Consider the following 57,671-nt stretch of genomic DNA (forward strand, 5'->3'; position numbering starts at 1 on the left):
TTCTGTATTTTTGGTTGTCAAGTCAAAGGTTTCGATGCCGTCTAATGCAGGAGCTGTATCATCACACAGTATGTAATCCGATACCGGTAGTACATCCGGTTTCGGGTGGACGATAAGTTGTATAGCTGCTACAGAATAACAATCAGTAGTTGTAGCGGTTTCTTTAACCCTTACATACACAGTACCCGAGCCTTCATAAGCAGTAGGATCGGTAATTTGTCCGCCTACACCACCTACCTGGGCTGCAGCCAGCGTAGTATAGTAGGTTAATGTATAAGCGGTAGAGCCATTCACCGCCTGTGCTCCCGCAGGAGTCAGGTTGAATATTTCAACACCGTTATTAGTTACATCGTCACAAGCCTCAAGCGGAGTTACCGCAGCAAGTACAGGAGCATAGTTAACCGTAACGGTAAACGAAGTCTCATCAGTACAGGTTACGTTAGCGTCACCACTTGTTGCGTATATATATATCAGTTGGGTAGTATCTATACTATCACCTGCAGCAAATTGCGTTCCGGTTCCATTAGCCCCTGAGTAGTAACTACCCACAGTAAGAACAGGTAAAATGTAGCTATCACAAACCTCTACATCCGGAAGGTTATCAGCATCAGGAGTAGGATAAATATTTACAACAAAACTCTGCTCATAAGTACATGTATAAGGAACAGTACCTGTAACTTCGTACACGTATACTGTTTGTGTAGCCGTAAGTGCAGTACCCACAGGGATAACATCGCCTGCACCGCCCGAAGCATTACGGTATTCACCTTCGGTAAGCGGAGGCAGCGTATAGCTGTCACAAGCCGAAACATCATTGATTGGCTCAAGAGCAGGCTGAGGGTTTATTATAATTTGTAGCGGTTGTGTATTATACACATAAGTATACTCGTTGTTTTGTACCCTTATGTACACTGTTTCGTTAGTAGCGGTGTACGTTTGCGGGTTACCAATAGGGTTACTGTTACTGTTAGCGTCACCCTGGTTTTCGTGATATGAAACCGTATATAAAGACGTATCCGAAATCTGGTTCAGCAATGTATCATTAAACTGTGTAAGATCTACTGTTTCTGTACTATCATACGGCGCAGGCTCACAAATTACAATTGGCCCTATAGGAGACAGCGGCACATCGCACGCCATAATATCCAGGGTAAACTGCTTCATTGTACGGCAACCTGTTTCATAATCTTCAAGTACCACGTAGATAATCTGGTTATCTGTACCCTGGTAGTTATTAATACCAAACAGCGAAGGTTCGTTATTTTGTACATCGCTAAGGTTGTCATAGTAATACAGGGTAATAAGCGAAGGGTCTATCATGCCCGACTCTAAAGCCTCAAGGTTGTCTTCAAGATTGAAAACAGCAGTACCGGCAGGGTCGCCACAAGTAACTAATGTTACAGGGTCGCCCGAAAGTATCGGGTCATAATAGTTAACAATGATATCATCGGTAATAAAACAATCAGGGTTACCGGCAAGGTATCCTAATATGGTATACGTACCTGCCTCAGTAACGGTATAGGTTTGTTCCTGGTAGAAAGAACCATCTGTGTTATAAATCCACTGGCCGTCTTTCTGCCATTTTACAAGCATGTTTTCATTTGCAACGTTTGCAATAACATCATAGGTTTCACCATAACAAAGTGCCGCTGCGTTAGCAAAGGTAAGGTCGGTAGGAAGCTCCGGCTGGCCTATATCAAAACTACCAGCCTCAAGGAATACAGCAGAGTCATAAAGCGAATCACTATAGTCACCTATCGCCAGTTTGATTTTATAAGTATGACCCGCTATTACATCAGATTCAGCTGTCATTTTTACGGTTTGCCCACGCATGCTTATAGCAGCATTAGCCTGGGTAGTCGCATTTTGGGCATTAAACACGCCAAAGAAGCTTGCGTTTACAGAACCACAACCTGCATTATAAAGGTTGTTTCTAATATTGGTTACAGATACCGGAGTAGATGTACCCGGAATAAGTGCAATATTATTATTAGTCATCAAACTGGTATTTGTAAGGTCGGACAGCAGGAATGCAAAAACATCGCTATAACCGCACTGAAAAGTACCATACTCATTTGACGCAAAAAGGAAATCGAAGCTCATATGGTTTGATACCGGAATGAATTCAAACTGAATATAACTGGCATCCTGTATAGGGCCTGTTTGACCATTTGCATTGTTTACTGTCTGAAGGTTAGCATCGGTAACACCCGAACCTGTTGTACTGATATTCGCCTCAGAATAAGGACCGGCCGTAGCAAGCGCGTTACCACAACGGATAACGATACCATTCTGTATAGGGAAAGTAGAGTTGTTTGCTTCAAAATAGCCAATACCAAAGTTACCGGTTACCGAACCTGCAGAATAGGTTATGTTTTGTATGGTAACACAGTCTGTATCTATAAGTACATCTTCTACAAGCTGCTGTACGGTGTACTGGTTTTTAGTAACTGTAACATATTTTGGCGCAGGGGTATCTACATCTGTACACTGCAGACATGCAGGGTTAGGATCCGGCGTACCCGATGTTACCGAAACAACATTAGTAAGCGTACCCACTGTAGTATTATATCCGGTTGGCACAATGATGGTAACCTCATAGGTTACGCTTTCACCGGCAGGAATAACATCAATGGTATCGCTCATGTTACTGATACCTCCGGTATCATTACCGCTCCAGGTCATTTGTACAATATTGTACGGCTTATTATCTGTAACCTGTACGTTGTACGCATCACTCGGACCCGCATTTGTTATTGTAATATAGTATGTAAGCGCGCCGTTAAACTCGGCGTCTTCTGTAACATAGGTGGTTTGGTTGTCTGTTTTAACCGTAATAAGATCAGCCTGAGGCGCCGGTGTAGCCAGTGCGCTACAGGTGGTACACTCAGGGTTAGGATCAGGCGTAGTTGATGTTACCGCCACAGCATTAACAATACTTGCCGACTGGTCGTAGCCAGACGGCACAGCTATGCTGTATGTATAGGTTACGGTTTCACCCGGCAATAAAAGGCCTATAGTATCTGTCAGGGTTCCTGTACCAGTTGTATCATTGCCGGTCCAGGTAACCTGGGCAGCAGTAAAGCCCGTAGGAACCGTATTGCTTATTGCTACGTTTTGCGCAGCATCGGGGCCATTGTTTGTTACCGTTACGGTATACACAGCATTAGTACCCGCTGTATAGGTAGCATTAGGTATAGTAATGGTTGTTACAATATCTGCCGAAGATGTACCGTAGTCGGTATCAGTTCCGTCTGTATAGCCCGGCTCAACATCATAAGACGATGTAGAAATTTGCGGAGCAAGTGTTATAGCACCCGTAGCCGAAGCGCTAATGTTAGCAACAATGGTATACGTAACTACCGTACCCGGAAGTACATCGCCAAGGTTTTCGTTAATGGCACCTGTACCCGAACTGCCATCAGTAGCGCTCCACGTAAAGTTTGTAGCACCGGCAGGCAGCGGTACATTCACCATAAAATCTGTAGCCACAGACGGCCCTACATTAGTTACCTCTACTGTGTAAGTAGAAGTACCGCCCTGTGTATATATTTCTATGTTATCGTCTACCAGTGTAATATCTATATCGGCAGGATTAAACTGGTTTGTATCGGTGTCCGAACAAGCAGTACACGAAGGATCCGGATCATTATCAGACGAAGTATTTACCTGGTATGTAATGGTTCCGTAATAATCATCAGGAGCCTGTAGCTGCACGGTATACGTTACAGTACTGCCATTAGGAAGAGAAGCTATCACATCTGATAAAGCGCCTGTACCCGAAGTACCGTTAGAACCCGTCCAGCTCACGTAAGGTACCAGCGCAGGCACAGCAGCCGCAACCTGTACATTAGTAGCCGTACCCGGACCGTTATTAGTTACGGTAACTGTGTAAGTATTGGTGTTTCCGTTTATATAAGTGGCCGTGTTATCGGTAACCGTAGTTACAACATCAGCCTGAGAATATTCCAGTGTATCAGTATCGGTACATGCTGCGCAGCCCGGCACCGGATCTGCCGTAGCAGCGGTAACCGATGGAGTTGCCACAACAGTAGTATCTGTATAACCTGCAGGCACCTGTACCGTAACTGTATAAGTTACTGTTTGCCCCACGGTAAGTGTAAGCAGGTTATCTGCAACAGCCCCTGTACCTGTAGCACCTTCACTGCTAGTCCAGCCTGTAATAGTGGTTCCGGCAGGCGATGGATAAGCCACTACAACAGCGGTAGCATCCTGAGGGCCGTTATTGGTTAACGTAAGCGTATAGGTAAGCACATCACCCGGCTCAAAGGTATCCTGACCATCGGTATTGGTTACCACAAGGTCGGCACCCACTGTTCCGTAATCTGTATCGGTACAAGCAGTACAGCCCGGCACCGGATCTGTAGTAGCCGAGGTAACATCAGCGTTAGCCACTACTGCAAGATCTGTGTAGGTAAGAGGTACTGCTACTGTAATAGTATAGGTTACTGTTTGTCCTACAGCAATGGTTCCCAGAGCATCAGCAATATCTCCTGTACCGGTTGCAGCAGCACTGTTTGTCCAACCAGTAATGGTTGTACCCGCAGGCGCAGGGTAATTTACCACAACACCGGTAGCTTCGTCCGGACCATTATTTGTAACAGTAAGGGTATAAGTAAGTGTATCGCCGGGTGCAAAAGTAGTTTGCCCGTCGGTATTGGTTACTACAAGGTCGGCACCTGTTAGCAACGTATCTACATCAGCACACGCTGTACATGTAGGTGTTGGGTCTACCGTAGTAGAAGTTACACCGGCAGCAGCTACAACAGACGAACCTGTATAGCCCACAGGTACAGCTACTGTAACTGTATAGGTTACCGTTTGGCCTACAGCAATACCTCCCAGAGCATCGGCTATGTTACCCGTACCGGTAGTGCCGGCACTGTTAGACCAGCCTGTAATGGTAGTACCGGCAGGAGCAGGATAAGTAACCACTACTCCCGTAGCAGCCGAAGGGCCGTTGTTAGTAACAGCAAGTGTATAGGTTAATGTATTACCCGGCAGGAACGTATCCTGACCATCAGTATTTGTTATTTCAAGGTCTGCAACAACAGGTGCAGCATCTATATCGGTACAACCTAAACAGGTAGTGTCTGGATCTGTAGATGTAGAGGAGGCAACTGCTACCGTACTGGTAAGGTTTCCGGTAAATGTAACAGGTATTTGCATCTCTACTGTATATGTTACCGTTTCGCCATTAGCAAGCGATACTATAACATTATTCAGCGCACCCGTACCGGCATTGTTATTACCGTACCAGCTCATGTTGGTAATACCCGCAGGTACAGCCTCAGTAATGCTTACATACTGTGCGGTACCGGGACCGGTATTTGTTACGACAACATTATAAACGGCAGTACCACCCGGTGTATAGGTGGTAGCACTATCAGTATTAACAATAACTATATCAGCAATATTCTCATTTACACTTGTATCAGTATCCACACATTGTGTGCAGCCCGGCACAGGGTCTGTTACGTTAGCAGTATATGTTACCGTATCTACAAGGTTGCCGGTATAAGTTGCCGGTACAGTAAACGATATGGTATAGGTAACAGTTTCGTTTACATCAAGTATCCCAGTATTGTTATTAGCTATAGCAGTAGTACCCGTTTGTCCGTTACTGTTACTCCAGGTAAAGCCCGTAACTCCCGCCGGAATGGCATTGCTCACCAAAACCCCTGTTGTAGTAGCCTGCGGACCATTATTTGTTACGGTTACCGTGTAGGTTACCGTACTTCCCGGGGTATATTCGGTTTGGTTATTAGTATTTACTATTTCTATGTCACTGTAGGTAGCATAGGTAACCGTAGGCAGCGCCAGCAAATTGGCATAGTTGTGCGGCACATAAATATTTACCGTATACGTTACCGTTTGGTTTACGGCAAGGTTGGCTATGGTATTATTCAGTGCTACGTTTGTACCGGTAGCACTGTTACCACTCCAAGTAAAAACCTCCACAGAAGCAAATGGTGCAGCCGGTGGTGCAGTTATTCCCGCAGGAATAGGGTAAGACACCACAACATTTGTTGCCGCAGCGGTTCCGGTATTGGTTACTGTAAACACATAGGTATTTACCTCGCCGTCATCATAAGACATGGTGCTGTTGTTACTGTACACAACAACATTCGGCTGGGCATACATCCCTATAACGGTAAACAGCAATAATAAGGCAGAGAGTAGAGTTTTCCTCATATAGCTAATTTTTTATTCAGGTATTTTAAATTGGTTTTCTAAAAAAACTTAACAAAATGTTATCTTATAAACCCTCAAATATAAATATTAGTTAATACTGTCAATGCTAAATTCGAAAAAATAACAAAGTTGATATTATAATGTTAAATTCCAAGATATGATTTAATAACATAGGCGTCCGTAAATGTGTAACAGTCTTAACACACTATACCCTACCCCTTTTTTAAACTTTTTTTATCGTAATTTTGTCTTAAATTTAATTCCCATGGAAAAAATAACCATAAGGGCCACTCAAAACCCTGCCATTATAAAATTTGAGTTTAGCGACTTTATAGCAAAATACGGTAACTACGAGTTTAAAAATATAGACGAAACCGCTAACAGCCCACTGGCTAAACAGCTGTTTTACCTGCCATTTGTAAAAAGCGTATACATTTCGGGCAACTTTGTAGCCATAGAACGTTACAGCATTGTAGAATGGGAAGACGTTAAAGATGCCGTAGCCGAACAAATAGAGAGCTTTGTAAACAACGGCGGCGAAATTGTAAAAGAAGTGACCGAAGAAGTGAAGAAAAAACTACCGGTTACCATATATGTGGAAACTACGCCAAACCCGGCCGTAATGAAGTTTGTTAGCAACAAGCTGCTGACTAAAACCGTAGCCGAGTTTAAAAACATAGACGAAACCACACCGTCTCCACTGGCACGCGAACTGTTTAAGTTCCCGTTTGTAAAAGAAGTATTTTTAGACGAAAACTATGTTTCTGTAACAAAATACGCTGTAGCAGAATGGAATGATGTTACAGCCGAAATACGTGCCTTTATCCGCAAGTTTATTGAAGAAGGAAACACGGTTATAGACGAATCGCTGATACAGCAAACGCCTCAGGCAGAAAAACAACAGGAAGCCTACTTTGACAACCTGGACACTACGTCGCAACGCATTATCAACATCCTCGAAGAATACGTAAAACCTGCCGTACAGGGCGACGGTGGCAACATAGCCTTTGAAAGCTATGACGAGGCCGACAAACGCGTAAAGGTAATACTGCAAGGCGCATGCAGCGGATGCCCAAGCAGCACCTTTACCCTGAAAAGCGGTATAGAAAACATGCTAAAAGACATGCTGAATGATAACGACATTAAAGTAGAAGCTATTAATGCGTAACCGGGTTATTCGGTGATGCGGTTATTTGTCAATTTGAAGCTTCAATTCAAAATTTAGAATACCCCGTCATTGCGTAACAAAGCAATCTGATAAAACAATAAAGACCGCCAGCGTGCGGTCTTTTCTTTTACAAACCAATCTGACCCTCCACACGAATAACCAAATAACCGAATTAACGAATAAACTTTTGCTGCTATATTCTTTTATCGTAATATTGCAATATAATAATGAAGCCATATTATGGGGATCTCGAAAACCGAACATTTTACCGACGCACAAAACCAACTTGCCACCATGCTAAAGGCTCTGGGGCATCCGGCACGTGTGGCAATAATAGAATACCTGCTTAAGGTAAACACCTGTATATGCGGAGATATAGTAAACGAGTTGCCCCTGGCACAACCTACCGTATCGCAGCACCTTAAAGAACTAAAAAATGCAGGTATTATTAAGGGTAGCGTAGAGGGAACTTCTATTTGTTACTGTATAGACGAAGAAGCAGTAGCATTACTTAAAGCCTATTTCGGCAATATGGCTGCTACACTGGAATGTAATAATAACAATTGTTGCTAAATATATAGATCATGAAACTTTCAGAACTTAAAACCATACTGGCAGGGCTTAATGATGTATCATTCAGCCTGGAAGACGGCACTGCCGTACCTGCCCATTTTCACGTAACCGAAGTGGGTGCTGTAAACAAACACTTTATAGATTGCGGCGGCACCATAAGGACAGAATATGCCGTTAACTTTCAGTTGTGGAGCTCTACCGATACAGACCACCGCCTGGCACCGGTAAAACTACTTAACATCATTAACCTATCTGAAGAAAAACTGGGCTTGAAAGACGGCGAAATAGAAGTAGAATACCAGGCTGCAACAATAGGCAAATACGGCCTTACATACAACGGCAGCAGCCTTGTGCTTACCTCTAAACAAACAGCCTGCCTGGCCACAGACCAGTGCGGTATACCGGCAGCAAAACCTAAACTTAAACTAAGCGAACTACAGGCGCAGTCGTCGTGCACGCCGGGTTCGGGATGCTGCTAATATGGAAGCTGCCGAAAAACGTAAGCGCTACCGCAAGTTTGCCATCATTACATTATCGGTGGCTGTATTGCAACTGATCTTCGGGTTCGACCCGAAGTTTTGTATCATAAACATTATTTGGTTATTCGTATAAACAATGGAAAAGAAAAACATTTTAGTATTGTGTACCGGCAACAGTTGCCGCAGCCAGATTGCCCATGGTTATCTTGACTATTTTGCAGGCAGTAAGGCTAACATTTATAGCGCAGGGGTAGAAACCCACGGTGTAAACCCTAAAGCCATTTCTATTATGGCAGAAGACGGTATAGACATTAGCAGCCACACCAGCAACAATGTAGACGAGTACACATCGGTGCCATTTGACTATGTTATTACCGTGTGCGACAATGCAAAAGAACATTGCCCTTTCTTCCTTACACAGGCGGAAAAATTCCACCACAACTTCCCCGACCCCGCAAAAGCCACAGGTACAGAAGAGGAAATCACAGAAGAATTCCGCAGGGTAAGACTTATGATTAAAGACTACATGGAAGGATTCATAGAACAGTACATTAATTAATTTTTAACTTTTTGTTACAAAAAAACACCCTATACACTGTTTAAGGGATTGGCTTTTTACTATATTGCGCAGCTAAAAAACAGCTTGAGCAATGGATATAATGAAAAATATTTTGATTTTATGTGGAGGTAACAGCTGTCGCAGCCAAATGGCTGAGGGATTTTTTAAATTCTACGCCTGTGGGGCAGCCAATATTTACAGTGCAGGAATGGAAGCCAAAGGCATCCACCCAAAAGCCATAGAAGTAATGGCAGAAGCAGGAATAGACCTTCGCGATCATACCTGTAATAATGTAGACGAATACAACAACATTACGTTTGATTACCTAATCACGGTATGCGATACCGACGAGAGTTGCCCGGCATACCCGAAGTATGTAGAGAAATTCCACTTCGAATTTGCCGACCCTTTGGCTATAACAGGCACGGATGAAGAAATAACCGAAGCCTTCAGAAAAGTACGGAATGAAATAAAAACCGTTGCCGAGGATTTTATGGCAACGCATATAGCCTGCTAAATAGTACAAAAAAGACCGGAACTAAGTTTCGGTCTTTTTTTGTATTACCGAGTAACACCGGTTTTACTTTTCTTCATACAGCCCACGCTTTTTAAGCAATGGTACTATACTTGGGTCGGCACCGCGAAACGCCCTGTACATATCGACAGGGTTACCTGTGTAGCCACGCTCCAGTATATTTTTCCTGAATGAGGTAGCGGTATTTTTATCAAAAACAGATTTTTCCTTAAAAGCCTCAAAAGCATCGGTATCCAGCACACCGCTCCATATATAGCTATAGTAGCCGGCACTGTAGCCTCCACTAAAAATATGGTTGTAGTAGGTACTGCGGTAACGCGGAATAATACTGCTTATAAGCCCTATCTTTTCCATAGCCTGCTGCTCAAAAGGTACCACGTTTTGGTTTATGGGTTCAGTACGGGCATGGTAGTCCATATCCAGGTAGGCAGCCGCCAAATATTCTACCGTAGCAAACCCCTGGTCAAACGTTCCGGCATTCTGCATTTTCTCTATTAGCGCATCGGGCAGTATCGCACCGGTTTTGTAATGTTTAGCATACAGCTTAAGCACCTCAGGATCCGATGCCCAGTTTTCCATAATCTGCGACGGCAGCTCCACAAAATCCGTTGGCACACTCGTACCCGAAAGGCTTTCGTAAGTAACATTGCTCAGCAGCCCGTGCAGCGCATGCCCAAATTCATGAAAAAACGTACTCGCCTCATCAAAGGTAAGCAACGATGGCTCGGTCGCAGTAGGCTTGGTAAAGTTGCACACTATAGATATAATGGGCGCTGTACGTTTTCCATCAGTCCTTTTCTGTTTACGGTAGCTGGTCATCCAGGCACCACCCTTCTTCCCTTCCCTCGGAAAGAAATCCATATATAGCAGCCCCAGCAGCTTATCATCATTATCATGTACTTCCCACGCTGTAACATCCTTATGATATACGGGCACATCCTGCACTTGTTTAAACTTAAGTCCGTACAGCTTATCGCACACCATAAAAATGCCGTTTCGCACAGCCTCCAGCCCAAAATAAGGTTTCAGTTCCTGCTCATCCAGGCTGTAGCGTTGTTGGCGTATCTTCTCGGTATAGTAGCGCCAGTCATACGGCATTACAGGCCCTTCAATTTTATCAGCCTGCATAAGCTTCAGTATATCAGCTTCTTCGGTTTTGGCTTTCGCCAATGCAGGAGCCCATATTTCATCCAGCAGGGCATATACCTTTTCGGGAGTCTGCGCCATACGTTCTTCCAGCACATAGTGGGCATGGCTTTCATACCCCAGTATCTGCGCGCGCTCCATACGCAGGTTGGCCAGCTGTACTATATTAATACGGTTATCGTGGCTGTCGCCATTGTTGCCGCGGTTTTGGTACGCCTCCCATATTTCCTTGCGCAGCTTGCGGTTATCGGCATATTGCAGGAACGGCATTACACTTGCATTTTGCAGGGTAAATACCCACCTTCCTTCTTTATCATGCGCCTTGGCATCTTCGGCGGCAGCGGTTATTATGCTCTGTGGTAATCCCACAAGGTCTTCTTTATTATCTATAACCAGCTCGTAGCTGTTAGTATCAGCCAGCACATTATCTCCAAACTTCAGCGATATTACCGCCAGCTCTTCGTTAATCTTACGCAGGCGTTCCTTTTTATCGGCAGGCAACCCGGCACCGTTCCTTACAAAAGCTTTGTACTTACGTTCCAGCAGCTTTGCATCCTCGGCTCTCAGGTGCATGTCTATCTGGTTATCCCAAATATATTTCACGCGTTCAAACAACTTATCGTTCAGGTAAATGTTGTCGTTATGCTTAGTAATCTCCGGCGCTATCTCCTGGGCTATCTGTTGCAACTCTGCGTTGGTTTCGGCACTGTTCAGGTTATTGAATACCGTGTAAATACGATTCAGCAACTGCCCGCTTTCCTCCAGTGCAAGTATGGTGTTTTTAAAACTTGCCGTTTCGTGGCTTGCTGCTATACCGGCTATTTCGCTATCGTGCAGGCGTATGGCCTCCAATAGGGCAGGCTTATAGTGTTCGTTTTTTATAAGATTAAAGGGAGGCACGCCATAAGGGGTATCCCAGGTAGCCAGCAATGGATTGTCGTCACCTATGGTGCCGGCTTTGTTTTCTTTATTACAGGACATAAATGTTCCGGTTAGTGTTAGTACAATCAATGTTTTTCGTAAGGCGGTCATCATAGTAAAGATATTAGCTATTGCGGGCAAATACAAGTTTGTAAGGCTTTTCTTTTTATTGCAAAATACGTTTAAATGCCTTTGGAAATTATTAAAGGCGCGTTAAACCCTAAATCCCCTTAACAAGAAAAACCTAACTTTATTACACAAAAAGAAGGAAAGCCATGAAAATCAACATAAAAAAAATTGCCCTTAAAACCCTGAAGTGGGCGGGCATCAGCATAGCAGCCTTACTGTTGCTGCTTTTTTTACTACCGGTGTTGTTTCCCGGAAAAATTGAATCGGAAGTACGCAAACTGGCCAACAAAAGCCTGGTTTCAAAACTCGACTTCAAGCATACGCGGCTGTCGTTTTTTACGCACTTCCCGTCGCTTACCGTTTCTATGGAAGATGTGTCACTCATGGGGTCGGCACCGTACAGCAATGATACCCTTGTAAAGGCAAAGGAAATATCGTGCGGCATTAACCTGCAACGCCTGATATTTGACAACACGGTAAAAGTAGATGAAATATATGTAGACAACGCCTATATAAACGTGCAGATAAGCACCAAGGGTGCTGCCAACTATAACGTGTACAAAAGCCCAGACAAGGAAGATAAAAATGAACCTAAAACAGCAAATGACCCCGAAGAGGGCACTGCCATACAGCTGGACAAAGTAAAATTCGAAAACTGCCACATAGTATACAACGACCGATCGGCTAAGATACTGGTAGATGCGCACGGCTTTAACTACCTGGGCAAAGGCGGACTGAGTGAAGAAGTATTTGACCTGGAAACGGATGCAAATATAGACTCTATAGACCTCTACTACGATCGTGTGCCTTACCTGGAACGCAAACAGGTACATGCTGACCTGATAACCCGTATTAACACTAATGCACTTTCGTTTATCCTTGAAAAAAACGAATTGCGGATTAATAAACTCCCTCTTGAATTTACGGGATTCTTTACCATTCTGCGCGATGGCTATAACATAGGTATAGATGCCGCCAGTAAAAACACTACCCTGGAAGACCTGTTTAGCGTACTGCCACCGCCTTACCTTACCTGGATGGAGAACACTAAAATACAAGGTGATGCCGACCTGCATTTCACCTTTAAAGGGCGCTACAACGCAGCGGTAGGCAAAAAACCCGACCTGGGCGTATCGCTTAAGGTAGATAACGGTGCTATAGAATACAAAGATGCACCTGCATCGGTTGAAGACCTGAACATAGACCTTGCCGCCATGCTGCCTTCATTAGACATAAAGCGCCTGGCTGCCGACGTAAAGGCATTCGATTTTAAAGTGGGGGAAAAAGGATTCTTCAGGGCAAGGGTAAACACTAAAGGCTTTGAGAATATTGCTGTAAGAGCCGATGTAAAAAGTGCACTGGACCTTGCCGAACTGGATGCCGCACTGGGCCTGCCCGATGTAGACCTGAAAGGCACGCTAAGAGCTGAGCTGGTAGCCAACGGCTTTTTTAATGCCGATAAAAAACTATTGCCAAAAACCAAAGGGAATATTATACTAAAAGACGGATGGCTGAAAACCACCCACTACCCTAACCCCATAAAAGACATTACATTTGTAGCCACAGTAGACAACCCTAAAGGTACTTACCAGGACTTAAAAGTAGCCATAACGCCCGCCAGCTTTGTGTTTGAAGGAAATCCTGTTTTTGTAAACGCCAGCATAGAAGACCTTACCGATGTGCTGTACAATGCCCGCATAAAAGGCGAACTGAACGTAGGCCGCATATACCAGGTATTTAAACAAAAAGGCATGGACGTTACCGGTTACGCCAAAGCCGACCTGAGCCTTAAAGGCCGCCAGAGCTATGCCACTACCGGCCAGTACAGCAAGCTGGACAACAAAGGCACACTGCTGCTAAAGCATATAAAAACCACAAGTGAACTGTTCCCGAAAGCGTTTTTTATAAACGAAGGGTTGTTCCGCTTCCAGAATGAGAAAATGTGGTTTGAGAAGTTTGCCGCCAATTACGGTAAAAGCGACTTTGCCCTGAACGGCTACCTGCTGAATACCATAAACTATTTCATAGAGCAGAAAGGCACACTGCATGGCGAGTTTAACCTGAACTCAAAACTGATTAACATAGACGAATTCATGTCGCTTAAAGACGGTGAAAACGAAGACCGAAAAACAGCCGTAGTATACGCCAAAGAAGAAAACCCTAAAATGAGCGGCGTAGTAGCCGTACCGAAAAACCTGGATGTATGGCTTAGTGCCAATGCGGAAAAGGTGGAGTATAACGGCCTGCTGATACAAAACCTGAAAGGCAAGACCGGCATAAGCAAAGGACAGATGTACCTGCAGGGCGCTAACTTTGAGATTATAGGTTGCAAGGTGGGTATTGATGCCCGCTATGATGATGAGTCAGCGCTTGCGGCCAACTTCGATGCTCATTTTACCGCCAAAGATTTTAGTGTAAAGCGGGCGTATAATGAAATACCCATGTTCCGCGAAATGGCTACTGCCGCAAGTAAAGCAGAAGGCATCATATCCATAGACTATACTGTAAAAGGCGACCTGAACGGTAATATGGGCCCCATATACGAGTCGCTACAGGGCGATGGGATTATCAACCTTCGCGATATAAAAGTGCAGGGACTGAAAATGTTTGGCGCCTTAAGTAAGAAAACCGGTCAGGATGGACTGAATAACCCTTCGTTTGAGGGCATTACCATAAAAAGCCACATAGACAACAATCTGATACACATAGATCCGTTTACGTTTAAGGTATCGTTGTTCCGTCCTACAATAAAAGGTACTACCAGCTTTAACGGCCTGCTTGATTTGCGCATACGCGTAGGGCTGCCACCTATGGGGCTTATCGGTGTTCCGGTAACGGTAACCGGCACGCACAACGACCCTAAGATTAAGGTATTCAGCAAAACCGGAAAAACCATAGATGAAGCTATTTATAACGAAAAAACCAATACCGTAGTGCGGGAAGAAAAGGTTAAGAAGGCGAAGTAGTCGTTAATTGTGGATTTGTCAATTCGTTTATTTGATAGTATGGAGTTATATGAATCACAAACCAAAACAGAATTTGAGATTAAAGCTCATTTTATAAAACAAAAACCCGCGAAATGCGGGTTTTATTTTTATGTACAATTGAAATATTGCGTCTTTCTGTACGAATTAACAAATCCGTACATCAACAAATCCACATACTACGAAGCTGCTTTCAACCTCTTAAGCAGGGTTTTGTTCAGGTGGTGCTCCACGTATTCGCGGTCTATGTGAAGTTCGCGCTCGTCGCTGCCCGGTAGTTCGTACATGGCTTCGGTAAGTATGGCTTCGCATAACGAACGAAGGCCACGCGCACCCAACTTGTACTCCAGTGCCTTGTCTACAATATAATCCAGTGCATCGTTACTTACGCTAAGCTCTACATCGTCCATTTCAAACAGTTTTACGTACTGTTTTACAAGGGCGTTCTTAGGCTCGGTAAGTATTGCGCGCAGGGTTTCCTTATCCAGCGGATCCATGTGCGTAAGCACCGGAAGACGCCCAATAATTTCCGGGATAAGCCCGAAATCCTTCACGTCTTTTGGGATAATATACTGTAGCAGGTTATCCTGGTCTATGTTGTCTGTGTTTTTAGAGGTGCTGTAACCCACCGCCTGGCGGTTTAGCCTTTTAGAGATAATACGCTCTATACCATCAAAAGCACCACCGGCTATGAACAGTATATTATGTGTATTTACCTCTATAAACTTCTGGTCGGGGTGCTTGCGCCCACCCTTAGGCGGAACGTTTACCACAGTACCTTCCAGCAGCTTCAGCAACGCCTGTTGTACACCTTCGCCACTTACGTCGCGGGTTATAGACGGGTTATCGCTCTTACGGGCTATCTTGTCTATTTCATCAATAAACACTATGCCGCGCTCGGCTTTCTTTACATCATAATCAGCAGCCTGTAACAGTCGTGTAAGGATGCTCTCCACGTCTTCACCTACATAACCGGCTTCGGTAAGTACGGTAGCGTCTACTATGGTAAGCGGTACATTAAGCATACGGGCTATGGTTTTTGCCACCAGGGTTTTACCCGTACCGGTTTGGCCCACCATAAGGATGTTGCTTTTTTCTATTTCCACTTCATCTTCACCCTGCTGTTGCAGCAACCTTTTGTAGTGGTTGTATACCGCTACAGAAAGCACCTTTTTGGTTTGATCTTGGCCAATAACATACTGGTCTAAGAAAGCACGGATTTCTTTCGGCTTTTTCAGTTCCAGTTCACCCGCTAATGATACCGATCCGCTCTGCTTAAGTTCCTCCAGCACTATGCCGTGCGCCTGTTCTATACACCTGTCGCATATATGGGCGCTAATACCTGCAATAAGCAGGTTGGTTTCCGGCTTCTTTCTGCCGCAGAACGAACATTCTAAAATTTCTTTTGCCATTTTATTAGTTTTCAGTCGCAGTTTTCATTTTATATGTAAACTGCGACTGTGACTGTTTTATTTTTCTCTTCTTAAAACTTCGTCGATCATACCGTATTCTTTAGCCTCATCAGCCTTCATCCAGTAGTCACGCTCGCTGTCTTTATACACCTTGTCATACGGCTGCTTAGAGTGGTTTGCTATAATATTGTACAGCTCCTCTTTAAGCTTCAGCATTTCTTTAAGGTTTATTTCCATATCTGTAGCTACACCCGATGCACCACCCGATGGCTGGTGAATCATTACACGGCTGTGCGGTAGTGCGCTACGCTTTCCGTCGGCACCGGCACACAGTAATACTGCACCCATAGAGGCAGCCATACCGGTACATATTGTAGCCACGTCAGGGCGAATGTACTGCATAGTGTCGTACATGCCAAGTCCTGCATACACGCTACCACCCGGAGAGTTAATATAAATCTGGATGTCCTTGTTAGCATCGGCACTTTCCAGGAACAGCAGCTGCGCCTGTACTATGTTTGCCACCTGGTCGTCTATACCTGTGCCCAGGAAAATAATCCTGTCCATCATAAGGCGTGAAAACACGTCCAGTTGCGTTACATTCATAGAACGCTCTTCCATGATGTACGGCGTAAGGTTAGTTGGGGTAACGCGCGTTACCAGTTTATCGTAATATAAATTATTTACGCCATGGTGTTTTGTGGCGTATTTTTTAAATTCTTTACCAAAGTCCATAGTCTGATACTTTCTTTTTGTGGTTATTTAAATATAAAAACGCCGGCTTGTGTAAAGCCGACGTTCAAATATACTCATTTTTTACGAGATTTTATTCTCCGTACATTACCTTGATAAAGTCCTGATATGTAACTTCTTTGGTTTTGTATTTTACTTTTTCTTTAAACAGGTTCAGCATTTTTTCGTTCATAACCTGCTCGCTAAGCCTCTTAACCTCATCCTGGTTAGTAAGTACACGGGCAGCAATGCTGTCTATTTCTTCGTCGCTTGGGTTAAGGTGACCAAACTGAGCCATTTGTTGTTTAATAACCTTACCTGCATAAGCTTTAAGGTCGTCAAACGTAATCTGAAGGCCGTTTTCAGTAATTACTTTACCTTCTATAAGTTGGTAACGCAGGCCGTTTTCAGATTTTTTGTACTCTTCTTCTGCCTCTTCAGCAGTAAGTTGTTTTTCGCCTGCAGTCTGAAGCCATTTTACAAGGAATTCAGCCGGAAGTTCAAACGAAGTATTCTCTATAAGAGACTCAGTAACGTCGTTAAGGAATTTCTGGTCAGCCTGTTGTGCAAATTGTTGCTCAGCATCCTCTTTAATTTTAGCTTTAAGATCCTCAACAGAAGTAACTACACCTTCGCCAAACAGCTTATCAAAAAGCTCCTGGTTAAGTTCCGCTTTTTCGTGAGTGTTTACTTCTTCAATAGTAAAGTTAACCTCAATATCAAGACCGTGTACATCGTCATGACCTACTTTAAGGTAGTCCATAAGTTTGTGGTCGTCATCAAAAAGACCTTTAGTAGAAAGAGTAACTACATCACCGGCTTTTTTACCAATGAATTTTTTACCGTCTTTCTTAGTCTTGAATACGTCAGTAGAAATTGTAGTACGGTTATTTATACCTTTTTCTTCGTTTGTAAAAGTACCGGCAATATCATCACCTTCTTCTACAGTATCTTTAGCGATTAGTTTACCAAATTGCTTCTGGATACGCTCTACCTGCTCGTCAAGCATTTTATCATCGGCAACGATGTCATACTTAACCACTTTGTTTTTAGCAGCAAGGTCTACTGAGAACTGTGGAGCAAGACCAAGTTCAAATTCAAATGAATAATCGTCGGCATCCCAGTTGAAATCTTCCGTAACTTTAGGAAGTGGGTTACCCAGTATGTCTAGTTTTTCTTCTACAAGATAGTCGTTCAGTGAAGTCTGAAGCAGCTTGTTTACCTCATCAAGCAATATGGCTTTGCCGTATTGTTTTTCGATAAGGCTCATAGGCACAGCACCTTTCCTGAAGCCGGGAATATTAGCATTTTTCCTGTAGTCCTGAAGTACTTTATCTACTTTCGGCTTATAATCTTCTTTGGTAATGGCCACTGTAACAACAGCATTAAGTGCATCTACCTGCGCTTTAGTAATGTTCATCTGTGAAAATATTTTGTTTCAAATAATGGGTGGCAAAATTAGTGCATTTTTATTTTGCAAACAACACTTTTTAAAGTATTGAATGTCAACACTGCAAAAGCACCATTTTTTTGATATTTTTCGGGTTTATTTTAAGCTTGGGAAAGCTGTTCATCTCTTGAAAGCCGGAATTACGCAACACAACGCGGCCTTTAGAAATCTTTTGGTAAGAATTCCTGGCAAAGATGCTAAACTGCAAAAGTTGTATCACAGTGAGTTTGGAGTTGCTACATTTGACCGGTTCACTTAATTAAAAGACTGTCTGAACTCCAAAGGCGATAATGACACGTTTCTTTTAAACATTTTGTTAAATGACTGAGGATATCCAAATCCCAGTTTATAAGCTATTTCCGAAACAGACATACTCGTTAGAGTTAAGTACTCTTTGGCTTTTTCTACAATTTTATCCTGTATGTGCTGTTGAGCATTTTTCCCGGTCTGGGTACGCAGCATATCGCTCAGATAGTGCGGCGAAAGGCATAGCTTTTCTGCCAGGAATTCAACTGTAGGCAAACCATCATTAATAACATCTTCAGAATCAAAATAATGGTTCAGGATTCTTTCCAGCTTGGCTACCATATCATGGTTTACAGGTTTTCGTGTAATAAACTGGCGTTCATAAAAACGTTTACTGTAGTTAAGCAGCAGCTCCGTCTGTGCTATTATGATATCCTGTGTAGTGCGGTCTATATGGATGCATTCTTCGCTTATTTTATCGAAAATATCTACAATATACCGTTCCTCTTTTTCTGAAAGATGCAATGCTTCATTTACCTCATAAGCGAAAAAGCCATAATGCCTTATATTCTCAGCAAGAGGATAGGTGTATAGTAAATCCGGATGAATTAAAAGTGTATATCCGTCGCCCGCAATATTACTCAATATCTCATTATGTGGAATATCTAGTGATTGTACTTGCCTGGGCGCAATGAACGTCATTACCCCTTTATCATAGTCATAATATTGCCTGCCGTATTTGACCTTGCTTTCCACACCTTTCTTTAGCGAAATACAATAGAAATTAAAACTGAACTGTCTCCATATTTCAGTATTTTCAAACTGCATATCTGAAACCTTAAAAATGCTTATCAGAGGGTGTAATGGATCTGCAAGCCCAACCAACCTATGAAATTCGGTGATGGAATTTATTGTAATCATATTTCACATTATTGAATCCGGGCAGCAAACTTATGCAGCCCGGATAAAAGTTTTAATTACCTAAAATCTGTTGCCTTATTTCTTTCCGGAACGCTTCATTACCTATTTCAAGCCGCCTTTGATACATGGCATTGGCATCTGCTCCTGCTACATAGCGTATTTGGTCTTTACCATCGGTAGCGGCCTCATATACTATAGCTGCAATTTCCTCGGGTTTAGCCCCGGTATTCATCATGGCATCAACAATGCCGAAAAGTTTATGTTCCAGTTCAGCATATTCAGGATGCAAGCTCTTATCTAACGAACGCGTTATAAAATCGGTGATTATACCGCCCGGAGCTACCGTTTTTATACCTATGTTGTGTAGGTTAAGCTCAAAAGACATTCCTTCAGACCAGCCTTCTAAGGCAAATTTAGTGGCATGATAAAGGCTGTGCAGCGGAAAGGTAAGGAAACCGCCCATTGAGGTAGTACTGATAAACAGGCCACTTTTCTTTTCCCTAAAGTACGGAATAAACGCCTGGGTTATTCTGATTACCCCCAAAAAATTAGTATTGAGTTGCTGTAAGATCTGCTCTTCTGTAAGGGCTTCCAAAGCCCCCATAAGGCCATAGCCTGCGTTATTAAACACAACATCAATACTGTGTAATGATATGGCCTTAGCCACAGTGTCCTTAATCTGTTGCAGATTCGTAACGTCAAGTGGCAGGAGGGTTACATTCTCTAATGTATTTAATTCAGTCTCTTTCTCAGGGCTACGCATGGTAGCAACTACATTCCAACCTTTTTCATGAAACAGTTTTGCAGTAGCTTTACCCAAACCTGATGATGCCCCCGTAATAAAAATTGTCTTCTTCATTTTTCTGTGTATTAATAATGAAGCAAATTTCAGGCGGGTTAATAATTAAAAAGTATCTGTAACGGTGAAGGTTGTATCCATATTGGGTTTGGTTCATTTTATAAGACCTGACCAAAGAGCATCTTTATCCCAATTTTAAGTTATAAATTATGATTCCTCTATTTGGCAGCCTACCTTTTCTCTTTCTTATCATCGGTAAGACTTGAAATAAGCGCCTGCCCAAACGAAAGGACCAAGCTAAACAGCAGTGCGTTCCAGAAGTTGGCTACATCAAAACCTTTTACAAGATAATCGCAAATGAGCACGATTACAGCATTAATAACCAACAGGAATAGCCCAAGCGTGAATATGGTAGCCGGAAACGTAAAGAATACCAGTACAGGCTTAACGAAAATATTCAGCAGGCCAAGCACCACCGCCACTATTAGCGCCGTATATGTGTCCTTTACATAAATACCCGGCAGGTAATGCGCCAGTACCAGTACAAATATGGTTGTAAAAAAGATATTGATAAGTGTTTTCATAGGGTGTTTTGATTAGTATAAAGGTACGAAAAAACACGCAAAGAGTTGTTTTCTTGCCACGAATTACACTAATTAAACGAATTTAACCGCCAATAGCTCCAGCATCTAAAACCTAAAAAATCCAACAATCTAACTTTCTAACAATCCAATAATCCAGCCTATCTATTCCGCGCATTTCAGCGCACACTTTTCTCCGTCTATAGCCGCAGAGATAATACCGCCGGCATAGCCTGCGCCCTCGCCGCAAGGGTAAAGTCCTTTTATATGAAGGTGTTGTAATGTTTCGGCATCACGTGGTATACGTACCGGAGACGACGTACGTGATTCCGGCGCGTGCAGTATGGCTTCATTGGTAAAATAACCTTTCATCGATTTGCCAAATTCACGGAAGCCCTCGCGCATGGTTTGGGTTAAAAAACCCGGAAACACCTGTCCTAACTCCACCGAAGTGGTTCCCGGCACATACGATGTTTTAGGAATATCTACCGAAAGTTTGTTTTGCGAAAAATCAACCATACGCTGCGCAGGTACACGTTGCGTTTCCCCTGCCACACGCCATGCCTGTTGCTCTATTGCCTTTTGGAATTCCATACCTGCAAGTGGGCCAAATTTAGCAAACGGGGCAAAATCCTCAAGGCGCAGCTCTACCACGATACCACTGTTTGCCGTATCCTGGTCGCGCTTACTGGGACTCCATCCGTTAGTTACCACCTCACCGGGACTGGTGGCACACGGGGCGATAACCCCGCCCGGACACATACAGAACGAGTACATACCGCGTCCGTTTACCTGCTTAACAATGGCATAAGCGGCTGGTGGCAGAAACTCGCCGCGCCCCTGGTTGTAATCGCAACTGTATTGTACACTATCTATAAGCTTTTGTGGGTGCTCAGCACGAACGCCCAGTGCAAAAGGCTTAGCCTCAATAAATATTTCTTTTCTGTGAAGTAATTCAAAAATATCACGCGCCGAGTGGCCTGTAGCAAGGATGAGTTGCCTTGCATGTATGGTGTCGCCGTTTTGGGTCACCACGCCGTCAACCTCGCTGTTTTTTACAAGGATGTCTACAACCTTGGTATTAAAAAGCACCTGCCCACCAAACTCAATCACCTTTTCGCGCATGGCTTTGATAATCTTCGGCAGCTTGTTTGTACCTATGTGCGGATGCGCCTCCACCAGTATCTCCGGCGAGGCTCCAAAGGCGACAAACAATTGCAGTATACGATCTACATCGCCGCGTTTTTTACTGCGGGTATACAGCTTACCGTCGCTATACGTACCGGCACCACCTTCGCCGTAGCAGTAGTTGCTTTCGCCGTTTACTATATGGTCGCGGTTGATAGCCTTAAGGTCGCGGCGGCGTTCCTGCACGTCTTTACCACGTTCCAGTACTATGGGTTTTAAGCCAAGCTCTATTAGTTGCAGTGCGGCAAACAAACCTGCCGGGCCCGCACCTACTACAATAACCTCGCGGGCATTGCTTACATCTTTGTAATCAGGTAGGGGCATGGTGGTTTCGTGGTATTCCTCATTGTGGTATACCGCCACTTTAAGGTTTACCTTAATGGCACGCTGGCGCGCATCGATACTGCGCTTTAGTATGGCTATGTGCTTAATGTCGCCAGGGCTCACGTGCATCAGCTTTGCCACATAATTTGTAAGCAAAGGCATTTGTGCAGCCACCTCCGGCGCCACCTGAAATTGTAGTTCTCTTGGCATGGCGCAAAGTTAGTTATTTTTGGTTGATGGTTGCCGGTTGTTAGTTGTTGGAAAAAACAATACTAATCCTTAACAGCTATAAAAGATTCCTTCTGTTTCACCTAATCACTCCAAAAATCTAATTATCCAACAAGTCCAAAAATCTAAGAAGTCTTACCCAAACACCTCAACATTGTCACCGTCAAAACTGGCAAATACCATGCTGGGGTGTGAGTCCCTATGGCAAATTTTACCCCGAGCATCAATCCCTATAGCTCCGGCAAAACCGTCATAAGGCTTTAGCTCTTCAAAAGTTTTATCAAAGGCATCGCATATGGGCATACCATCGGTAACGCGGGTAACAATTTTTGCAGCCGTAGCATTGCTTACTATATCCTCGCCTACCCCTGTGCAGCTTATGCCACAAAAAGCATTGGCATAATTACCCGCTACGGTAGCAGAGTCTGATATACGACCTACCATTTCAAAGCCTTTACCCCCGGTAGAAGTAGCCACCGCAATTTTGCCATTGGCATCCAGTGCTACACAGCCCACAGTACCTGTACCGGTAGCGGCAAGTTTCTTTTCAAACTCGGCACGGCGTTCAGGAGTTTCTGTACTATATTCGGCAAAACCGTTTTTACGGGCAAAGGCAGTTGCACCTTCACCACCCAAAACACGGTCATCATAAGGCATCAGCTGTTCAGCTACCTGTATCGGGTTTTTCACATCCTGAATGTTAATTACACCACTCATTTTCTGAGTAGTACCATCCATAAGGGCAGCACTCATACGTATCTGTCCGTCGCTTTGTATTTGCGAACCAGTACCTGCATTAAACAATACATCATCTTCCAGCAGGCTTACGGCATACACCACGGTTTCGGTAGCGGTATGCGTTTTCAGGTATTCATATGATTGTTTCACAATAGCCGTTAGCGCTTCCTGCTTGGCTGTTTTCGTTTTCAGGTCGGTTGATGATTCACTGAAAAAACCACCGTGAATGATTATCTTCATTTTACTGTTTTATAGGTACTTTACAAAACTACACAAAGAAGGCGCAAAGTGTTGCAAAGGATTAAAACTTTGCAACGCTTTGCGCCCCATTTATAATTTATAATTCAAAATAAACCTTTTATGATATTGCTTCGTTTCACCCCAAAACGACATAGCACGAATGAGTGAAGCTCAATTCAAAATTTAAAATAAAAAATTCAAAATAGAAAATTACTCCCTATCGTCCGCACTTACCTTAGGGTCGGCATCGTCGCTGTCCTGTTCTGCCATAAGCGGAATAGAGTACTGCGAATTACGGATCTCCATTTGATGCGTGTGCAGGTCGTAGGTATCGTACATACTCATTACGTGTACCACCAGGTTGTTTATGCTTATAGGTTTACCCAGTTCTACCTGCGTAAGGTTAGTATCTTTAATCTGGCGTCCGTCTACAATAATCACAAGCCCTGAACCTATAGCTTCCATACGTCCGTTTCCGGTAATAAGCAGGCCGGTATCTTCACCCAGGCCTATGCCTATGGTACGCGGGTTACCCACCACGGTTTGAAACAGCCTTCCTATACGCCCGCGCTGCACAAAGTGTGTATCGATAATTACATCCTGTATCAGGCCCAGCCCACTGGTAATTTTCACCTCGCCTTTAAGCAATGCTTCGCTGCTGCTGCCCTGGTAAATCATGTTGTTACTGGCTGCCGCAGCACCTGCGCTGGTACCCGCGTATATAAAATCTTCGTTTTTAAACTTATCTAAAAGAATATCATGAAACTCGGTACCGCCAAGTATAGACGTAAGTCGCAGCTGGTCGCCGCCGGTAAACATAACCACATCGGCATTACGCAGGCGCTCTAACACTTCGGGGTCGTGTGCCTGTTCGCGTTTTTCTATATACAGCACCCCTACATTATGAGCGTTAAGGTAAGCAAACGCCTTAATATACTCCGGACCTACCTCACGCGGTATAACCGATGCTGTGGTGATTATTTCTAATCGGCTCTGCTCACCATGCTTTGATTCGCTGATGATGCGTTTCATGATGCCGGTTTCAAAAAAGTTCAGGTTGTTGGCAACGTTTTGGTCAAATGACACCTCAGTGAAGCTGCCTTTATCAACTGCACCGCCTATAATTATTAATTTTCCCTTTACATTGTTCATAGGTGCAAAAATACGTTAAAATGCTAAAAACGCGTAAACTGGGTTAATTATTTCTTTCCGCAACGTTACGCAACTGTTTTTAGGTGAAAAAATTTCAACAATCCCGCCGTTTAAATTATTTTTTTTAACTAATTTTCTTTCGTTAAAACACAAAGACTGGAGTTTGTGTTAAATTTCAGTAAATTCCAAAAACATAAGCACCAAAAAATTAACCCATTATCTCCTGACTACCGATTATGAAAATTGAAAAAATCCAGGCCCTGAAAGGTCCCAACATTTGGAGCGTTAAGCGTAAAAAGTTGATCCAGATGCGCCTTAACCTCGAAGAATTAGAACAGGCACCCACAAATAAGATACCCGGATTTCGCGAACGTATAGAAGCACTTATACCTTCTATGTACAGCCACCGCTGTAGCGAAGGCGTCCCCGGAGGTTTTTTTGCCCGTGTAGAGCGTGGCACCTGGATGGGGCACGTTATAGAACACATAGCCCTGGAAATACAAACCCTGGCAGGCATGGAAACCGGTTTTGGGCGTACCCGCGAAACCAAAACGCCGGGCACCTACAATGTAGTATTTAGTTATGTTGAGGAAAATGTGGGCATATACGCCGCAGAAGCATCGGTGCGGATAGCCCAGGCACTTATAGACGGTATAGAATACGATCTTGATGCCGATTTACAGGAAATGCGCCGCATACGCGAACGCGACCGCCTGGGACCAAGCACCGGAAGCATAGTAGAAGAAGCCGTAGCCCGAGATATTCCGTGGATACGCCTTGGCACTAACTCGCTGGTGCAGCTGGGTTACGGCATTAATCAAATGCGTTTTCAGGCAACCATAACAAATAAAACCAGCCACATAGCGGTAGACATTGCCTGTAATAAAGAGCAAACCAAGCGTATGCTGGAAGCAGCATCGATACCCGTAGCCAGCGGTGGTATTTGTACCACCCAGGAAGGACTACAACAAATTATAGATAAAATAGGTTACCCTATAGTACTAAAACCACTGGACGGCAACCACGGCAAAGGAGCATCTATAAATGTAAAAACCTTTGAAGATGCCGTAGCCGGACTTGAATTTGCCCAGAAATACGGCAGTCGTGTTATAGTAGAGAAATTCATCACCGGGTTTGATTTCCGGGTACTGGTTATAGACAACAAAGTGGTAGCTGCTGCCCAAAGGGTTCCGGCACACGTAAAGGGTAACGGCGTACACAACATTCAGGCGCTTATAGACATAGAAAACCTGGATCCACGCCGTGGCTACGGACACGAAAATGTATTAACCGAAATTACCATAGACCGCGATACTACTGACCTGTTGGAAAAAAAAGGCTACTCACTAGACACCATTCCTGCCGAAGGTGAAATAGTATACCTAAAGTCTACCGCTAACCTAAGCACCGGAGGCACCTCGGTAGACGTGACCGACCTGATGCACCCGGAAAATATTTTCCTTGCCGAACGCATAAGCCGTGTTATAGGGCTTGATGTATGCGGTATAGACATTATGGCCGAAAACCTAACCGAGCCGCTTAAAGAAAACGGCGGCGTAATACTTGAGGTAAATGCAGCACCGGGTTTCCGTATGCACCTGGCACCAAGTGAAGGCCTGCCGCGCAACGTAGCCGCACCGGTTATAGACATGCTGTACCCGCCGGGTAAGCCAAGCCGTATTCCTATTTTTGCCATTACGGGTACCAATGGCAAAACCACCACTACCCGACTGCTGGCACATATTGTAAAAAACAACGGCTACCGTGTAGGCTTTACCACATCTGACGGGATTTATATACAAAACCACATGCTGGAAAAGGGCGACACTACAGGCCCTTTCAGCGCAGAATACATACTTAAAGACCCTACTGTAGAGTTTGCCGTACTGGAAACCGCACGCGGTGGTATACTACGCTCAGGACTGGGCTTTAGCCGATGCGATATTGGTATTATAACCAACATTCAGGAAGACCACCTGGGGCTGAACGACATCCACACCATAGACGACCTTGCCAAGGTAAAACGCGTTATTCCGCGCAGTGTAAAAAAAGATGGTTGGGCTGTACTGAACGGAGACGACCCGGAATGCATTAAAATAGGTAAAGAGCTGGAGTGCAACGTAGCATATTTCAGCATGGACGAAGAAAGTGAGTTTATTAAAGAAGAAGCCAAAGCCGGCCGTGTTACAGCAGTATACGAAAATGGTTTTATTACCATAAAAAAAGGCAGCTGGAAAATACGTATAGACAAAGCCATGCACGTGCCGCTTACACTGGGTGGCCGCGCACGTTTTATGATAGCCAACGTACTTGCAGCTACACTGGCATCGTACCTATGGGGCTTTAAAACCGAAGACATCAGCCTGTCATTACAAACCTTTATACCGGGCGCTGCGCAAACACCGGGCCGTATGAACATTTTTGAGTTCCGTAACTTTAAGGTGATGATTGACTTTGCGCACAACCCTGCTGGGTATCTTGCGGTAGAAGACTTTTTACAAAACGTGGAGGCTTCTAAAAAAATAGGTATTATATCAGGTGTGGGCGACAGGCGTGACCAGGACATACGCGATTGTGCCATGATAGCCGCACGTATGTTTGACCACGTAATCATCCGAAATGAAAAACACTTGCGCGGGCGTACCGAAGAAAACATAAACGGACTTATCCTGGAAGGCTTTGCGCTGAGCGGAAAAGCCGTTACCTATGAAATTATACCTAAGGAAATGGAGGCCATAAAACATGCCATACAAAATGGCGAAGACGGCAGCTTTATTGTAGCACTAAGCGATGTAGTAACCAATGCCATACAGGTTGTACAGGGGTACCTGGACCTGGAAAACGAGGAAGCGTTGCAAAACCAATAAATAAATAACAAGGGGCAGTTTTTAACTGCCCCTTGTTATTTATAATCTACTGCCCTATTATATTTCTTCAACCTGAAAAATTTTGTCAAGGTCATCCTTGCAAATGGGTTTTAGCAGATAGTCTTTTACGATATGTTCATATTGGCGCGCCTTCATAATATCATGCTCATCATTAGATGAACTGATCATGAATATGGTTGACTGCCCCGGGTTATCTGCTACCAGTTCTTTGTATTCTTCTAAAAACTGCCAGCCGTCCATAATGGGCATATTTACATCGAGCAAAATAAGTTCCGGTAACCTGCCCGAAGCCAGGTCATTCTTAATGGTATCCATAGCTTCCTGTCCATTACTAAAAAATAACGGATCCACTACAATATTGTTTTGCTTAAACAGGTTTTTAAGCAAAAAGTGGTATATTTTATCGTCGTCTATTACATACATAGAGTTAACCTTCTTCATTGAAATATAATTTAAACACTGTACCCTTATCCACCTCGCTGGTCACTTCTATTTTACCGCCCATGGCTTCAATTTGATTCTTGGTAATAAAAAGGCCAATTCCACGCGAGTTTTGATGCTTGTGAAATGTTTTATACATACCAAAAAGCGCATTCTTGTGTTTTTTAAGGTCTATACCAAGTCCGTTATCACTAATATAAAGTACTTTTTTACCATTTTCAATGGCGTAATCATACGAAATAACCGGTTTACGGTCTGAACTTGAGTATTTAATTGCGTTAGTTGTAAAATTAAGCAGCACACTTTCTAAATACGCCGGATTATAATTTACGGTTACATCCAGCGGTATGTTTATTTCTATAGTAACACTATGCTTACTTATCTCATTATGCAATATAGTAAGAATATTTTTAAGGCACCTCCTTAGGTTTATCTGTTCTTTTACATTTTTTACCTCGGTTTGTATTTCTACAAGTTCTTTAAGGTGGCTTATGGTTATGGTAAGCCCGTCTGATATACCTTCAAGGTGCTCCATCATCTGAGCCTTTTCGTTTTCGTCGGCGGTTTTAAGCAAATCCAGCAGCATTTTCAGGTTACCTGCATGCGACCTCAGGTTGTGCGACACTATATGAGCAAAGTTACTTAGGCGGTTATTCTGCTCACCAATTATAGTAATGGTTCGAGCCAAGTTTATTTCTTTTTCCTTAAGCTCTGTTACATCCTTAAGTGTGCCTACCGCCCTGTAAGGTTTTTTATCTTTTGTAAACTCTACTATTTGTCCACGGCTCATTACCCACCTATAACCATCTGTAGTGTGCTGTACACGATAAATATGCTCAAAACGCAATGTCTTTCCGGCTATGTAATCGGTTATGGCCTTCATGTGCCCTTTAAGATCTTCTTTATGTATAAGTGAGCGCCACTGCTCTTGTGTCCACACTACCTCTTTAGGCTCCATACCCACCATTTTCATGGCTTGTGCAGAAAAATACACCTCGTTGTACTGCAAATTGTAGTCCCAAATCCCCTCTGAGGCAGCTTCCAGTGCATAACGTATACGGGCTTCGCTACCCATAAGCCGTATTTCCTGCTCTTTTTGTTGCGTTACATCGCTCATGCGCCCGTAAAACAGCACATCCCCATCATCCTGAAACTCTGGGTTAGCATGTACTTTTATCCATCGGTACCCTTTAAGCGGCAGCTCTACCTGATATTCGTAATCCCAGGGCACATTGTGCTTACGGGCACGGTGCAGTGCCACATAAAAACTGCGCTGGTATGCCTGTAAAATCCTTGAATTAATAGCCCCCACAAAATCGGCTAACAACTCTTCCGACGAAAGTTCGTAAACAGTGTTTACAGACTCGGAACAAAACAATAAGGTATAGGTGTTATCTTTTCTCCATAAAAGGTTAAAGATAACGTCCGGAACCTGATCCATAAGCCTCTTGTAAAAGGCATTTAATGGCTGCGATGTATCTAAATCTGTAGAACCGTAAAACTTCATATTATAAAAGTAAACAAAATGAAATAGCAATGCAGAAAATTTCGGTAGAATGTCTATTTACGCGGATGAAATGTCTCTACCACACGGCTAAGGAAGCTACGATCTACATGCATGTACACCTCCGTGGTGGTTATAGACTCGTGCCCCAGCATAAGCTGTATAGAGCGTAAGTCGGCTCCGTTTTCAAGCAAATGAGTAGCAAATGAGTGCCTAAAAGTGTGCGGACTAATTGTTTTTTTCAATCCAATTTTTTCGGCAAGCCTTTTTATAATGGTAAATACCATGGCGCGGGTAAGTGCCGTACCCCGCCTGCTTAAAAAAACCGTATCGCCATATCCTGCTTTAGGTGTTTGCATAGTGCGCACCTCATTTATATAAATTGTAAGGTACTTTTGTGTATAGGGGCTAAGCGGTACAAAACGTTGTTTACTACCCTTACCCGTTACCCTGATAAAACCTTCCTCAAAAAATAAATCCGACAACTGTAAACCCGTAAGCTCAGACACACGGAGGCCACAGCCGTAAAGGGTTTCCAGCATAGCCCGGTTACGCTCGCCTTCATCGTTTAGTGTTATTGCAGCAATAAGCCCGTCTATTTCGGCGGTGCTTAGCGTATCAGGAAGCTTACGCCCGGTTTTAGGAACTTCAATAAGCTCCATAGGCATATCTTTACGATAATCTTCAAACACCATAAAGTTAAAAAAACTCTTAAGGCCCGATATTACCCTGGCGCGGCTGCGTGGTGCAAGCTCATCTGCAATATGGTAAATAAACTGCTGCAAAACGTCTTCGGTGATATCTACGGGAGACACATTAAAACCACTGTCTTCCAAATATTTAATCAACCTCTCTAAATCAAAGACGTAGTTTACCAGCGAGTTTTCCGAAAGGCCCCGCTCTATTTTCAGGTAAGTTTTATACTCTCTTATGTACCTGTTCCAGGACTGCATAAGCGGTTAAAATTATGTGAATTAAGAAATCGTTGATAAAAGTCCCAATTTTAAACATATAATTTTGGAAAACAAAACTAAAACTAATTAAACATGAAACTATTCAAGATTTTAACAGTTAGCACCCTTATGATGGGAGCTGTTACAGCAACATACGCACAGGATAACGCAGGAGCCACAGGAAAAAGTTCATCACCAAGTTTTGGTATTAAAGGTGGTTTAAACCTGGCTACGGTAAGCGGCGATGACTTTAACAACCCCGATTCGCGCACCAGCTTCCATGCCGGCGTATTTGCAGAATTCCCTATTTCGCCTGATATGCTTTCACTACAGGTAGAAGCGTTATATTCAGGACAAGGGTTTGAGAGTGATGTGGATGGCGGTATTTTTGGCGGAAGTGGAAAAGTAGAATACCAGCTGGACTACATTAATGTACCAGTGCTTGCCAAATTTTATGTGCTAAAGGGCCTTAGCCTGGAAGCCGGACCGCAGTTTAGCTTTAAGGTAAACGAGGAAATAGATGCCGATGCTAATGCCGATGGTGGCGACTGGGACCTGAACAAAGCTAAAGATTTTGAATTTGGCGTATCGGGTGGTGTTACCTTCGAAACACCACTGGGCATATTTGCCACTGCGCGCTACAACCAGGGTATTACTGATATTATAGAAGATACAGATGCCAAAAACTCGGTTTTCCAGATTGGCGTAGGGTTTAAGTTTTAATAAAAAGACAGGATTTGAAGATTAAGTTTGGTTGGTTACACACGAAAAAGGGGCTGCATTACGCGCCCCTTTTTCTATTCCTATCAGGCAGTACACCTGTATATGCAATGTTTATCCGTGGTAAACCCTTGAAAACACTATTTCACCATCCTTTACATCAAACACCTCTGCCACAGGCATAGGCTCCTCACCTTCTGCCTCACGGATGTATTCTATAAACACACGGTCGTTATTAGCGGTTACGGTAAGCAGTTTATAAAACAGCGTAGGTATCCTGTCATACGATCCTTTCCACCATTCGCGTAGTGCAGGGCGCCCTTTTACCAGTCCGTTTGTTTCGGGCTGGCGCACCTTAAGCTTCGGGCTAAAGTGCCATGCATCTTCGGCATATAGCCCCACCAGTTTATCCAAATCCTGCGCATTAAACGCATTAATCCATTCGTGGGCTATTTTTTCGGTAGTAAGCATTACTGTGCGTTTTTAAGATTTATAACCTCCTGCTCTGTAAGGAAACGGTAGTTACCCCTTGGCAGGTTCTTTTTGGTAAGGCCGGCAAATGACACACGGTCTACCTTAACCACATCGTAACCAAAGTTTTCAAAAATAGCACGCACCACTTTTACGTTTGGCGTACGCAGTTTCAGTCCTATTTCGGTACGGGGCTGGTTATCTATATAGCTTATTTCGTCAATAAACAAGCGGTGACCGTCTAGCGTAACACCACCCTGTATTTTTTCAAAATCCTCTTGCTTCAGGTTGCGTGTAAGCGACACCTGGTATATTTTAAACGATTTCTGTCCCGGCTGGCTAAACTTACGGATAAGATCGGCATCGTTAGTAAACAAAACCAGGCCAATGGTGTTTTTATCCATACGCCCTATAGGCTGCAAATCAGCTTTACTGGCTCCGCGTATCAGGTCGAAAGCATTTTTAGAGTCGCTTTCGCCGGTTGTAGAAAAACTCTTTGGCTTGTTCAGCAGCAGGTATTCTTTCTTTTCAGGGGTAATACGCACACCGTCAAACTCTACAAGATCGGTTACTTTAACCTTGTATCCCATTTCGGTTATTACCTCGCCATTTACTTTTACATTTCCGCTCTGTATATAAATATCGGCATCACGGCGGCTGCACATACCACTGTTAGATATGTACTTATTAAGACGCATTTCGTCTTTTTCCACCTGAGGTTTAGGGGCATTCTGTTTCGGCTCAAAGGGTTTTGGCCCGCGCCCTTTTACAAACGCTGCCTTGCGTACCGGTTTGTTTTCGCCGGGCTTACCATCCCTGCGTTCAAACGGTTTATGGCCATCATCGTTGCGCTTCTTGCCAAATCCTCCCTTGCCCGAAGCACCACCTCGCCTTTTATTCTCCATTACGTGTAAAATTTTTGCAAAAGTAGTGATTTTGTTTTTGTTTCGGGTTTAAAGTTTAACGTTTGAGAATACGGTTTTGTGATATATCAAACAACCCGGGATTTACAACCCAAAAAAAAGACAGCCTTGAAGTTAAGTATTTGGGAGTTATTTGGTTAGAAATAGACCAAAGTGATTTATAAGAACAAACCACTACTTAGCACACCTAAATGCAAATCAACCCAGCAATTGCCTGCCGTGAACCAGTACCGATGGTTCTATAAGCACTATACTAAAAACCCCGGCTACAATAAGCCCCTTTAGCAGGTTGTGCAGCAGCAGGTAGTCGGCTTTACTGTTTGCATTCCACAGGCGGTACAAAAAGTAAATAATAACCAGCATGCCGGCATAAAAGTATACATCCATATAGCCTACATCGTACACCTCTATGAGCATATACACGGGTATTACAGTAAGAAAAATAAGCAAACCTATGATACGCTTGGCCATAGCCTCACCAAACATAACCGGCACGGTGCGGTAGTTAGCCGCCATATCGCCTGCCAGGTTTTCCAGGTCTTTTATCAGTTCACGGGTAAGGATAAGCATGTACAAAAAGGTGGCATGAGCAAAGATGGTTCCCACACGTTCGTTCATAAAATACGTACCCTCATTATATTTTGTTACGTACATCAATATCCCAAAAAAAGGCAGTACAGCCAGTAGCGCGGCGGTAAGGTTACCTATAAGCGGGTATTTTTTCAGCTTATGCGAATAAAACCATATCAGGAAAATATAGGCTGCAAAAAACAGCACAGCCCGCCACGATATAAGGAATGCAAGCAGCACCACAATAAAATTTAGCGCAAAGTACACTTGTAGCTTGGTACCCTGGCTTACCAGCCTATCCAGCATGGATTTTTTAGGGCGGTTAATGAGGTCTTTCTGGGCGTCGTAAAAGTTATTAATAATATAGCCCGATGCTATGGTAATGGTCGATGCCAGTACTATAATAAACAGGTGCCCATCCAGCAGTATATCGAGCGCACGGCGGCGGGTATCGAGTATAAATATGGCCGAAAGATATTGTGCCAATGCTATAACGGGTATGTTATAACCGCGCACTACCGAAAACAGGCTGAAGATTTTCATCAGTACCAGTTTTACTTTTCTTGACGCCATAAGTTGTTGTTAACGCTTTTGGTTTTGGGGACAATTTTTACTTTGTAAAGATAACAGTAAAAAAATTAAAAAAGTATAAAGCCATTATAAAGCCTTGTTATATTTGTACCACAACCATATATTATGAAAACGATACTTCCACTTATAGCTGCCCTGTTACTTATTACAGGCTGCAAACGAAACACTCCCCCTGAGCCAACTGAAACAGCCGACACTACCGTTGTAACTGACACTACGGCAAGTGAAACAGAAACCACAAACGCTAATGGTGATTATGAAACCTATTATGTAGTGGTAGCCGACACCGCGCAGGATTATTATACCCTGCACGGCCAGATGCTGCAACTGCACGCAAGCCTGCCGGCAACTATTGATACCATGGGCAGGTATTATAACAAAGCCAAAAATAAAATTGTATTGCCGAATGATGACGAAGACGATATATACGCTGGTGATTATTACCCAAGGCGTGACCCGGGTAGCACTCTGAGCTTGGAATACCTGAGTATGTATAAGGATAATACCGACACCACAACTATAGCCCTGGTTACCGGGATTTTTGAAACAAAAAAGAGTGCTGATAGTGCGAATGCTATTCTACGAAAGTTCAGTAAAAATAGTTTTGTACTGAAATCAGAAATTTATGTAGGTTGTATGCATTAGGCCGGGTATTCATAAATAGAGCAATTTAAAAATCAGCCAAGGCACAAAATGATAGAAAAGGTTTTTTCGGTTTCAGGAAATAAGACTGCGTCAATGATTATTGATGCAGATTCGTTGAAGTTTTCAAGTAAAAAGATTGACTCTTTTAACGAGTTTAAAGAAGTCTGGAAAAAGAATGTCTTTTTCAATACGGAAACTGAAATTGAAAAAAAACGTATTTGGGTAATCCAAAAAGAAGAAAACAGCGATGCCATTACCATAATGTCCGAAGGTTTTACTTCGTATGAAGACAGTTATACTTTCAGCTTTAACGATCGCACTGATTACGACACTTTTTTCAACTATTTCATTACAGAAGAAAACTTTACCAGCGAAGAAGTCAGGCTTGCCCCATCTAAAGCGATTGATAAGCACCTGTTAATCTTACTACTTATTATAACAATAACAGCAATCGCATATCTTAGGGCTGCAGCGATAGCGGGTGGTGAAAGTCCGGTGTCTTCCGGGCGTAGCCGCAATTTTGATGAAATCGTTGGCGCACTCGGCCCTAACGGGGTAATAATAGCAGGAGGTATTGCTATTTGCTCTGTAGCTTACGCCGCTTGGAAAAGATATACCAACCCACCTAAACAATTAGAGTTAAAACCTACCAAACAAAAAAGCGCAGATTAAAAATCTGCGCAATAAAAAACCTCAGCTACGCTGAGGCTTATTCGTATTTCTTTAAACTTTCAAAATCAATTTTCGCGATGATTTCGTTAGCTATCTTCATTTTTTCAGACTCTCCAACAAAAACATCTTTTAAGTCAGGGTTGATTTTCACTCCGGTTCCCCACCATTGCTCATTTTCATCAAGACTTTTTATATTTCTTTTCTTCTCCTGGATTTTTCCCATATCATTTCCGTTTAATTAAAAACCCTTTAACATCCATATTTGAAGCAAAAGGTAGCGCCACATCAACACCTTCTCTTCCGGATACTATTCCAAAGATAATGAAATTTCGGGATAGTTCTTCATAGTTAACGGAAATAGCCATTCTGTACAAACGAACTCTTGAAGGAGTTACCCCTGAAAAGAAAACATATTTATCAGGGTTATATTGTGTAAATATGAAAACTGCATTTGCTATTGTAGCCAATATCATAGCAGTGTCGCCATTATTACTAACTGATTTGTCATCAATAGTAAAACCACGTTCTGATTGGTGTTTATCTCCAAACCCTAAATTATAAACCAACTCATTATCAGTTGGTGAAAATTTTATAACCTTCTCGATTACGGTTTTACCTATACTTTTAAATTCGAATACCGTAATCTCAGCATCAACTGCCAGGTTATACTTAGGATAATCCATATCTACTGCACCACCTTCTTCATCTTGCCGGTAAATTGCATCAGCATAAAAGTGGTAAAGAAGAACACTACAATGCTAAGCAATGCCTGTAGCCCAAAGCTACCAAACTCTGTAGCTTTATGGAAACTTTTATAGTGTGTATACTTTAGCGACACAAAGAAATCAAGCATCCATTGTGATGGCAATACAAACACAATCAGCGAGAAGACAATCAGCAGCACCTTGTGCATGTAGAGCTTTTTTACCCAAAACAGCTGGCTTAGTACAAAATACAGTACCGGACCATAGAAGATAACCCAGCCGTAGTTTTCCAGGTTACCACCCTGTATGCTTACCTGTACGCCATTATCCTGTGGCTGCTGTAATGTGTACAGCTTGTACATTAACGGCATTTGCAGTATCAGGTTCAGTATCCCGGCCAGGCGTATGGCCTGCACACCCTGCAGAATAAAAAGCTCCTTAAAATGAATACCCTTAAGGTTACTTGTTTTTATAACAGAAAACAGGGGTATTAAAATACCAAACCCCATAAACAATGATGTAAATAGGGTTTGTAATATTGTTGTAGTATTTAAATTATCCATCAAAAAAAATTAAAACTGGTACACCACTTCTACTTTGTGGCCTTTAAGGGATTCTTTCGCCCTATCTATATCCGGTGCAAAACCAAGGATATAACCACCACCACCCGATCCGCAAAGCTTCAGGTAATAGTCGTTAGTTTCTATACCTTTTTGCCACAACTCATGGAAACCTTCCGGAATCATTGGCTTAAAGTTATGGTATACGGTTTTGCTCAGTTGTTTTATATTGCCAAACAGGCCTTTTGCATCACCGTTAAGAAAATCGGCTATACAGGCATCGGTATATTTCAGGAATTCGTTTTTAATCATCGTACGGAAGCCCTGGTCTTTCAGGCTTTCCATAAAAATCTGCACCATAGGCGCTGTTTCTTTTACAATACCCGAATCCAGTAAAAACACTGCGCCTTTACCTTCCAGGTTTTGCATAGGTATACCCGTAGCCTCTATACTCTCGGCAGAATTGATAAGAATAGGAATGCTCAGGTAACTGTTTAGCGGATCCAGTCCGCTGCTGGTACCGTGGAAATAACTTTCCATACGGCCAAATATCTTTTTAAGCTTTAGCAGCTTTTCCTGCGTAAGGTTTTCCAGTACCGTGATTTTATCCTTGGCATACTGGTCATAAATGGCTGCAACAAGCGCACCGCTGCTGCCTATGCCGTAGCCCTGAGGTATACTACTGTCAAAATACATACCGGCATCGGCATCGCGTTTCAGCGCATCGATGTCAAAAGTCACCAATCCAGGCTCTTCGGTTTGCAGCTTTTCTAGGTATACCGTAAAACCTCGAAGGCTGGCATTGCTTTTTTTAGCAGCATCGGTATCAATATCGGTAAGCTTTAGGCCGCCGTTATAAAAGTTATAGGGAATAGATAATCCTTTAGAACCTTTGTTTATACCGTGCTCACCAAAGAGCAGTATTTTTGAATAAAAGAGAGGACCTTTCATTATGTGCTGATTGCTATCTAATTTCGATGTAAATGTACGTATTTTTTTGACACAAAGATTTTACATAACAAATCTTTATGCAACAACCGCTGCGCCGCTACCCACCTGGTCTTCAATATACTGCCCGTTTTGGCAGAATACAGCCAAATCATTTGCAATAAACTGTAGCACCTCGGCTTTATTTGCCTCCGGGTACAATACATGCACATTGGCCCCGGCATCGAGCGTAAAGCATACCGGCACGCCCGTTTCGGCACGGAACTCCCATATTTTATTGATAATCTGCAGTGTATTCGGCTTCATAAGTATAAAGTACGGGTTGCTGGTCATCATCATGGCGTGCAGGGTAAGTGCCTCGCTTTCGGTAATTTTTATAAACGTTTCCACATCTCCCGTAGCCAAAGCCTGCTTTATAGCAGTAAGGTTTTCATGCGCCTGTGCAAAACGCCTTTCGGCAAACGGATGCCCGTGCATCAGGTCGTGCCCCAGGGTGCTGCTTACCTGTTTTTCACCTTTGTCTACCAAAAGGATGGTATCCTGGTAGGTAGTAAACATATCGGCTACAGGGGTGTACTCCACGCCATACAGGTTAGTACTACCGGGAGTTTCAGCATGTTCACCCCAAATAACCACATTCCCTTTTACACTACGGCAGGCACTACCACTACCAAGGCGCGCCAAAAACGACGCCTTTTGGTCAAAATGCTCCTGTGTCATATCCGGGTTCAGCTGGCGTTCCAGGCTCATAAGGTTTACGGCAAGCGCCGCCATACCCGAAGCCGACGAAGCTATACCACTACTGTGCGGAAAAGTATTGCTTGTATCTATACTGAAATGGTATTGCGACAGGAACGGCAGGTATTCCCTGATACGCTCAAAGAACTTTTCTGTCTTCGGGCGGAAGCTTTCCTTTGGTTGCCCCTCAAAAAGCAGGTCGAACGAAAAAGCCCCGTTATCTTCCTTCTTTTCAAAAACCAGTGTGGTTACGGTTTTGCAGTTGTTTAACGTAAGGCTTATGCTGGGGTTAGCCGGTATTTGGCTGGCCTTTTTGCCCCAGTATTTCACAAGGGCTATATTGCTGGGCGCACTCCATGTAAAGCTGCCACTTTCGGCTGTGCCTGTATAGGGCTGCGGTATAAAATCCTGTACGGATGCCATCTGTTTTTATTTTGTGATGCAAAGATACATTTTTGAGTTTTAAAGTGGGAAAGCCGGAAGTTTTTAAAGTTGTAGTAATAGTTTTCAATAATATCTTCCCTTTCTATAATTCTTACTCACACTTTCGTTTAACATACCAACAATATAATCCGCAGTTTCCTCTAAAACATAGTCATCACGGAGAAGAGAATTCGGAATTCTAATCGTTATGTAACCTTTTAAGAATGAATAATAAGTTCTCTTCAAATCAGAAAGAGCCTGTTGGGCACTTAGATTGTGTTGAATGCCGTCCACTTCAATATTCATCTTTGCTTCCGGTATTGCAATATCAATATGCTTATAACCATCAAACTTCTCTATTTCGACAGGTACACCTCTTGATTTCAACGCAAAATACAACCGTATCGTTTCGGACGAAGTCATGCTTTTTATTCCCTCAATCCATCTTTGATGGCTTACACAAAGCGGAATACCATAACTACTCAAGGAAAAATTTGTAACCACATAGCTAATATAGCCATCGCACTCTAAACATCTCATTAGAAAAAGTTTAATATTTCTAATTGAAATTTAACACAATTTAGTCTTCAACCATAAAGACTCATGTATTTTTTTAGACTTGTCCATCCCCAAAAAAGTATCTTTGTAAAAAACAAACCGATGCATTACCTAAAAATTATTGCAGCCACACTATTACTTGCAACTCTGCCGGCAGGCCAGGAGCCACTGCCCGCTGAAATAAAATTTGAAGGCAAGCAAAAGGAAGTTCTTAAATGGGATGACGCCGAAGGCAAACACCTGTTACTACTTACAGAAACCGGACCCCACACAAATAAAAAATTCAAGCATGATAGCGATGGTACCGATGCAGAACTTTTTGCCTACCATTACCTTTATGATGCATCTTCAAAAAAATATCTGCAAACCTGGAAGGTATACGACTATATAAACGACTGCATAGTAGACATGCGGGTAAACTTTGTACCCAAAGCCGCTACGCATACCGACCTCAACAAAAACGGCATACCCGAAATATGGGTGGTGTATCAGCTACAATGCACCGGAGATATAACACCGCCGGACATGAAGATAATTATGTACGAAGGCAATTCTAAATATGCCGTAAGAGGAAACCGAGGCCTTATTGTAGACAAAAAAGTACATGTAAAAGCCCATCATACATTTGATAAAGCCCTGAATACAGCCGACCCTGCCGTTAAAGACTTTGCAAACAAGTTGTGGAAAAAACACGAAGATTTTAAGTACGAATAGAACACGAATAACCTGATAATCCTTATGAGCAAAATAATGAAAATACTGGTAATGGTAGCCACTACCCTTACCTTGGGCTATATAGCAGGCACAGTAACGCAAACCAGTGTAACCACCTGGTACCCTACCCTGAACAAACCATCATTTACCCCGCCCAATGCGGTATTCCCTATTGCGTGGAGTACGCTGTATGTACTTATGGGTGTGGCAGCTGCACTGGTATGGGCACGTATTGATTTTGAAAAAGAGCTGGTTAAAAAAGGACTCACTTTTTTTGCCATACAATTCGCCCTGAACATGCTGTGGAGCTACCTGTTTTTTGGGCTTAAGAATCCTATGATAGCACTTATCGAAATCGTACTGCTGTGGCTTATGATTTACGAAACCTGGTTTGTTTTCCGAAAAATAGATAAAATTGCAGGGATGCTTATGGTACCTTACCTGCTGTGGGTTACCTATGCTACTGCACTAAACGGTGCCATCTGGTGGCTGAACAGGTAAGAAATTATATAGAAGTCAGAAATTAGAATGTAGAAGACGTCGCTTCTTACTCCTAATTTCTGACTTCTGAGCTTTCTATCCCAAAACCTTCGCCCGTATCTCAGCAAGCGACTGGTCTATAAGCAGCTTTCCATCACGGAATACCTCTTTTAGTTCTCCGGTATTTTCTTCGTCCCAGCTTACCTGGTCTATCAGCGTGTAGGTATTGTTTTCTTTTACAATCTTCATTAGCCCCTTAGCCGATTTCTTGGTACCATCATCAGTCACCGGGTCTTTAAATATTTCACGGCCTTCGCCGTTTACCTCGCCATAAGTAGCTTTCATGGCAAAGCCAAAGGTATCGCGGGTGTTGTACTGGTAGGTATAAGAGCCTATGCCCAAAACCACATTAGTACTGGCAAAGCCTTTTTGTTTAAGGCGTTCGCATATACGGGTAGCGCGGTCTACGTTAATGCTGTCGCCATATATGGCACCTATTTGCGGAATCAGTTCTTTGTAGCCTTTGCTGTTAGTGCTTCCGCCAAAGGTATCCCACAGCAGCTCTACTACACCTTTGCGTTCGGCTTCGGTAGTGCCGTTAGGGTTACCACAAAGTATGTCTACCGGGTCGCCGCTGTCGGGGCGAATAACCACTTTACCGTTGCGGGCGGCTATGGTATCTTTTAACCTTGGCAGGTAATCAGTAAGTACTTTCCATAAATCCCACGTGTCAGACACTATGCTTACAATCCCTTTAGGGTAAATATCGCAAATGAGCCTTTTAAAGGTTTCAAACTCGCCCTCGGTAGTACCCATGCACATTACCGAGTGTTCTGTAGCCGCTACTGAGCCACCTACCAGTTCGGTATCGCTATTGGCGTTGTAGTATTCTTCCAGGAAGTCTATTGCCGGAATGGTATCGGTACCGGTAAAGCTAAGCAGGTGGGCTGCCGCCGATGTTATTGCCGCATCGATTCCGCCCATGCCACGCATACTAAAATCGTGCCCTTGCCAACTTACAAATTCGGGTACGCTCGATGTTTCGGCGGCATAAGCATCCAGTAACGTACGGTAGCGTTTTGCCAGCGTAGCCGATGTGCATGGCAGCCATACCACAGCCGAAAGCAGGGTTTCGAAATAATTGGTTAACCAAAAAAACTCCGGCAATGTGTTGTACATAGTAAACATGGGTACGCGCATGGGTACGGCGGTGCCTTCGGGCAGGGCTTTAAATACCATAGGGATGTAACCCAAATCGTGCAATGCAGCTATATGGGCGGTACCCACGTTGTTTTCGCCCAGGTAGTTGTTTATACGGCGGGCATAGCGCGCCACCACCTCATCTTTAGGGCGGCTGAAAAAGCTGCGCTCAAATTCTTCGATAATGTATTTTTTAATGAAGTACTGTAACCCGAAGAATACTACTTCTTCTATACCCTCAATGCGCGATTTACGGGGTGTCCAGTTGCTGTATACAAGGGTGGTGTTATCTGGGTATTGGCGGCGGTGGTCGGTTTTATAACCATCGGTTAATAATAGCGGATTCATAATCTGTAGTTTTAAAGATTAATAAAAATGGTTGGTTGGTGTATACTTAGGTGGTTGATTTCTATTTTAAGGCATCTCTAACTTCCATAAGGGCAAACCCTAAAAGGTTAGGACCGCGCCATTCGGCAGGGTTGAGTGCTTTTTTACTGTCAGCAGCAAGGCCAATGCCCCAAATGTTGTCTACCGGGCTGGCTTCTACAATAACGCTGTTACCCGTAGAAAGCAGGAAAGACTTTAAATCTGCATTTTGACTGAACTTATGCAGGTTACCCTCTTTTACAATTTCGTAACGGTTTTCAAGCCAAGCCTCCTCATTGTAGTTTTGTACTTCGCGCCCCAGCTTTTTTGCTTCTACCGGTGAGGTACAAGCAAGTATTTTTTCAAGTGTTTCGCTGTCATTAAAAAGTTCGGCTTTCTTGGCCATCATCCAATGCTCTGCCGAAGGGTAGGTAATTCCGTTTATGGTAAAATCGGCTTCCCACCACTGGCTGAAACAACTTTTGGTAATGCTACCATCTTTAGACGGTTGGTGTCCCCAAAAGAACAGGTATTCGCGGGGTTCCTTGTTGTTTATCAGTTGGTCTATGGTATATTTCATGGTTGGTTATAATTGAATTTTAAACTGTTTTACAATATCATTTTCTTCCACATCCCGGAAAGAGTTGGTGGTAAATACTTTTTCAAACCTTCCGGCAAACACCTCAAAGCCTTTGCTGAAGATACCGTGACTTACCGCAAGGTACAGCTTGCCGGCGCCTTTGGCTTTTAAGGCATCGGCTATACCAGCAAAGGTGCCTCCGCCGTCGCAAATATCATCTACAATAAGTATGTCTGCACCGTTAAGGTCGTCTTCATACACCCTGAAGCCTGCCAGCCTGCCGGTAGTTACATCGCGGTGCTTGCCACATTCTACTACGTGGGCATTGCCCAGGTATTCGCTTAGTTTGTATATTTTTTTCAGGGCACCGGCATCGGGCGATGCTATGGTTACATTGCCTATTTCATCCATTACCTGTGCTATAAAACTATGGTTAGGCAGCACGGTTACATTGTTTAGTAATGCAGGAGCTACATCGCTGTGGGCGTCAAAAATAATAACTTCGGCAAAGCCAAGGCTGTTTATAATATCGGCATATACTTTTGCAGTAAGCGGTTCGCCGGGAATCATTACCCTGTCTTGCCTTGCACCGGGCATGTACGGAATAAAAAGACTTATGCTTTTTACTCCCATACGCCTCAGGGCATCGTTAGCTACGCAAACTTCGCCAAGGGCATTAAAGCTACTAAGCCTGTGGGTTATTATTATGTTTTGGTTTATATCAAAACCTTCTTCTATTTTTATGTGGGGCTCGCCGCCGTAAAACGTAAAGGTTTTGTGGGTAAGGCCTGTTTTGCCAAACGGGGTAAAAGCAGGGTCGAGGTTAAGACTTATCATAATTAAATTGGTTTGCGTTATTCTTACACAAATGTAAAAAGATAAAATTAACTTGCAAAATATTTTGCGTAATTTTTACACAAACTTTATTTCAAAATAAATACCCTCCTTGGTTAAGTCGTTGTATTTTTGTTTATTGAACTTAAAATACTTGCCCGGACGCCCACCTTTTTTTTCGGAAACCAGGTCGGTTTGTTCAATAAAACCGAAGCTCATAATCTTTTTTCGGAAGTTGCGGCGGTCTATTTCCTGTTGCGAAATAGTACAATACAGGTTTTCCAGGTCGGAAAACAAAAACAGTTCGGGTAGTAAATCAAAACCTACAGGCTGGTAGGTAAGCTTGGCGCGCAGGCGCTCTAATGCCGCTTGTACAATAAGGTTATGGTCAAAAGCCAGAGCAGGGATCTCATCAACGGCGCACCACTGTACTTTATCGGCATCGGTATCGGCCTTTACGGTTGTTTTAGATGCATCAATCAGCGCAAAATACGCTACCGATATTACACGGTTACGGGAGTCGCGGTGCACATCATCGCCAAACGTATACAGCTGCTCCATATAGTTTACGGTAACATTGGTTTCTTCCATAAGCTCGCGTTTTACGGCATCTATAAGGGGTTCATTGTCCTGGACCAGTCCTCCGGGCAAAGCCCAGTAAGGATCCTGCCCGTTAAATTTCTGCTGTATAAGCAGCACATAAAGTTTGCCTCCGGTGTAGCCGAATACTACGGCATCTACCGCTATACGGATGTTTTGCAGCACTGTTTTGCGTATTGATTACACAAAGATACTAAAAAAGGGACGAGCCGCCCTAAAGCAGCTCGTCCCAACCTAAAATTACAACTACGAATTAATTCTTGATCATAACAAACCAGTCCCACTCCTCCGGATTGCCAAAACCTACACTTGGCGTGTACAAGTACAGGTATACCTTGGTATCAGGATTTGCAAGACGGTAATTTTTTACAGCCTGCAGGTTGTCTATGGCGTTCCATATACCTGCATAATCTATGGTTTCGGGGTAATACGAAAACTCGTCGTACTGCACGGTTTCAAAACCTGAAGCATCAGGCTGCGCCACTTCATTTGCAATAGTAGTAAATGACGATGGCGCGTCAAATTGCTGTGGGTAGCTTATTTCGCCAAGCCCCATCCAGATGATATCACCGGCAAAAATAGGTTGCCCGGTTTCCTGATACGATAGCTTTATACTGCCAAAATCGCCCGCCGGATGGTATTCTGTACCTATAGTAAAGGTTTCCGCTTCAGAAAATTCCAGTTCTTTTCCGCCTTCAAAGGCATTGGTAAGCAGGTCTACTTTTAGTAACAGCAATTTATTTCCGTTAGAGGCACTGTTTTCTACCGGCTGAGTGTTGTCGCTGGCGCAGGACGCAAAAGCAATTGCTGCCATAAGAGTGATTAATTTCTTCATATTGATTGATGATTATTTATAATAAAGACGTTAAAAACCTGAAATGGTTGCTTTCAGGTTACAGAAAAAATACATTTTGCCCACTCATCCCCTATTTTGCACCTTTTAAGCATCTAATAATTTAACATATAGCAGCATCTGTATATCTTTGTCAAAAAGTTAAATATTACAGCTGCCACGCAACCAACACAGGGTAAGCTGCATCTTAGTAATGTTAATTAATGATCAATGTTATGAACTTAAAATTCTTCTCCAGGATGTTGCTGGGTATAGCTGTGGCCTTACTGGCTACATCGTGCCTTAATGATGACGACAATTACTATAACCCTTACCCTAACGTAGCGTATGGTGTTATTGTAAATGCAAGCCCTGAAAGTGGCGACCTGTTCTTTTTTGCCGACCAAAACCAGATAAATAATAATGCGCTAAACTACAGTGACGCAGCCGGATATTATAACTTCTATACCGGAAGCCGTGTACTTAGTTTAAAAAACAGTGCTGGCGAAACCCTGTCTACAGACGACATTACCCTAAACAACGGTGATTTTTTTAGTGCCTTTGCCGTAAACACATTTGAAAATGTAGAGCTGGTTACTTACCGCGACTCATTAGAGTACCCTGCTTCGGGCACGGCTAACGTAAGGTTTATTAACCTGGCCCCGGATGCGGCATCGGTAGACATTAGCGGCACTACCGCTACCTTTGCAACAGGCGTAGACTTTAAAGAAGCTACAGATTTTATGAGCGTAGCATCGGGTACTTACGACATTACCTTTAAAGACAGTGCTTCGGGCGAAACCATATACACTGCTACTGCCCTTGATTTTGCAAACGGCGGCATATACACGGTGTATACCCAGGGATTTGTTTCTCCTGCTGCCAGCAGTAACGACACCTTTACGGTAAAAAAACTCCGCAACTATTAAACCTATATTATAAAGGTTATTATCACTATTCTATTTTCAGGCTGCCCAAAAGGCAGCCTGCTTTGTTTTACGCCTGCCCAAAGATTACAGCATCAGTACCGTTTAGGCATTGATTTGTCCCGCCCATCTTTATTTTGCTATTAACAGAGGACTAAGCTCTTAAATTTGAGTAACGTAAAAATGAAAAGCCATGAAAAACTTAGCCATGAAAACCGTATACCTTATAGCAATAGCATTAGCACTCCCATCATGTGCTCCTACACATACTGTAGTTGTAGCGCCCCGCAGGCCTCCCCGCGCAGTGGTAGTGCGCAGGCCGGCACCTGTGGTGGTTAGGCCCGTAACCGTAGTAAGAGTACCATAGCAAAAAAGAAAAATTCTATTAGTTTGTGTTAAGTTAAGTTCGGCCGGCAAGTTATCCTTGCCGGCTTTTAAAACAGAAAAGCGAATAGGTTATCTATTCGCTTTTCTGTTTTTATTATTTCTGCCTGAAGTAAACATCAATAGGCACTCCGCTAAAGTTGAAATGATCCCTAAGCTGGTTTTCTATATAGCGCCTGTACGGGTCTTTTACGTACTGCGGCAGGTTACAGAAAAACACAAACTGTGGCATAGGCGTAGGCAGCTGCATACAGTACTTTATTTTTATGTACTTTCCTTTTAGTGCCGGTGGCGGGTTGTTTTCTATAATAGGCAGCATTAGCTCGTTCAGCTTGCTGGTAGCTATACGCTGCTTGCGGTTTTCATAAACTTCTACTGCTGTTTCCAGTGCTTTTAGCAAACGCTGCTTAGTTAGTGCCGATATAAACAGGATAGGCACATCGGTAAACGGTTGTAGCTCCTCGCGTATCTTTCTTTCGTAATCACGGGTAGTCATGGTATCTTTTTCTACAAGATCCCATTTGTTTACCAGGATAACCACACCCTTACGGTTTTTTTCAGCCAGCCAAAAAATACTTTGGTCCTGCCCTTCAAATCCGCGTGTAGCATCAATAACCAGCAATATAATATCGCTGTGCTCTATAGCACGTACTGATCGCATAACGCTGTAAAACTCCAGATCTTCCTTAACCTTGGCCTTACGGCGGATACCCGCAGTATCTACAAGGTTAAATTTAAACCCGAAACGGTTGTAAGTTGTATCTATAGCATCGCGGGTAGTACCTGCAATATCAGTTACCACAAAACGATCTTCGCCAATAAGCGCGTTTATAAACGACGATTTACCTGCATTTGGCCTACCCACCACAGCAAAACGCGGCAGTACCTCAGCATTTTCGTCTACCGGTTGCGGATCGGGTAATGCTTCAATAATAGCATCAAGCAGTTCGCCTGTACCACTACCGCTGGCACTCGAAATGGTGTAATAATCACCTAGGCCCAGGTTATAAAACTCAAACGCGTCTTTTTCGCGCATGGCGTTATCTACCTTGTTTATGGCAAGGATAACCGGTTTGGTTACCTTACGCAACAGCTTAGCAACCTCTTCATCCATAGGTGTAATACCCTCTTCCACATCGGTTACAAAAACTATTACATCGGCCTCATCAAGGGCAAGCTCCACCTGACGGCGGATTTCGCCTTCAAAAATATCGTCGCTTCCTTTTACATATCCTCCTGTATCTATAACAGAAAACTCCTTTCCGTTCCATTCGCTCTTGCCGTAATTACGGTCGCGCGTAACACCGCTCACAGAGTCGACAATAGCCTCCCTGCGCTGTATCAAACGGTTAAAAAAGGTAGACTTCCCTACATTCGGCCTTCCCACTATGGCTACGATATTATTCATCAGCTTGTTTTAATTTTTTGCAAAAGTAGTCATTTTGTTTAAAGTTTCAGGTTTCAGGTTTAAAGTTCTGAGTGGCAACCTGAAACTTTAAACCTGAAACTAACACAAACTATTTTTGGTTATACCCAAACCTCCTTAACTGGAAGTTATTGCTCCTCCAGTCCTTGTTTACCTTAACAAACATTTGCAGGTGTATTTGTTTCCCGAAGAATTTCTCAAGATCTTCCCGGGCTTGTATGCCTACTTTTTTTAGTGCCGAACCCTTGTGGCCTATGATGATGCCCTTTTGGGTATCGCGTTCCACCATAATCACGGCACGGATACGGATGATTTCATCTTCTTCCAAAAACTCCTCGGTTTCTATTTCTACCGCATACGGAATTTCCTTATCGTAGTTCAGCAGTATTTTTTCGCGAATGGTTTCGTTTACAAAAAAACGTTCGGGTTTATCGGTAAGTGCATCTTTAGGGTAATACGGCGGTGATTCCGGCAACAACTCTAATATCCTGTTAAATACATTCTGCACATTAAAGTTCTCCAGGGCGCTTAAAGGGTAAATTTCGGCATTAGGCACTTTCTCTGTCCATAGTGCTACCTGCTCCTCAAGCTGCTCCTGGCTGCTTTTATCTATCTTGTTTAAAAGCAACAGTACCGGAACTTTGGCATTGACAATCTTTTTAAAGAATGCCTCATCCTTAAGCTCTTTCTCTCCGGTTTCCACCATGTAGATTAACACATCGGCATCTTCAAAAGCAGTTTTTACAAAGTCCATCATGTTACTTTGCATCTCGTACGCCGGCTTTATAATACCCGGGGTATCGCTCAGCACCATCTGAAAATCCTCCCCGTTTACTATACCCAGTATACGGTGGCGCGTGGTTTGTGCCTTACTGGTAATGATAGAAAGGCGTTCGCCCACAAACGCATTCATAAGCGTACTTTTACCCACATTAGGGTTGCCTATTATATTTACAAATCCTGCTTTATGTGCCATAACAGTATATTTTTTTAATAAAAAAGGGCTGCCCCTTTTTCAGGACAGCCCTTTTCCATTTCGACTGTAGCGAAGCGAAATGGAGAAATCCCGCATCAAGAAAATAACAGAGATTTCTCGACTCCACTGCGTTCCGCTCGAAATGGAACTCTAAATCAGTCCCTTTATATTACAGGGACAAAGGTATTGTTATTTATCGGGAAAGGCAATCTTAAATATCTACTCCCTTATTTAAAAGAACTACAGCTCTTTACAAGATATGGAAATGAAGAGTAGGTATTTATGTATTTTTTATCACTTTGACCCGGCACCCCAGTGCCTACAGTAATTTTACGTAATCCATTGGCATTTGTGGTTTTATAAACAAACAACAGCGTATCTCCTTTACCTAAATCCAAAGACGAAATCTGAACTAATCCCTGTTTGCTAATGCGTTTCACAGATTGGTGCCTACATTCGCTCAAAATATCATTTTGGACAACAAAAGCTACCGTATCTTTTTCTATTTTTCCAAAAAACACTGTATAGTCTTTATAGCAGGTGTGCTTAAAAATTTCAGCAAATCCTTCCTGAATAGGAGTCTTTTTAAACCCCACCATAAAAAACATAAAAAAGACAATCAAGAATATCTTCTTCATAACCCTAAACCCCAAACATAGCGTTATTTTCCATGGCTTTAATAAGCGGTGCAGTATCTTTTAGCAGCACAGGGTTACAAAAAGCAGCCGTATGGCGCTCGTGGTGGGTGTCGCTCCCTGCAAAGTCTATCATGCCTTCATCAAGCAGTTTCTGGGCAATATCGCACACGTGTTTACCATAGTAGCCCGTAACCGAAAGCAGGTTTACCTGAAACTTACATCCGGCTTTTTTCAGCTTGGCATACTCTTCCTGCTTAAAGTGGTAAAACAGGTATCGTTCCGGGTGTGCCAGTATGGGCTGGTACCCTTTAAGCTGCATTTGGTATATCGCCTCATAAAGCTGCAATGGCGCAGCCAGGTAGCTCATTTCTACCAGTACATAATCGCCTTTTATGGCAAGCAGCGGCTCCTGGTCTATCCTTTTCAGGAACACATCGTCTATAAGATATTCGGCAGCGGCCTTAAAAGGTTCGTGCATACCGTTAAGCCTCAGATACTCCTTGTGTTTATCTTCTGTGGCAAGAATGCCGTCGCGCGTGTTGTTCCACACCCCTGTAAGCACGTGCGGAGTGGTTACAAACTGGCTGAAACCATATTCTTTAAGGGAATTGATAAGCGACAACGAGTCGGCCTCGTCCTTAGCGCCATCGTCTATGCCCGGCAGCAGGTGCGAGTGTATATCTACATACCCCTGAGGGATAAGGCTGGCCAGCGTGGCCGTACTTTTTTTCTTGAAGAAGGAAAACAAAGGCTTATAGTTTAGTGGTGACTCTACAAAAATAATGAAAACCACGAATGGGCAATGCCTTAACCCGTAATTTTCCCTTTGCGGGAAAACAGCCTGTGTTGCGGGTACAACTCACGCAGCAGCAACACTACCACCGTCACTAATAACGGGAGCACCAAAAGCAGGTGCGGCTTATTTAGCATAAACAATAAATACACTGCCGAACAGCCCAAAATAGCAAAAGCCGTTTTGCGCAATGCAGCAGGCTTGTGTGCAAAACTAAAATACAGCAACACTAAAAACAGCGGATTTACCAGCAGCGCATTGTAGTTCCAGGTTACCTCGGTATGGAAAGAATACAGCCCTACAAAGCAGAACACAACGCCCACCAACCCAAAAAGCGCATACAGCACCCTGCGCAAGAAAATGTATTTAGACAAAACAATCAAAACTACACAGGCAAGTGCGAAAGTGTAGATATTATTCCACCATGACATTTGTAGTTGTTGTGTGCTTTTAAAAACCGTTTCTGTAGGCTCGGCCAGTGCCTTACCGTTTTTTAATGTGGTATTGTTTACACCCTGTAGTAATTGCTCCGGTAAAAAAAGCTTGTGCAGTTTGTTATCTGTTTTTATCCCAAACATAAGGTTAATACCCAAGCTTTCGTAAAAGCTGTAATGCAGCCTTTCGCATACTATTTTACGATAGGTTTTGCCTTCGTCAGTATTTTTTGTGGATATTTTTTGAGGCAGGTTATGCTCTAAAACATCGCTGACCATGGTAGTACAGTTGCGGTCGAAATACTTATAGGTATAATATTTTTTATCCGAATTCAGTGCCTGTGCCAGCTCGTCTATAACCTGTTGTTTTTGTTGCTGGCTAAGGTTCAGCTTTTGCTCAAAAACATCACGGTTAAAGTATTCGTAAGTATATACAAAATCATTGTATGAAGCTGCCGATACAAAATACTGCAAATCTCCTTTTACAAATTTCAGGTAAAAATTTGGCGTACTAAAATCGAACGTGCCGTAGTTAAACACCACATCAAGTCCCGTTGCAGGATCGGCCACACGTATGGCAGTATGCCCAAAAACCGAGTACAACTCCTGCCCCGGCCCACAGGTAAGCAACGATACAAAAGCTTTGTCTGACAATTGCTGGGCGCGGGTAATTATCGGCAATACCAGTAGTAACATTAGTACCGGGAACCGCAATTTTAACAATGTACGCATGATGATTGTGATGTTGTATTTAGTGCCTAAAGATACCCAAATCTACCTTAACGGAAAAAATATTTGAGTACAGGGCTGCACTTTGGTCACCCAGGTCGGTAAGGGCGTAATCTATTTCTATACCGCGGTATTTAAACCCTAACCCCATATTGGGCTGAAAAGTAAGGCGCTGGCTGTTATCCAGTTGCTGCTCGTTTTGGAAATTACCTACACCCAACCTTAAAAAAGCCATATCCAGGTAACCAAACTCAAAACCCATAGCAGGGTCTATACTTACAAAATCCAGGTTTACAATATCGTTGGTCTTGGCAAACTGCATATTAAGGTTTACTGCTGCCAAAAGGCTGTAATCACCATGAAACTCAAATTTCTTTGAAGCTCCCAGTTGTGCCTTAGGCAAAGTAATTTCTGTAGTTTCAGGCAATTCCTGGTTTTGTCCGGCCACGGCTCCGCTTACTTTGGCATACTCGTCTTCGTCTATTGCCCAAACGTTGTATGTTGTGGTTATATCGCGCAGCATAAAGCCCAGTTTCCAGTCGTTTTTGGTTTGGTACTGCATCCCGAAGTCGAAACCAAACCCCCATGAATTGGCAAACTTACCGATGATGCGGCGTATTACCTTAGCATTAAAGCCATAGGTAAAACCATCCAGGGGTGCCTTACGCGCATAGCTTAGCGTAAATCCGTAATCAGCAGTAGAGAAAAGGCTGATGCGGTTATAATCTATATTACCCTGGTCGTCTATCAGCTGGGTGGTGTTCATAATATCATCTACCCCAAAACGGATAACCGATATTCCCAGTGCGCTCCTGTCGTCTATATTCATAGCATAGGCAGCATAGTCATACTGCGCTATATTAGCAAAATAACTGGCGTGCATAAGAGATGCCTCACTATCGGCTACAGCCATAAGGCCGGCCGGATTCCAGTAACCCGAATTTACATCGGCAGTACTGGCCGTTACGGCATTGCTCATACCCAGCGCAGCGGCATCTACCCCTATGCTCATAAACTCGTTAGAGTATTTACGGGTGGTTTGCGCTGTGGCACTTAAGGCTACAAATAAAGTTATGACAGACAGTAATTTTCCCAACACGGTTATTTTGTGCAAATATGACATAAAAATCTCAATTACTAAACTCCGTTTCTATTAACTTTATTGTATTACATTTGCGTATAAATTTTAAGACATGTCTGTAAAGAAACACATTCCTAATTTCATTACCCTGCTTAACCTTGCTTCGGGGCTTATTGCTCTTATTTATGCTTTCGACACTAACTGGCTTATGGCCTTTTTCTGGGTATGCCTGGGTATTTTCTTTGATTTTTGGGACGGATTCTTTGCACGAGCACTTAAGGTTTCAAGCCCTATAGGCTTACAGCTCGATTCACTTGCCGATATGGTAACCAGTGGTGTAGTACCGGGCCTTGCTATTTTCCAGATGCTTGCCGGCATTGTAGATATGCAGGAAGAATTTAACCTGGAAGGCGGTAATTTTTACCTTGGGCTACTGCCATACGCGGGTTTCCTAATAACCCTGGGGTCGGCTTACAGGCTGGCTAAATTTAATGTAGACACCCGCCAAACCGATTCTTTTATAGGTTTACCTACTCCTGCTAACTCGCTACTTATCATGAGCCTGCCGGTAATACAAGCTAACAGCGACGGCACTGGATTTGTATTTGAAATGCTAAGCAGTCCTTATGTACTTGTAGGCATAAGCCTTGTAAGCGCATTTTTGCTAAACTCGGGCATACCGTTGTTTTCGCTAAAGCTGAAATACTTTAACTGGGAGACTAACAAAGTTCAGGTTATTTTCCTTGTACTATCGGTGCTACTAATGTTTACCCTGCAATATGCAGCTATACCGCTAATCATTATACTGTACATACTGCTTTCGGTACTTACCCGAAACATTTGGCATAAAGCATAACACACTTATATGGCAGCCTCAAAACGCACACCTGTAACCCCGGTGAAGCGCACCACTACGCGTACTGTAAAAACAGCTACGCAGGCTAAACGCAGGCCTGCCAAAAACAAAAAGAAAGTACTTACCCCTGTAAGCATCCTAAAATATTCGGTATACATGCTGTTATTGTGTTTTGCAGTAACAGGGTTATACCGTTTCAGGCACGGCTTTATGGCCTACCTGGGTTTTAACAAGATAAACAACAAACCTGTTACTGTTTTTACCAAAGAAGAACGCAAGATAGCCGACCTGCGCATTTACGAAATTGTAAGCCGACATAAAGACCGTATTTTTGGGTTTGATGTATCGCATTACCAGGGCGAAATAAACTGGGACAGCATAGAACGCAGTAAAGGCGATTTTCCGCTTGATTTTGTTTTTATACGTGCTACAGCCGGAAACAACGGTGCCGACAGCCAGTTTAAACGCAACTGGAAAAATGCCAAGCGCACCGGTTTTATTCGTGGAGCGTACCACTACTACCGCCCCGATGAAAACTCCGTAAAACAGGCCGATAACTTTATAACCCACGTAGCACTGCGCAAAGGCGACCTGCCTCCGGTACTGGACATAGAAAAAATACCCAACGGACAAAGCATGGACAGCCTGAAAAGCGGACTTAAACGCTGGCTGGATAAAGTAGAGGAACACTATGGTGTAAAGCCTATTATATATAGTGGAGAAAGCTTTTACACCGATTTTTTAAAAACCGAATTCAAGGGTTACAAGCTTTGGATAGCTAATTACAGCTTTTTTAACGATGATATACGGAAGGAATGGGATTTCTGGCAATTTACTGATAAGGCCGCTATACTGGGCATAGAAGGCAAAGTAGATGCTAATATCTATAACGGCAGCAAGAAAGATTTAAAAGGTTGTTGTATACAATAGTTTTCTGATACGAATATTTAAAAACCACCCCGCCCTACGGGCACCCCTCCGAAGGAGGGAAATAGTGACACCCCAAACAGCAGAGTGGCATTTCCCTACCCTGGAATGGTGGCTGAAAGCCGGGGTGGTAACGTATTTCTACAACGCTTTTTCAAAGCACACACTATTCTCTACACCCGCATACTGCCCGTAGTTGGGTATCCGGCTGTAGCCACACTTCTTATACAAGGCTATTGCTTCGGGTTGTTTGAGGCCGGTTTCCAGCATGCATTTGGTATAACCTAGTTCGGCAGCCCACTGTTCCAGTCCGGCAAGGACCTCTGCCGCAATACCCTTTCCCCTGTGTTCCGGCAGTGTATACATACGCTTTACTTCCATAACATCTTGGCTGAGTTCTTTTATGGCGCCACAACCTACGGGCATATCACCATCGTAAGCCACGATTACATGCTTAATTGTGGTGATCTTGTTAAACTGGTGGTAAAAGACGTGTTCATCGCCATCACGGATGGCAAGGTCGGCATCCAGCAATTGTACCAATGGCATAAAATCAGGGTCGGTAGAATCGGTACGTTTCAGGGTGAGCATATGGTATCAAATTACGTTACAAGTTCTTATTTTATATATTCAGCACGTTTTACTTCTTTCCAGGATGAGTCGCGCAATTTCAGTTCTTCTAAAAAACCACTACGATGAAACGCACCGTATAATATAACAATTTTATCGCCTGAATTACCGGCTACCTTATCTGCCAAGTACTTGTTACGCAGGGTAAGCATCAGGTAATCCCGGTCTGATGACGATACTTTTTTTCCTTTATACTTATTCGTAAATGAGGCTGTTTTATCGTAGTCATCAAGTATTAATTTGCCTTTATCGGCCTCATATCTATCAATTAAAGAATCTATATAATAATCAGCGCGAATGTCTTTTTCAATATCAATACCCGTATTCTTGGGCGACTGGTGTACCACACCTTTTATCTGGTACTTTTTCATGTCCTTGTTATTCGCATCAAGGTAATTGCTCATGTTAAAGCCCAGCACTTTGCGAAGCTTACGCTTGTAAGTGTCCTGCTCAAGGCTGTCTATATCCTTAGGCCAGCGCACACCCTCATAGAAAAACACATAGCCCTCATTGCGCAGCGAATCGTTAAACTGCTTCACCTCATCATAAAACTCAGGTTTATTGATGTGGATCATGGGGATGAAAATTACTTTCCGGTTACCGTTTGTGAAATAATGCGGATTATTATGCTTAAACATAGACACCGCCACTTTTGTAATCATTTTTCCGCAGGAGACCAGCAATAAAAAGCATAAAAACACAAAAAGAATACGTAATCTTCGTTTCATATTATTGGTTAAAATCGAAATCGAAATCAAGCTGGCTTTTCTCCTCCTCGCTCATTCCCCATTTTTCCTGGAGATCACCATTTATAAGGCACATTTTTACGTTCACCCCTTTTGATTGAGCAGTTTTAATAAGCTCCACCCAATCAAATGACTTATCGCGATTAAGCTTGCCAACATAGGTAGCCCATGTAATGAGCACATATCCATCGTAACCGGTAACTTCAGTTGGTTTACCATTATATGATGAAAGCTTTCCAAACATCTTCTCTAAGGTAAACTCCTTGTCTGAAGGCTCAGTATTCAGGCTTTTAAGGTCTTCTATAAAGCTTCCTACTTTTGCATTACAGTCTGATGCTGTTTTCTTATAGTTTACATATTCTCCTTTTGCATTAAAAAAATAAGCATTCGGCATACCTATACTTAACACGTCCTGCCATGCTTTTAAATCCTTTGTGTATAATAATCCGGTAGTATCTATATCTTTCTTAAGCAGGTATTTTTTTATCTTCTCCTCGGTAACAAACGATGGATTTTTAATTCCATATAATTTTACTAAAAGTGGTTTGCAGCCAAAAGCACATAAAACAGAAAGCAAAAGAACAAATTTCTTCATCATTTTAAAGTTTGTAAATTAGTGGTATAGTTTGATTTAAATAAAAAAAAGCCGGAAACAACGTTCCGGCTACAATATATAAAAACTTTACAATAATTACCAGCTGCCACCGGCACCGCCGCCGCTAAAGCCGCCGCCGCCAAAACCTCCTTTAAATCCTCTCTTACCACCGGTTTTAATAGAGGGAAATTTCCAGCTTTTATGTTTACCTCCTTTACCAATTGAAACATACTTGGTGTCGGGTAAAAAACGTGTAAGCCATGCGAATAATAGCAGTCCAAAAAAAAGCCCAGAAATGAGCAAGACAATCCACATTAACACAACCCAAGGGTTTTTATTGTTTTTCCACCACTGCACATCTTCTATACCTGCCTTAAACTTACCATTAAGTGCTTTAAAAATGGCATCGGTTCCATTATCTAAACCAAAATAATAGCGTTCGGTCTTAAAATCAGGCAGCATATAGTCCCTGATAATTTGTCCTGTTATCCCTGCGGTAAGTCTGCCTTGTACGCCGTAGCCTGTAGCTATATACATTTCGCGGTCTTCTTTGCTAACCAATATAAAAACACCATTATCCTTATCTGCCTGCCCAATACCCCATTTTTGTGCCCATAAAGGTGCTACATGCTCTGCGCTGTCGCCCTTAAGATTTTTTACAGTAGCAATTACTATTTGGGTCGAAGTGGTATCGGCATAGTTAAGCAGTTTGGTTTCCAGTGAATATCTTTCGATGGAATCCAGCATTTCGGCATAGTCATACAAACTGGTTTGATGTTCAGGAATATTGGGAATATCAAACTGTGCAAAACCGGTTAACGGAGCCAATAAAAGGCTGAAATAAACTAAAAAGTACTGTATTGGTTTCATTGGTAAAAAATTAGAAAGCCGAAAGCGTAAACTTCCGGCTGCAATATAATATAAAAAAATTTTAAGCTAAGCTACCAGCTGCCACCGGCACCACCGCCACTAAAGCCGCCGCCGCCAAAACCGCCGCCGAAGCCGCCGCCACCACTCCAGCCACCGGAACTGCCTCCGCTCCATCCGGAACCTCCGCGGCTACCACGCCCAAGGCTGCTGAGTATGAGTATATCGGTAAGATCGGGGCCACCAAAGCCGCGATTGCCGCCACTGCCACCTCCCCTGTTACGGAATACAATGGCCAGGATAATAATAATGAGGATAATTATAAAAGGAATAAATCCTAAAAACCCTCCATCTCCAGATTGCTTACGCTCTCCCTTAAATTTTCCGTTTAGTGCTTTAAAAATAGCATCGGTACCTTTATCAATTCCACTATAATAATCGCCTGTCTTAAACTCAGGAACAATATACTGCCTTATAATGGTTCCTACCTGCCCAGCAGTAAGCCTGCCCTGTACGCCATAACCGGTAGCTATATACATATCGCGGTCATCTCGGCTTACAAGAATAAAAATACCGTTGTCTTTATCCTTTTGCCCTATACCCCAGGTCTGTGCCCATTCGGGTGCTACGCGCTCGGCGCTGTCTCCTTTAAGGTCTGTAACTGTGGCTACAACTATCTGCGTAGAGGTAGTATCAGAATAGCGCACCAGTTTTTCTTCCAGTTGTGTTTTTTCTGTAGCCGAAAACAGGCTTGCATAATCATAAACACTGGTTTGAAAATCGGGCTTTTCTGGAATTGTAAATTGTGCATATCCTGTGTGACAAACCGCACAAATCACCACAAACAGCAATATAAAATGTAATAGTTTTTTCATTATGCTCTAGATATACTGTCCGGAAGTTCATTTTTATCATCGCCGGAGTATGGAAAATAACTCTTAAGACGTTCGCCGGCAAGCAATACACCTTCAACCAGCCCCTGCTTAAACCGCTGTTGTTTAAAGTGGCTAATGATAAGTTCTTTTGT

At 43.1% G+C, this 57,671-nt stretch carries 56 protein-coding genes (1 of these 56 running past the window's edge); 16 read left to right on the plus strand and 40 right to left on the minus strand.

Features of this window, described 5'->3' with window-relative positions; genetic code table 11:
• A partial coding sequence (locus ACLI1A_RS17470) for a choice-of-anchor L domain-containing protein (RefSeq protein WP_411409977.1) occupies window positions 1-6,216 on the minus strand: 6,216 nt, incomplete at its 3' end.
• Window positions 6,217-6,481: 265 nt separating this feature from the next.
• Here ACLI1A_RS17470 and ACLI1A_RS17475 point away from each other — a divergent pair.
• The 5 genes from ACLI1A_RS17475 to ACLI1A_RS17495 all read left to right on the plus strand — a co-directional run bounded on the left by ACLI1A_RS17475 (window position 6,482) and on the right by ACLI1A_RS17495 (window position 9,512).
• Window positions 6,482-7,384 (plus strand): NifU family protein, encoded by a 903-nt coding sequence (locus ACLI1A_RS17475; protein ID WP_411409978.1) that lies wholly within the window; start codon window positions 6,482-6,484, stop codon window positions 7,382-7,384.
• Between the two features lie 240 nt (window positions 7,385-7,624).
• Window positions 7,625-7,957 (plus strand): ArsR/SmtB family transcription factor, encoded by a 333-nt coding sequence (locus ACLI1A_RS17480; RefSeq protein ID WP_411409979.1) that lies wholly within the window; start codon window positions 7,625-7,627, stop codon window positions 7,955-7,957.
• 11 nt (window positions 7,958-7,968) lie between these two features.
• Complete coding sequence (locus ACLI1A_RS17485) at window positions 7,969-8,436, plus strand: DUF6428 family protein (protein ID WP_411409980.1); 468 nt, start codon at window positions 7,969-7,971, stop codon at window positions 8,434-8,436.
• A 136-nt stretch (window positions 8,437-8,572) separates the two neighbouring features.
• Entirely contained in the window at window positions 8,573-8,995 is a 423-nt protein-coding gene (locus ACLI1A_RS17490) for an arsenate reductase ArsC (RefSeq protein WP_411409981.1), read from the plus strand.
• A 91-nt stretch (window positions 8,996-9,086) separates the two neighbouring features.
• Window positions 9,087-9,512, plus strand: a complete 426-nt coding sequence (locus ACLI1A_RS17495; RefSeq protein WP_411409982.1) for an arsenate reductase ArsC — start codon at window positions 9,087-9,089, stop codon at window positions 9,510-9,512.
• A 63-nt stretch (window positions 9,513-9,575) separates the two neighbouring features.
• Here the strand turns inward: ACLI1A_RS17495 and ACLI1A_RS17500 are convergent, their stop codons facing one another.
• Window positions 9,576-11,657: a M3 family metallopeptidase gene (locus tag ACLI1A_RS17500; protein ID WP_411409983.1), complete on the minus strand. Its 2,082-nt coding sequence runs from the start codon at window positions 11,655-11,657 to the stop codon at window positions 9,576-9,578.
• 215 nt (window positions 11,658-11,872) lie between these two features.
• On the opposite strand from ACLI1A_RS17500, the gene ACLI1A_RS17505 reads away from it, so the two are divergent.
• Window positions 11,873-14,692 (plus strand): AsmA family protein, encoded by a 2,820-nt coding sequence (locus ACLI1A_RS17505; protein ID WP_411409984.1) that lies wholly within the window; start codon window positions 11,873-11,875, stop codon window positions 14,690-14,692.
• A gap of 197 nt (window positions 14,693-14,889) precedes the next feature.
• Here the strand turns inward: ACLI1A_RS17505 and clpX are convergent, their stop codons facing one another.
• From clpX to ACLI1A_RS17550, 9 genes are all read right to left on the minus strand, one after another.
• The gene (gene clpX / locus ACLI1A_RS17510; protein ID WP_411409985.1) at window positions 14,890-16,122 is read right to left on the minus strand and encodes an ATP-dependent Clp protease ATP-binding subunit ClpX; all 1,233 of its coding nucleotides are present in this window, start codon (window positions 16,120-16,122) and stop codon (window positions 14,890-14,892) included.
• A gap of 57 nt (window positions 16,123-16,179) precedes the next feature.
• A complete protein-coding gene (clpP, locus tag ACLI1A_RS17515) occupies window positions 16,180-16,857 on the minus strand; it encodes an ATP-dependent Clp endopeptidase proteolytic subunit ClpP (protein ID WP_411409986.1) in 678 nt (225 codons plus the stop codon).
• A 91-nt stretch (window positions 16,858-16,948) separates the two neighbouring features.
• Window positions 16,949-18,274 (minus strand): trigger factor, encoded by a 1,326-nt coding sequence (gene tig / locus ACLI1A_RS17520; protein ID WP_411409987.1) that lies wholly within the window; start codon window positions 18,272-18,274, stop codon window positions 16,949-16,951.
• Window positions 18,275-18,559: 285 nt separating this feature from the next.
• Window positions 18,560-19,471 carry a helix-turn-helix domain-containing protein gene (locus ACLI1A_RS17525; protein ID WP_411409988.1) on the minus strand — a complete coding sequence of 304 codons (912 nt, stop codon included), beginning with the start codon at window positions 19,469-19,471 and terminating at the stop codon, window positions 18,560-18,562.
• Window positions 19,472-19,523: 52 nt separating this feature from the next.
• Window positions 19,524-20,330: an SDR family oxidoreductase gene (locus ACLI1A_RS17530; RefSeq protein WP_411409989.1), complete on the minus strand. Its 807-nt coding sequence runs from the start codon at window positions 20,328-20,330 to the stop codon at window positions 19,524-19,526.
• A gap of 170 nt (window positions 20,331-20,500) precedes the next feature.
• Window positions 20,501-20,854 carry a phage holin family protein gene (locus ACLI1A_RS17535; RefSeq protein ID WP_411409990.1) on the minus strand — a complete coding sequence of 118 codons (354 nt, stop codon included), beginning with the start codon at window positions 20,852-20,854 and terminating at the stop codon, window positions 20,501-20,503.
• Window positions 20,855-21,016: 162 nt separating this feature from the next.
• Entirely contained in the window at window positions 21,017-22,573 is a 1,557-nt protein-coding gene (locus tag ACLI1A_RS17540; protein WP_411409991.1) for an NAD(P)/FAD-dependent oxidoreductase, read from the minus strand.
• Window positions 22,574-22,726: 153 nt separating this feature from the next.
• The gene (locus ACLI1A_RS17545; RefSeq protein WP_411409992.1) at window positions 22,727-23,569 is read right to left on the minus strand and encodes an isoaspartyl peptidase/L-asparaginase; all 843 of its coding nucleotides are present in this window, start codon (window positions 23,567-23,569) and stop codon (window positions 22,727-22,729) included.
• A 210-nt stretch (window positions 23,570-23,779) separates the two neighbouring features.
• A complete protein-coding gene (locus ACLI1A_RS17550) occupies window positions 23,780-24,721 on the minus strand; it encodes a cyanophycinase (RefSeq protein ID WP_411409993.1) in 942 nt (313 codons plus the stop codon).
• Between the two features lie 236 nt (window positions 24,722-24,957).
• Here ACLI1A_RS17550 and cphA point away from each other — a divergent pair, with 236 nt between their 5' ends.
• Window positions 24,958-27,588 carry a cyanophycin synthetase gene (gene cphA, locus ACLI1A_RS17555; RefSeq protein ID WP_411409994.1) on the plus strand — a complete coding sequence of 877 codons (2,631 nt, stop codon included), beginning with the start codon at window positions 24,958-24,960 and terminating at the stop codon, window positions 27,586-27,588.
• A gap of 57 nt (window positions 27,589-27,645) precedes the next feature.
• Here cphA and ACLI1A_RS17560 read toward each other — a convergent pair whose 3' ends face one another.
• The 3 genes from ACLI1A_RS17560 to ACLI1A_RS17570 are packed head-to-tail and all read right to left on the minus strand — an operon-like array spanning window position 27,646 to window position 30,507.
• Complete coding sequence (locus tag ACLI1A_RS17560; protein ID WP_411409995.1) at window positions 27,646-28,050, minus strand: response regulator; 405 nt, start codon at window positions 28,048-28,050, stop codon at window positions 27,646-27,648.
• Complete coding sequence (locus tag ACLI1A_RS17565) at window positions 28,037-29,557, minus strand: sensor histidine kinase (RefSeq protein ID WP_411409996.1); 1,521 nt, start codon at window positions 29,555-29,557, stop codon at window positions 28,037-28,039. The genes ACLI1A_RS17560 and ACLI1A_RS17565 overlap by 14 nt, the downstream gene beginning before the upstream one ends.
• Window positions 29,558-29,610: 53 nt before the next feature.
• Entirely contained in the window at window positions 29,611-30,507 is an 897-nt protein-coding gene (locus tag ACLI1A_RS17570; RefSeq protein WP_411409997.1) for a site-specific tyrosine recombinase, read from the minus strand.
• A gap of 93 nt (window positions 30,508-30,600) precedes the next feature.
• Here ACLI1A_RS17570 and ACLI1A_RS17575 point away from each other — a divergent pair, with 93 nt between their 5' ends.
• Complete coding sequence (locus ACLI1A_RS17575) at window positions 30,601-31,230, plus strand: porin family protein (RefSeq protein WP_411409998.1); 630 nt, start codon at window positions 30,601-30,603, stop codon at window positions 31,228-31,230.
• 111 nt (window positions 31,231-31,341) lie between these two features.
• Here ACLI1A_RS17575 and ACLI1A_RS17580 read toward each other — a convergent pair whose 3' ends face one another.
• The 3 genes from ACLI1A_RS17580 to ACLI1A_RS17590 all read right to left on the minus strand — a co-directional run bounded on the left by ACLI1A_RS17580 (window position 31,342) and on the right by ACLI1A_RS17590 (window position 33,764).
• Window positions 31,342-31,698 carry a nuclear transport factor 2 family protein gene (locus ACLI1A_RS17580; RefSeq protein WP_411409999.1) on the minus strand — a complete coding sequence of 119 codons (357 nt, stop codon included), beginning with the start codon at window positions 31,696-31,698 and terminating at the stop codon, window positions 31,342-31,344.
• Window positions 31,698-32,603, minus strand: a complete 906-nt coding sequence (locus tag ACLI1A_RS17585; protein WP_411410000.1) for a pseudouridine synthase — start codon at window positions 32,601-32,603, stop codon at window positions 31,698-31,700. The genes ACLI1A_RS17580 and ACLI1A_RS17585 overlap by 1 nt, the downstream gene beginning before the upstream one ends.
• A gap of 216 nt (window positions 32,604-32,819) precedes the next feature.
• Window positions 32,820-33,764 (minus strand): geranylgeranylglycerol-phosphate geranylgeranyltransferase, encoded by a 945-nt coding sequence (locus ACLI1A_RS17590; RefSeq protein ID WP_411410001.1) that lies wholly within the window; start codon window positions 33,762-33,764, stop codon window positions 32,820-32,822.
• 123 nt (window positions 33,765-33,887) lie between these two features.
• Here ACLI1A_RS17590 and ACLI1A_RS17595 point away from each other — a divergent pair, with 123 nt between their 5' ends.
• Window positions 33,888-34,427 (plus strand): hypothetical protein, encoded by a 540-nt coding sequence (locus ACLI1A_RS17595; RefSeq protein ID WP_411410002.1) that lies wholly within the window; start codon window positions 33,888-33,890, stop codon window positions 34,425-34,427.
• 48 nt (window positions 34,428-34,475) lie between these two features.
• Window positions 34,476-35,099 carry a hypothetical protein gene (locus ACLI1A_RS17600; RefSeq protein WP_411410003.1) on the plus strand — a complete coding sequence of 208 codons (624 nt, stop codon included), beginning with the start codon at window positions 34,476-34,478 and terminating at the stop codon, window positions 35,097-35,099.
• 37 nt (window positions 35,100-35,136) lie between these two features.
• Here the strand turns inward: ACLI1A_RS17600 and ACLI1A_RS17605 are convergent, their stop codons facing one another.
• The 6 genes from ACLI1A_RS17605 to ACLI1A_RS17630 all read right to left on the minus strand — a co-directional run bounded on the left by ACLI1A_RS17605 (window position 35,137) and on the right by ACLI1A_RS17630 (window position 39,012).
• Entirely contained in the window at window positions 35,137-35,322 is a 186-nt protein-coding gene (locus tag ACLI1A_RS17605) for a hypothetical protein (RefSeq protein ID WP_411410004.1), read from the minus strand.
• A gap of 1 nt (window position 35,323) precedes the next feature.
• On the minus strand, window positions 35,324-35,782 hold the full coding sequence (locus ACLI1A_RS17610; protein ID WP_411410005.1) for a DUF6934 family protein: 459 nt from the start codon (window positions 35,780-35,782) through the stop codon (window positions 35,324-35,326).
• A gap of 2 nt (window positions 35,783-35,784) precedes the next feature.
• Entirely contained in the window at window positions 35,785-36,366 is a 582-nt protein-coding gene (locus ACLI1A_RS17615) for a hypothetical protein (protein ID WP_411410006.1), read from the minus strand.
• Window positions 36,367-36,375: 9 nt separating this feature from the next.
• Entirely contained in the window at window positions 36,376-37,314 is a 939-nt protein-coding gene (locus ACLI1A_RS17620) for a mevalonate kinase (RefSeq protein WP_411410007.1), read from the minus strand.
• 75 nt (window positions 37,315-37,389) lie between these two features.
• Window positions 37,390-38,472, minus strand: coding sequence for a diphosphomevalonate decarboxylase (gene mvaD, locus ACLI1A_RS17625; protein ID WP_411410008.1), 1,083 nt, complete (start codon window positions 38,470-38,472; stop codon window positions 37,390-37,392).
• Between the two features lie 84 nt (window positions 38,473-38,556).
• Entirely contained in the window at window positions 38,557-39,012 is a 456-nt protein-coding gene (locus ACLI1A_RS17630) for an endonuclease domain-containing protein (RefSeq protein WP_411410009.1), read from the minus strand.
• 120 nt (window positions 39,013-39,132) lie between these two features.
• Here ACLI1A_RS17630 and ACLI1A_RS17635 point away from each other — a divergent pair, with 120 nt between their 5' ends.
• Together ACLI1A_RS17635 and ACLI1A_RS17640 are read left to right on the plus strand one after the other, a co-directional pair.
• Window positions 39,133-39,744 (plus strand): M949_RS01915 family surface polysaccharide biosynthesis protein, encoded by a 612-nt coding sequence (locus tag ACLI1A_RS17635; protein WP_411410010.1) that lies wholly within the window; start codon window positions 39,133-39,135, stop codon window positions 39,742-39,744.
• A gap of 24 nt (window positions 39,745-39,768) precedes the next feature.
• Complete coding sequence (locus tag ACLI1A_RS17640; protein ID WP_411410011.1) at window positions 39,769-40,245, plus strand: TspO/MBR family protein; 477 nt, start codon at window positions 39,769-39,771, stop codon at window positions 40,243-40,245.
• Window positions 40,246-40,320: 75 nt separating this feature from the next.
• Here the strand turns inward: ACLI1A_RS17640 and ACLI1A_RS17645 are convergent, their stop codons facing one another.
• From ACLI1A_RS17645 to ACLI1A_RS17665, 5 genes are all read right to left on the minus strand, one after another.
• On the minus strand, window positions 40,321-41,772 hold the full coding sequence (locus ACLI1A_RS17645) for a nicotinate phosphoribosyltransferase (RefSeq protein ID WP_411410012.1): 1,452 nt from the start codon (window positions 41,770-41,772) through the stop codon (window positions 40,321-40,323).
• A 61-nt stretch (window positions 41,773-41,833) separates the two neighbouring features.
• On the minus strand, window positions 41,834-42,370 hold the full coding sequence (locus ACLI1A_RS17650; RefSeq protein WP_411410013.1) for an NADAR family protein: 537 nt from the start codon (window positions 42,368-42,370) through the stop codon (window positions 41,834-41,836).
• Window positions 42,371-42,376: 6 nt separating this feature from the next.
• The gene (gene prs / locus ACLI1A_RS17655) at window positions 42,377-43,207 is read right to left on the minus strand and encodes a ribose-phosphate diphosphokinase (RefSeq protein WP_411410014.1); all 831 of its coding nucleotides are present in this window, start codon (window positions 43,205-43,207) and stop codon (window positions 42,377-42,379) included.
• 75 nt (window positions 43,208-43,282) lie between these two features.
• Window positions 43,283-43,966: an NUDIX hydrolase gene (locus ACLI1A_RS17660; RefSeq protein ID WP_411410062.1), complete on the minus strand. Its 684-nt coding sequence runs from the start codon at window positions 43,964-43,966 to the stop codon at window positions 43,283-43,285.
• Between the two features lie 91 nt (window positions 43,967-44,057).
• A complete protein-coding gene (locus ACLI1A_RS17665; protein WP_411410015.1) occupies window positions 44,058-44,639 on the minus strand; it encodes a hypothetical protein in 582 nt (193 codons plus the stop codon).
• A 233-nt stretch (window positions 44,640-44,872) separates the two neighbouring features.
• On the opposite strand from ACLI1A_RS17665, the gene ACLI1A_RS17670 reads away from it, so the two are divergent.
• Window positions 44,873-45,565: a DUF4397 domain-containing protein gene (locus ACLI1A_RS17670; RefSeq protein ID WP_411410016.1), complete on the plus strand. Its 693-nt coding sequence runs from the start codon at window positions 44,873-44,875 to the stop codon at window positions 45,563-45,565.
• Window positions 45,566-45,755: 190 nt separating this feature from the next.
• Complete coding sequence (locus tag ACLI1A_RS17675; RefSeq protein ID WP_411410017.1) at window positions 45,756-45,929, plus strand: hypothetical protein; 174 nt, start codon at window positions 45,756-45,758, stop codon at window positions 45,927-45,929.
• Between the two features lie 114 nt (window positions 45,930-46,043).
• Here ACLI1A_RS17675 and der read toward each other — a convergent pair whose 3' ends face one another.
• The 6 genes from der to ACLI1A_RS17705 all read right to left on the minus strand — a co-directional run bounded on the left by der (window position 46,044) and on the right by ACLI1A_RS17705 (window position 51,954).
• On the minus strand, window positions 46,044-47,354 hold the full coding sequence (gene der / locus ACLI1A_RS17680; RefSeq protein ID WP_411410018.1) for a ribosome biogenesis GTPase Der: 1,311 nt from the start codon (window positions 47,352-47,354) through the stop codon (window positions 46,044-46,046).
• 109 nt (window positions 47,355-47,463) lie between these two features.
• Window positions 47,464-48,348, minus strand: a complete 885-nt coding sequence (gene era, locus ACLI1A_RS17685) for a GTPase Era (RefSeq protein WP_411410019.1) — start codon at window positions 48,346-48,348, stop codon at window positions 47,464-47,466.
• Window positions 48,349-48,575: 227 nt separating this feature from the next.
• The gene (locus ACLI1A_RS17690) at window positions 48,576-48,986 is read right to left on the minus strand and encodes a hypothetical protein (RefSeq protein WP_411410020.1); all 411 of its coding nucleotides are present in this window, start codon (window positions 48,984-48,986) and stop codon (window positions 48,576-48,578) included.
• Between the two features lie 4 nt (window positions 48,987-48,990).
• Window positions 48,991-49,734 (minus strand): tyrosine-protein phosphatase, encoded by a 744-nt coding sequence (locus ACLI1A_RS17695; protein ID WP_411410021.1) that lies wholly within the window; start codon window positions 49,732-49,734, stop codon window positions 48,991-48,993.
• A gap of 59 nt (window positions 49,735-49,793) precedes the next feature.
• A complete protein-coding gene (locus ACLI1A_RS17700) occupies window positions 49,794-50,945 on the minus strand; it encodes a DUF4105 domain-containing protein (RefSeq protein ID WP_411410022.1) in 1,152 nt (383 codons plus the stop codon).
• A 19-nt stretch (window positions 50,946-50,964) separates the two neighbouring features.
• Complete coding sequence (locus tag ACLI1A_RS17705) at window positions 50,965-51,954, minus strand: PorV/PorQ family protein (protein WP_411410064.1); 990 nt, start codon at window positions 51,952-51,954, stop codon at window positions 50,965-50,967.
• A gap of 181 nt (window positions 51,955-52,135) precedes the next feature.
• On the opposite strand from ACLI1A_RS17705, the gene ACLI1A_RS17710 reads away from it, so the two are divergent.
• Together ACLI1A_RS17710 and ACLI1A_RS17715 are read left to right on the plus strand one after the other, a co-directional pair.
• Complete coding sequence (locus ACLI1A_RS17710; RefSeq protein WP_411410023.1) at window positions 52,136-52,879, plus strand: CDP-alcohol phosphatidyltransferase family protein; 744 nt, start codon at window positions 52,136-52,138, stop codon at window positions 52,877-52,879.
• Window positions 52,880-52,888: 9 nt separating this feature from the next.
• Window positions 52,889-53,809 (plus strand): glycoside hydrolase family 25 protein, encoded by a 921-nt coding sequence (locus ACLI1A_RS17715; protein WP_411410025.1) that lies wholly within the window; start codon window positions 52,889-52,891, stop codon window positions 53,807-53,809.
• Between the two features lie 138 nt (window positions 53,810-53,947).
• On the opposite strand, the gene ACLI1A_RS17720 is transcribed toward ACLI1A_RS17715, so the two are convergent.
• The 6 genes from ACLI1A_RS17720 to ACLI1A_RS17745 form a co-directional block, all read right to left on the minus strand.
• On the minus strand, window positions 53,948-54,397 hold the full coding sequence (locus ACLI1A_RS17720; protein ID WP_411410026.1) for a GNAT family N-acetyltransferase: 450 nt from the start codon (window positions 54,395-54,397) through the stop codon (window positions 53,948-53,950).
• Between the two features lie 26 nt (window positions 54,398-54,423).
• Window positions 54,424-55,164 (minus strand): hypothetical protein, encoded by a 741-nt coding sequence (locus ACLI1A_RS17725; RefSeq protein WP_411410027.1) that lies wholly within the window; start codon window positions 55,162-55,164, stop codon window positions 54,424-54,426.
• Between the two features lies 1 nt (window position 55,165).
• Entirely contained in the window at window positions 55,166-55,780 is a 615-nt protein-coding gene (locus tag ACLI1A_RS17730; RefSeq protein ID WP_411410028.1) for a hypothetical protein, read from the minus strand.
• A gap of 93 nt (window positions 55,781-55,873) precedes the next feature.
• Complete coding sequence (locus tag ACLI1A_RS17735) at window positions 55,874-56,647, minus strand: TPM domain-containing protein (protein WP_411410029.1); 774 nt, start codon at window positions 56,645-56,647, stop codon at window positions 55,874-55,876.
• A gap of 71 nt (window positions 56,648-56,718) precedes the next feature.
• On the minus strand, window positions 56,719-57,519 hold the full coding sequence (locus ACLI1A_RS17740; RefSeq protein WP_411410030.1) for a TPM domain-containing protein: 801 nt from the start codon (window positions 57,517-57,519) through the stop codon (window positions 56,719-56,721).
• On the minus strand, window positions 57,519-57,671 hold the 3' portion of the coding sequence (locus ACLI1A_RS17745; RefSeq protein ID WP_411410031.1) for a TPM domain-containing protein. It continues 285 nt past the right edge of the window; 153 of the gene's 438 nt are visible here — the last part of the coding sequence; its start codon lies off the right edge, out of view; its stop codon occupies window positions 57,519-57,521. Before ACLI1A_RS17745 ends, ACLI1A_RS17740 begins: the two co-directional genes overlap by 1 nt.

This window comes from Flavobacterium sp. RHBU_3, assembly GCF_046613565.1.
Classification (GTDB): Bacteria; Bacteroidota; Bacteroidia; order Flavobacteriales; family Flavobacteriaceae; genus Flavobacterium.

Bases quoted from the DNA above. Each gene is read 5' to 3' on its own strand.
- ACLI1A_RS17475 (WP_411409978.1), top strand. From the start codon at position 6,482: ATGGAAAAAATAACCATAAGGGCCACTCAAAACCCTGCCATTATAAAA.
- ACLI1A_RS17480 (WP_411409979.1), top strand. From the start codon at position 7,625: ATGGGGATCTCGAAAACCGAACATTTTACCGACGCACAAAACCAACTT.
- ACLI1A_RS17485 (WP_411409980.1), top strand. From the start codon at position 7,969: ATGAAACTTTCAGAACTTAAAACCATACTGGCAGGGCTTAATGATGTA.
- ACLI1A_RS17490 (WP_411409981.1), top strand. From the start codon at position 8,573: ATGGAAAAGAAAAACATTTTAGTATTGTGTACCGGCAACAGTTGCCGC.
- ACLI1A_RS17495 (WP_411409982.1), top strand. From the start codon at position 9,087: ATGGATATAATGAAAAATATTTTGATTTTATGTGGAGGTAACAGCTGT.
- ACLI1A_RS17500 (WP_411409983.1), bottom strand. From the start codon at position 11,657: ATGTCCTGTAATAAAGAAAACAAAGCCGGCACCATAGGTGACGACAAT.
- ACLI1A_RS17505 (WP_411409984.1), top strand. From the start codon at position 11,873: ATGAAAATCAACATAAAAAAAATTGCCCTTAAAACCCTGAAGTGGGCG.
- clpX (WP_411409985.1), bottom strand. From the start codon at position 16,122: ATGGCAAAAGAAATTTTAGAATGTTCGTTCTGCGGCAGAAAGAAGCCG.
- clpP (WP_411409986.1), bottom strand. From the start codon at position 16,857: ATGGACTTTGGTAAAGAATTTAAAAAATACGCCACAAAACACCATGGC.
- tig (WP_411409987.1), bottom strand. From the start codon at position 18,274: ATGAACATTACTAAAGCGCAGGTAGATGCACTTAATGCTGTTGTTACA.
- ACLI1A_RS17525 (WP_411409988.1), bottom strand. From the start codon at position 19,471: ATGATTACAATAAATTCCATCACCGAATTTCATAGGTTGGTTGGGCTT.
- ACLI1A_RS17530 (WP_411409989.1), bottom strand. From the start codon at position 20,330: ATGAAGAAGACAATTTTTATTACGGGGGCATCATCAGGTTTGGGTAAA.
- ACLI1A_RS17535 (WP_411409990.1), bottom strand. From the start codon at position 20,854: ATGAAAACACTTATCAATATCTTTTTTACAACCATATTTGTACTGGTA.
- ACLI1A_RS17540 (WP_411409991.1), bottom strand. From the start codon at position 22,573: ATGCCAAGAGAACTACAATTTCAGGTGGCGCCGGAGGTGGCTGCACAA.
- ACLI1A_RS17545 (WP_411409992.1), bottom strand. From the start codon at position 23,569: ATGAAGATAATCATTCACGGTGGTTTTTTCAGTGAATCATCAACCGAC.
- ACLI1A_RS17550 (WP_411409993.1), bottom strand. From the start codon at position 24,721: ATGAACAATGTAAAGGGAAAATTAATAATTATAGGCGGTGCAGTTGAT.
- cphA (WP_411409994.1), top strand. From the start codon at position 24,958: ATGAAAATTGAAAAAATCCAGGCCCTGAAAGGTCCCAACATTTGGAGC.
- ACLI1A_RS17560 (WP_411409995.1), bottom strand. From the start codon at position 28,050: ATGAAGAAGGTTAACTCTATGTATGTAATAGACGACGATAAAATATAC.
- ACLI1A_RS17565 (WP_411409996.1), bottom strand. From the start codon at position 29,557: ATGAAGTTTTACGGTTCTACAGATTTAGATACATCGCAGCCATTAAAT.
- ACLI1A_RS17570 (WP_411409997.1), bottom strand. From the start codon at position 30,507: ATGCAGTCCTGGAACAGGTACATAAGAGAGTATAAAACTTACCTGAAA.
- ACLI1A_RS17575 (WP_411409998.1), top strand. From the start codon at position 30,601: ATGAAACTATTCAAGATTTTAACAGTTAGCACCCTTATGATGGGAGCT.
- ACLI1A_RS17580 (WP_411409999.1), bottom strand. From the start codon at position 31,698: ATGCTTACTACCGAAAAAATAGCCCACGAATGGATTAATGCGTTTAAT.
- ACLI1A_RS17585 (WP_411410000.1), bottom strand. From the start codon at position 32,603: ATGGAGAATAAAAGGCGAGGTGGTGCTTCGGGCAAGGGAGGATTTGGC.
- ACLI1A_RS17590 (WP_411410001.1), bottom strand. From the start codon at position 33,764: ATGGCGTCAAGAAAAGTAAAACTGGTACTGATGAAAATCTTCAGCCTG.
- ACLI1A_RS17595 (WP_411410002.1), top strand. From the start codon at position 33,888: ATGAAAACGATACTTCCACTTATAGCTGCCCTGTTACTTATTACAGGC.
- ACLI1A_RS17600 (WP_411410003.1), top strand. From the start codon at position 34,476: ATGATAGAAAAGGTTTTTTCGGTTTCAGGAAATAAGACTGCGTCAATG.
- ACLI1A_RS17605 (WP_411410004.1), bottom strand. From the start codon at position 35,322: ATGGGAAAAATCCAGGAGAAGAAAAGAAATATAAAAAGTCTTGATGAA.
- ACLI1A_RS17610 (WP_411410005.1), bottom strand. From the start codon at position 35,782: ATGGATTATCCTAAGTATAACCTGGCAGTTGATGCTGAGATTACGGTA.
- ACLI1A_RS17615 (WP_411410006.1), bottom strand. From the start codon at position 36,366: ATGGATAATTTAAATACTACAACAATATTACAAACCCTATTTACATCA.
- ACLI1A_RS17620 (WP_411410007.1), bottom strand. From the start codon at position 37,314: ATGAAAGGTCCTCTCTTTTATTCAAAAATACTGCTCTTTGGTGAGCAC.
- mvaD (WP_411410008.1), bottom strand. From the start codon at position 38,472: ATGGCATCCGTACAGGATTTTATACCGCAGCCCTATACAGGCACAGCC.
- ACLI1A_RS17630 (WP_411410009.1), bottom strand. From the start codon at position 39,012: ATGAGATGTTTAGAGTGCGATGGCTATATTAGCTATGTGGTTACAAAT.
- ACLI1A_RS17635 (WP_411410010.1), top strand. From the start codon at position 39,133: ATGCATTACCTAAAAATTATTGCAGCCACACTATTACTTGCAACTCTG.
- ACLI1A_RS17640 (WP_411410011.1), top strand. From the start codon at position 39,769: ATGAGCAAAATAATGAAAATACTGGTAATGGTAGCCACTACCCTTACC.
- ACLI1A_RS17645 (WP_411410012.1), bottom strand. From the start codon at position 41,772: ATGAATCCGCTATTATTAACCGATGGTTATAAAACCGACCACCGCCGC.
- ACLI1A_RS17650 (WP_411410013.1), bottom strand. From the start codon at position 42,370: ATGAAATATACCATAGACCAACTGATAAACAACAAGGAACCCCGCGAA.
- prs (WP_411410014.1), bottom strand. From the start codon at position 43,207: ATGATAAGTCTTAACCTCGACCCTGCTTTTACCCCGTTTGGCAAAACA.
- ACLI1A_RS17665 (WP_411410015.1), bottom strand. From the start codon at position 44,639: ATGAAGAAATTAATCACTCTTATGGCAGCAATTGCTTTTGCGTCCTGC.
- ACLI1A_RS17670 (WP_411410016.1), top strand. From the start codon at position 44,873: ATGAACTTAAAATTCTTCTCCAGGATGTTGCTGGGTATAGCTGTGGCC.
- ACLI1A_RS17675 (WP_411410017.1), top strand. From the start codon at position 45,756: ATGAAAAACTTAGCCATGAAAACCGTATACCTTATAGCAATAGCATTA.
- der (WP_411410018.1), bottom strand. From the start codon at position 47,354: ATGAATAATATCGTAGCCATAGTGGGAAGGCCGAATGTAGGGAAGTCT.
- era (WP_411410019.1), bottom strand. From the start codon at position 48,348: ATGGCACATAAAGCAGGATTTGTAAATATAATAGGCAACCCTAATGTG.
- ACLI1A_RS17690 (WP_411410020.1), bottom strand. From the start codon at position 48,986: ATGAAGAAGATATTCTTGATTGTCTTTTTTATGTTTTTTATGGTGGGG.
- ACLI1A_RS17700 (WP_411410022.1), bottom strand. From the start codon at position 50,945: ATGCGTACATTGTTAAAATTGCGGTTCCCGGTACTAATGTTACTACTG.
- ACLI1A_RS17705 (WP_411410064.1), bottom strand. From the start codon at position 51,954: ATGAGCATAGGGGTAGATGCCGCTGCGCTGGGTATGAGCAATGCCGTA.
- ACLI1A_RS17710 (WP_411410023.1), top strand. From the start codon at position 52,136: ATGTCTGTAAAGAAACACATTCCTAATTTCATTACCCTGCTTAACCTT.
- ACLI1A_RS17715 (WP_411410025.1), top strand. From the start codon at position 52,889: ATGGCAGCCTCAAAACGCACACCTGTAACCCCGGTGAAGCGCACCACT.
- ACLI1A_RS17720 (WP_411410026.1), bottom strand. From the start codon at position 54,397: ATGCTCACCCTGAAACGTACCGATTCTACCGACCCTGATTTTATGCCA.
- ACLI1A_RS17725 (WP_411410027.1), bottom strand. From the start codon at position 55,164: ATGAAACGAAGATTACGTATTCTTTTTGTGTTTTTATGCTTTTTATTG.
- ACLI1A_RS17730 (WP_411410028.1), bottom strand. From the start codon at position 55,780: ATGATGAAGAAATTTGTTCTTTTGCTTTCTGTTTTATGTGCTTTTGGC.
- ACLI1A_RS17735 (WP_411410029.1), bottom strand. From the start codon at position 56,647: ATGAAACCAATACAGTACTTTTTAGTTTATTTCAGCCTTTTATTGGCT.
- ACLI1A_RS17740 (WP_411410030.1), bottom strand. From the start codon at position 57,519: ATGAAAAAACTATTACATTTTATATTGCTGTTTGTGGTGATTTGTGCG.